General features: G+C 53.4%; 57 protein-coding genes and 1 tRNA gene (1 of these 58 running past the window's edge). 35 read left to right on the forward strand and 23 right to left on the reverse strand.

The genetic code is table 11. From position 1 onward, the window contains the following. On the forward strand, positions 1-885 hold an 885-nt coding region (locus KI809_RS18105; RefSeq protein WP_214173012.1), incomplete at its 5' end, for a toll/interleukin-1 receptor domain-containing protein. Positions 886-991: 106 nt separating this feature from the next. After that, positions 992-2,323 carry a KAP family P-loop NTPase fold protein gene (locus KI809_RS18110; protein WP_214173013.1) on the forward strand — a complete coding sequence of 444 codons (1,332 nt, stop codon included), beginning with the start codon at positions 992-994 and terminating at the stop codon, positions 2,321-2,323. Between the two features lie 124 nt (positions 2,324-2,447). Here the strand turns inward: KI809_RS18110 and KI809_RS18115 are convergent, their stop codons facing one another. Next, positions 2,448-2,708, reverse strand: a complete 261-nt coding sequence (locus KI809_RS18115) for a hypothetical protein (protein ID WP_214173105.1) — start codon at positions 2,706-2,708, stop codon at positions 2,448-2,450. 43 nt (positions 2,709-2,751) lie between these two features. On the opposite strand from KI809_RS18115, the gene KI809_RS21045 reads away from it, so the two are divergent. From KI809_RS21045 to KI809_RS18165, 10 genes are all read left to right on the forward strand, one after another. Then, a complete protein-coding gene (locus tag KI809_RS21045; protein WP_246559504.1) occupies positions 2,752-2,856 on the forward strand; it encodes a VIT1/CCC1 transporter family protein in 105 nt (34 codons plus the stop codon). A gap of 34 nt (positions 2,857-2,890) precedes the next feature. Continuing rightward, positions 2,891-4,867: a tetratricopeptide repeat protein gene (locus KI809_RS18125; protein WP_214173015.1), complete on the forward strand. Its 1,977-nt coding sequence runs from the start codon at positions 2,891-2,893 to the stop codon at positions 4,865-4,867. Positions 4,868-5,004: 137 nt separating this feature from the next. After that, positions 5,005-6,567 (forward strand): 4Fe-4S binding protein, encoded by a 1,563-nt coding sequence (locus tag KI809_RS18130; protein ID WP_214173016.1) that lies wholly within the window; start codon positions 5,005-5,007, stop codon positions 6,565-6,567. 121 nt (positions 6,568-6,688) lie between these two features. Beyond that, complete coding sequence (scpB, locus tag KI809_RS18135) at positions 6,689-7,468, forward strand: methylmalonyl-CoA decarboxylase (RefSeq protein WP_214173017.1); 780 nt, start codon at positions 6,689-6,691, stop codon at positions 7,466-7,468. Between the two features lie 159 nt (positions 7,469-7,627). Further along, a complete protein-coding gene (gene fusA / locus KI809_RS18140; RefSeq protein WP_214173018.1) occupies positions 7,628-9,691 on the forward strand; it encodes an elongation factor G in 2,064 nt (687 codons plus the stop codon). A gap of 72 nt (positions 9,692-9,763) precedes the next feature. Further along, the gene (locus KI809_RS18145) at positions 9,764-10,096 is read left to right on the forward strand and encodes a hypothetical protein (RefSeq protein ID WP_214173019.1); all 333 of its coding nucleotides are present in this window, start codon (positions 9,764-9,766) and stop codon (positions 10,094-10,096) included. Next, the gene (locus KI809_RS18150; protein WP_214173020.1) at positions 10,083-10,955 is read left to right on the forward strand and encodes an HDOD domain-containing protein; all 873 of its coding nucleotides are present in this window, start codon (positions 10,083-10,085) and stop codon (positions 10,953-10,955) included. The genes KI809_RS18145 and KI809_RS18150 overlap by 14 nt, the downstream gene beginning before the upstream one ends. Then, entirely contained in the window at positions 10,948-13,143 is a 2,196-nt protein-coding gene (locus KI809_RS18155) for an ATP-binding protein (protein WP_214173021.1), read from the forward strand. Before KI809_RS18150 ends, KI809_RS18155 begins: the two co-directional genes overlap by 8 nt. Positions 13,144-13,225: 82 nt before the next feature. Beyond that, entirely contained in the window at positions 13,226-14,689 is a 1,464-nt protein-coding gene (locus KI809_RS18160) for a flagellar assembly protein A (protein WP_214173022.1), read from the forward strand. Next, a complete protein-coding gene (locus tag KI809_RS18165; RefSeq protein WP_214173023.1) occupies positions 14,689-15,078 on the forward strand; it encodes a response regulator in 390 nt (129 codons plus the stop codon). The genes KI809_RS18160 and KI809_RS18165 overlap by 1 nt, the downstream gene beginning before the upstream one ends. On the opposite strand, the gene KI809_RS18170 is transcribed toward KI809_RS18165, so the two are convergent. The 11 genes from KI809_RS18170 to ybgF all read right to left on the reverse strand — a co-directional run bounded on the left by KI809_RS18170 (position 15,079) and on the right by ybgF (position 25,291). Further along, the gene (locus KI809_RS18170) at positions 15,079-15,879 is read right to left on the reverse strand and encodes an alpha/beta fold hydrolase (protein ID WP_214173024.1); all 801 of its coding nucleotides are present in this window, start codon (positions 15,877-15,879) and stop codon (positions 15,079-15,081) included. It abuts the gene before it with no gap. Position 15,880: 1 nt separating this feature from the next. Further along, entirely contained in the window at positions 15,881-16,447 is a 567-nt protein-coding gene (locus KI809_RS18175; protein WP_214173025.1) for a beta-class carbonic anhydrase, read from the reverse strand. Then, the gene (locus KI809_RS18180) at positions 16,444-16,992 is read right to left on the reverse strand and encodes a YkgJ family cysteine cluster protein (protein ID WP_214173026.1); all 549 of its coding nucleotides are present in this window, start codon (positions 16,990-16,992) and stop codon (positions 16,444-16,446) included. Before KI809_RS18180 ends, KI809_RS18175 begins: the two co-directional genes overlap by 4 nt. A gap of 136 nt (positions 16,993-17,128) precedes the next feature. Continuing rightward, complete coding sequence (locus KI809_RS18185) at positions 17,129-17,812, reverse strand: YggS family pyridoxal phosphate-dependent enzyme (protein ID WP_214173027.1); 684 nt, start codon at positions 17,810-17,812, stop codon at positions 17,129-17,131. Positions 17,813-17,820: 8 nt separating this feature from the next. Beyond that, positions 17,821-18,396 carry a Maf family nucleotide pyrophosphatase gene (locus KI809_RS18190; RefSeq protein WP_214173028.1) on the reverse strand — a complete coding sequence of 192 codons (576 nt, stop codon included), beginning with the start codon at positions 18,394-18,396 and terminating at the stop codon, positions 17,821-17,823. Further along, positions 18,383-18,661 (reverse strand): PRA1 family protein, encoded by a 279-nt coding sequence (locus tag KI809_RS18195; protein ID WP_214173029.1) that lies wholly within the window; start codon positions 18,659-18,661, stop codon positions 18,383-18,385. Before KI809_RS18195 ends, KI809_RS18190 begins: the two co-directional genes overlap by 14 nt. 91 nt (positions 18,662-18,752) lie before the next feature. After that, complete coding sequence (gene trmFO / locus KI809_RS18200; protein ID WP_214173030.1) at positions 18,753-20,060, reverse strand: methylenetetrahydrofolate--tRNA-(uracil(54)-C(5))-methyltransferase (FADH(2)-oxidizing) TrmFO; 1,308 nt, start codon at positions 20,058-20,060, stop codon at positions 18,753-18,755. Between the two features lie 42 nt (positions 20,061-20,102). After that, positions 20,103-22,388, reverse strand: a complete 2,286-nt coding sequence (gene topA / locus KI809_RS18205) for a type I DNA topoisomerase (protein ID WP_214173031.1) — start codon at positions 22,386-22,388, stop codon at positions 20,103-20,105. A 38-nt stretch (positions 22,389-22,426) separates the two neighbouring features. Beyond that, complete coding sequence (gene dprA, locus KI809_RS18210; protein WP_214173032.1) at positions 22,427-23,506, reverse strand: DNA-processing protein DprA; 1,080 nt, start codon at positions 23,504-23,506, stop codon at positions 22,427-22,429. A gap of 43 nt (positions 23,507-23,549) precedes the next feature. Beyond that, the gene (locus KI809_RS18215) at positions 23,550-24,554 is read right to left on the reverse strand and encodes a LysM peptidoglycan-binding domain-containing protein (protein ID WP_246559505.1); all 1,005 of its coding nucleotides are present in this window, start codon (positions 24,552-24,554) and stop codon (positions 23,550-23,552) included. A 23-nt stretch (positions 24,555-24,577) separates the two neighbouring features. Continuing rightward, positions 24,578-25,291: a tol-pal system protein YbgF gene (ybgF, locus tag KI809_RS18220; protein WP_214173034.1), complete on the reverse strand. Its 714-nt coding sequence runs from the start codon at positions 25,289-25,291 to the stop codon at positions 24,578-24,580. A gap of 134 nt (positions 25,292-25,425) precedes the next feature. On the opposite strand from ybgF, the gene KI809_RS18225 reads away from it, so the two are divergent. From KI809_RS18225 to KI809_RS18285, 13 genes are all read left to right on the forward strand, one after another. Next, positions 25,426-26,634, forward strand: a complete 1,209-nt coding sequence (locus tag KI809_RS18225) for a peptidase U32 family protein (protein WP_214173035.1) — start codon at positions 25,426-25,428, stop codon at positions 26,632-26,634. Continuing rightward, positions 26,631-27,572 (forward strand): lysophospholipid acyltransferase family protein, encoded by a 942-nt coding sequence (locus tag KI809_RS18230; protein ID WP_214173036.1) that lies wholly within the window; start codon positions 26,631-26,633, stop codon positions 27,570-27,572. Before KI809_RS18225 ends, KI809_RS18230 begins: the two co-directional genes overlap by 4 nt. 17 nt (positions 27,573-27,589) lie before the next feature. Continuing rightward, complete coding sequence (locus KI809_RS18235) at positions 27,590-29,251, forward strand: glycosyltransferase family 39 protein (protein ID WP_214173037.1); 1,662 nt, start codon at positions 27,590-27,592, stop codon at positions 29,249-29,251. Positions 29,252-29,326: 75 nt separating this feature from the next. After that, positions 29,327-30,490 (forward strand): DegT/DnrJ/EryC1/StrS family aminotransferase, encoded by a 1,164-nt coding sequence (locus KI809_RS18240; RefSeq protein ID WP_214173038.1) that lies wholly within the window; start codon positions 29,327-29,329, stop codon positions 30,488-30,490. Next, positions 30,487-31,425, forward strand: a complete 939-nt coding sequence (locus tag KI809_RS18245; RefSeq protein WP_214173039.1) for a glycosyltransferase — start codon at positions 30,487-30,489, stop codon at positions 31,423-31,425. Before KI809_RS18240 ends, KI809_RS18245 begins: the two co-directional genes overlap by 4 nt. Beyond that, the gene (locus tag KI809_RS18250) at positions 31,415-32,326 is read left to right on the forward strand and encodes a formyltransferase (protein WP_214173040.1); all 912 of its coding nucleotides are present in this window, start codon (positions 31,415-31,417) and stop codon (positions 32,324-32,326) included. The genes KI809_RS18245 and KI809_RS18250 overlap by 11 nt, the downstream gene beginning before the upstream one ends. Positions 32,327-32,382: 56 nt before the next feature. After that, on the forward strand, positions 32,383-33,423 hold the full coding sequence (locus KI809_RS18255) for a bifunctional UDP-4-keto-pentose/UDP-xylose synthase (protein WP_214173041.1): 1,041 nt from the start codon (positions 32,383-32,385) through the stop codon (positions 33,421-33,423). 24 nt (positions 33,424-33,447) lie between these two features. Beyond that, the gene (locus KI809_RS18260; RefSeq protein ID WP_214173042.1) at positions 33,448-34,068 is read left to right on the forward strand and encodes an outer membrane beta-barrel protein; all 621 of its coding nucleotides are present in this window, start codon (positions 33,448-33,450) and stop codon (positions 34,066-34,068) included. Positions 34,069-34,105: 37 nt separating this feature from the next. Further along, on the forward strand, positions 34,106-35,005 hold the full coding sequence (locus tag KI809_RS18265) for a polysaccharide deacetylase family protein (RefSeq protein ID WP_214173043.1): 900 nt from the start codon (positions 34,106-34,108) through the stop codon (positions 35,003-35,005). 2 nt (positions 35,006-35,007) lie between these two features. Then, positions 35,008-35,280, forward strand: coding sequence for a DUF4911 domain-containing protein (locus KI809_RS18270; RefSeq protein WP_214173044.1), 273 nt, complete (start codon positions 35,008-35,010; stop codon positions 35,278-35,280). Beyond that, positions 35,273-36,655: a TldD/PmbA family protein gene (locus KI809_RS18275; protein WP_214173045.1), complete on the forward strand. Its 1,383-nt coding sequence runs from the start codon at positions 35,273-35,275 to the stop codon at positions 36,653-36,655. The genes KI809_RS18270 and KI809_RS18275 overlap by 8 nt, the downstream gene beginning before the upstream one ends. Before the next feature lie 11 nt (positions 36,656-36,666). Next, entirely contained in the window at positions 36,667-38,709 is a 2,043-nt protein-coding gene (locus tag KI809_RS18280) for a sensor domain-containing diguanylate cyclase (protein ID WP_214173046.1), read from the forward strand. A 100-nt stretch (positions 38,710-38,809) separates the two neighbouring features. Beyond that, complete coding sequence (locus KI809_RS18285; protein WP_214173047.1) at positions 38,810-40,468, forward strand: fatty acid--CoA ligase; 1,659 nt, start codon at positions 38,810-38,812, stop codon at positions 40,466-40,468. Positions 40,469-40,515: 47 nt separating this feature from the next. Here KI809_RS18285 and KI809_RS18290 read toward each other — a convergent pair whose 3' ends face one another. Then, entirely contained in the window at positions 40,516-42,279 is a 1,764-nt protein-coding gene (locus tag KI809_RS18290; protein WP_214173048.1) for a tetratricopeptide repeat protein, read from the reverse strand. Between the two features lie 51 nt (positions 42,280-42,330). Beyond that, positions 42,331-42,846, reverse strand: a complete 516-nt coding sequence (locus KI809_RS18295; RefSeq protein WP_214173049.1) for a peptidylprolyl isomerase — start codon at positions 42,844-42,846, stop codon at positions 42,331-42,333. Positions 42,847-42,973: 127 nt separating this feature from the next. Between KI809_RS18295 and KI809_RS18300 the strand changes: the two genes are divergently transcribed. From KI809_RS18300 to KI809_RS18325, 6 genes are all read left to right on the forward strand, one after another. After that, a tRNA-Thr gene (locus KI809_RS18300) sits at positions 42,974-43,048 on the forward strand. 60 nt (positions 43,049-43,108) lie between these two features. After that, complete coding sequence (locus KI809_RS20890; protein WP_214173050.1) at positions 43,109-44,899, forward strand: DUF6538 domain-containing protein; 1,791 nt, start codon at positions 43,109-43,111, stop codon at positions 44,897-44,899. Positions 44,900-45,179: 280 nt separating this feature from the next. Then, a complete protein-coding gene (locus tag KI809_RS18310) occupies positions 45,180-45,605 on the forward strand; it encodes a hypothetical protein (RefSeq protein ID WP_214173051.1) in 426 nt (141 codons plus the stop codon). A gap of 241 nt (positions 45,606-45,846) precedes the next feature. Next, complete coding sequence (locus KI809_RS18315; protein ID WP_214173052.1) at positions 45,847-46,512, forward strand: recombinase family protein; 666 nt, start codon at positions 45,847-45,849, stop codon at positions 46,510-46,512. A gap of 167 nt (positions 46,513-46,679) precedes the next feature. Further along, positions 46,680-47,105: a hypothetical protein gene (locus KI809_RS18320; protein ID WP_214173053.1), complete on the forward strand. Its 426-nt coding sequence runs from the start codon at positions 46,680-46,682 to the stop codon at positions 47,103-47,105. A 51-nt stretch (positions 47,106-47,156) separates the two neighbouring features. Then, positions 47,157-47,540 carry a hypothetical protein gene (locus tag KI809_RS18325; RefSeq protein WP_214173054.1) on the forward strand — a complete coding sequence of 128 codons (384 nt, stop codon included), beginning with the start codon at positions 47,157-47,159 and terminating at the stop codon, positions 47,538-47,540. 140 nt (positions 47,541-47,680) lie between these two features. Here KI809_RS18325 and KI809_RS18330 read toward each other — a convergent pair whose 3' ends face one another. The 8 genes from KI809_RS18330 to KI809_RS18365 form a co-directional block, all read right to left on the reverse strand. After that, positions 47,681-47,845, reverse strand: coding sequence for a hypothetical protein (locus KI809_RS18330; protein ID WP_214173055.1), 165 nt, complete (start codon positions 47,843-47,845; stop codon positions 47,681-47,683). 172 nt (positions 47,846-48,017) lie between these two features. Then, entirely contained in the window at positions 48,018-48,419 is a 402-nt protein-coding gene (locus tag KI809_RS18335; RefSeq protein WP_214173056.1) for a hypothetical protein, read from the reverse strand. 133 nt (positions 48,420-48,552) lie between these two features. Further along, positions 48,553-48,744 (reverse strand): hypothetical protein, encoded by a 192-nt coding sequence (locus KI809_RS18340; protein ID WP_214173057.1) that lies wholly within the window; start codon positions 48,742-48,744, stop codon positions 48,553-48,555. Positions 48,745-48,760: 16 nt separating this feature from the next. Then, entirely contained in the window at positions 48,761-49,255 is a 495-nt protein-coding gene (locus tag KI809_RS18345) for a hypothetical protein (protein ID WP_214173058.1), read from the reverse strand. Then, positions 49,252-49,716, reverse strand: a complete 465-nt coding sequence (locus tag KI809_RS18350) for a hypothetical protein (protein WP_214173059.1) — start codon at positions 49,714-49,716, stop codon at positions 49,252-49,254. Before KI809_RS18350 ends, KI809_RS18345 begins: the two co-directional genes overlap by 4 nt. A gap of 414 nt (positions 49,717-50,130) precedes the next feature. Further along, positions 50,131-50,385, reverse strand: coding sequence for a hypothetical protein (locus tag KI809_RS18355; protein WP_214173060.1), 255 nt, complete (start codon positions 50,383-50,385; stop codon positions 50,131-50,133). Beyond that, positions 50,372-50,809 (reverse strand): hypothetical protein, encoded by a 438-nt coding sequence (locus KI809_RS18360; protein WP_214173061.1) that lies wholly within the window; start codon positions 50,807-50,809, stop codon positions 50,372-50,374. The genes KI809_RS18355 and KI809_RS18360 overlap by 14 nt, the downstream gene beginning before the upstream one ends. Positions 50,810-50,856: 47 nt before the next feature. Further along, positions 50,857-51,321 (reverse strand): hypothetical protein, encoded by a 465-nt coding sequence (locus KI809_RS18365; protein ID WP_214173062.1) that lies wholly within the window; start codon positions 51,319-51,321, stop codon positions 50,857-50,859. Positions 51,322-52,234: 913 nt separating this feature from the next. Here KI809_RS18365 and KI809_RS18370 point away from each other — a divergent pair. Then, positions 52,235-52,459, forward strand: a complete 225-nt coding sequence (locus tag KI809_RS18370; RefSeq protein ID WP_214173063.1) for a hypothetical protein — start codon at positions 52,235-52,237, stop codon at positions 52,457-52,459. 238 nt (positions 52,460-52,697) lie between these two features. Here the strand turns inward: KI809_RS18370 and KI809_RS18375 are convergent, their stop codons facing one another. Then, on the reverse strand, positions 52,698-53,324 hold the full coding sequence (locus KI809_RS18375) for a hypothetical protein (protein ID WP_214173064.1): 627 nt from the start codon (positions 53,322-53,324) through the stop codon (positions 52,698-52,700). Between the two features lie 312 nt (positions 53,325-53,636). Here KI809_RS18375 and KI809_RS18380 point away from each other — a divergent pair, with 312 nt between their 5' ends. From KI809_RS18380 to KI809_RS18390, 3 genes are all read left to right on the forward strand, one after another. Beyond that, complete coding sequence (locus tag KI809_RS18380) at positions 53,637-55,868, forward strand: glycosyltransferase family 4 protein (RefSeq protein ID WP_214173065.1); 2,232 nt, start codon at positions 53,637-53,639, stop codon at positions 55,866-55,868. Between the two features lie 15 nt (positions 55,869-55,883). Further along, positions 55,884-57,041 carry a glycosyltransferase gene (locus KI809_RS18385; RefSeq protein WP_214173066.1) on the forward strand — a complete coding sequence of 386 codons (1,158 nt, stop codon included), beginning with the start codon at positions 55,884-55,886 and terminating at the stop codon, positions 57,039-57,041. Positions 57,042-57,116: 75 nt separating this feature from the next. Next, positions 57,117-57,671, forward strand: partial view of a radical SAM protein gene (locus KI809_RS18390; protein ID WP_214173067.1) — the start only. Its footprint extends 744 nt past the window's final position; 555 of the gene's 1,299 nt are visible here — the first part of the coding sequence; it begins with the start codon at positions 57,117-57,119; its stop codon lies off the right edge, out of view.

A 57,671-nucleotide genomic window follows, 5' to 3' on the forward strand; every position in this document is an offset into this window, starting at 1 on the left:
ATGCAGAGAGATAAATTAGTTGGAAGTATTTGTGCTAGCGGGAACTTCGAAGCAATCCGGTTCGTTTGGAATTCAGCAAATATCATGCAGAGAGATAAATTAATTGGAAGTATCTGTGCTAGTGGAAACTTCGAAGCAATCCGGTTCGTTTGGAATTCAGCGAATGTCATGCAGAGAGACAAACTTGTTGAGAGTATATGCGCTAGTAGAAACCTTGAGGCAGTCAAATTCGTCTGGAATTCCGCAAATATCATGCAAAAAAATATATTAGTTGCTTGCCTTGCAGATAGCGCATTTTGCACGGTAGACACATTTTTTGTCAAAAATGAAAATGATACTCAAGATATTTCTGAATCAACGTCTAAAGATTCACCTACAAACATAATAACGCATCAGCAGACCCCAATATTGCCGATTTTAGGTACACCCGAAAATCTTGAAAAAAGGAGTGAAAAAATGACTACTAATACGGATTATCATGTTTTTGTGAGCCACGCCAGCGAGGACAAGGACGACTTTGTCCGGCCACTGGCACACGCCTTGCGGGGTCGTGGCGTGTCTGTTTGGTACGATGAATTTTCACTATCGTGGGGAGATAGCCTCCGAAATAAAATAGACGAAGGATTAACAAAGTCACAATATGGGATTGTAGTACTTAGTCATAAATTTTTTGAAAAAAATTGGCCGCTGAAAGAGCTCGATGGCTTAATCTCACGCGAGGATACAAATACGAAAGTGATTCTTCCGATTTGGCATGGAGTGGATAGTAGCGACATTGCTAAATACTCACCTATCTTGGCAAGTAAGCTTGCTGTTTCTTCCAGCATTGGAATCTCAGGAATAGTGAATAAATTTGTTGAGCTTATTGGAGTTCAGAATATTTAAAATCTCCAAATATCAAAAACAGGAAAAGCTGAGAATACAACAAGGCTTACGACCTGCCCGAAAACCCGGCAGGTCAAAGCCATGCTCGTTGGGAAAGGAATAAATCATGAGTAACGACCGATTGCTGTATATGAGACAACCTGACTATGTTGAAGATGGTGTGCCATTTAAAAATGATCTTTTCGAAAGAAGTCTACTTGCAGAGAAGCTGACTAATTATATTTATCGACTGAAAGACGGGTGTGTCATAGGAATTGATGCTCCATGGGGGGAGGGCAAGACATATTTTGGCCGTAATTGGGCTTCACAACTCACACAACAAGGATTTAAAACAATATACCTGGATGCTTTTGAGCAAGACTATGCAGAGGACCCTTTTCTTCTGATTTCAGCAGAAATCCTCTCTGCTCTTGCAGATGCTGAACAGGACGAGAGTTGGAGTAATTTTCGTGATGCATGCGTCAAAGTAGGCAAGGCATTATTACCTGCGACCGCAAAAATAACCATTAATGCTCTAGGCAGACTAATCCTTGGAATTAATGATCTGTCAGAAATCAAGGAGGAATTTGGAGACAAGCTAGAAGAGAAACTTGGAGATGCGTCAGAGAAATTTGTTCGGCAACGTCTTCAGGATTATGAGCGTGACCGGAAAACAGCAGAACATTTCAGAATGGCTCTTTCTGATTTCGCAGCTGATCAAGAAAAACCAGTCGTCTTTATTATTGATGAGCTTGACAGATGCAAGCCTTCATTTGCTGTTAATGTAATAGAAAGGATCAAGCATTTCTTTGATACACCGAACATTGTGTTTGTACTGCTTTTAAACCGCACACAGCTTGAAAATGCAATAAATGGGGTTTACGGTGCGGAGCTTGACGCACATGCATATCTGGGCAAATTCATCCATTTCTTCTTGCGTCTCCCAAAACGCGTTTCTCTTGACGGTCAGCGCGACTTCAATCAAGCATACTGTGACTATTTATCTAATCATTATAAGTTCCAGCAAACTGATGCTGTAAGAGGCTTTTCTGATGCATTGGCATTCTTTGCAACTATTTGGGGATTATCATTTCGAGATCTTGAAAAAGCCTACATACATTTCACGATGGGGCAACCTATTGGTGCTTCAGCTCCCATTGCAGCATACCTTGTCGCCCTAAAGCTCAGTCAGCCGGAGCTGTTTCATGAACTGTCAATCGGCAATAAAGATGGGCACAGCAAGGCATTACAGTTGATTGGTGGTCTCATCTCAACGATAAAAGATCATTGGCTTTTGCCGAGCTTGCAGGCACTTCATCATGGAGCAATCAACGGTTTCGATAATATTAAACCGGAAGTATTGAGCCATGTTCGTTATTTAATACAAGGTGTAGGCTATAGGCCAGAAACCATAATGTGCAGTATTGCAAAGAAACTCGATATTTCTTTTGTGGACTAACAGCAATTTATCTCAGAATACCTACGAAGGGACAACCCTTGAAAGTGGAGTAACTGGAGGTAAAATAAGGGGACAGGCACCAAATTGAGTTGAAAGAGGATAGATGCCAAGATCAGCCAGAGCTTTAGCCGACAACTGCTGTTATCACCTGATCAATCGTGGAAACGGTAGACAGCAGGTCTTTTACAAGGACGGTGACTACCATGCCTTCGTTGAAGTTTTGCTGGGAGCGCGTCAGAGATATAGAGTCAAGGTCCTTGCCTGGTGACGAGATCTGCGCGAAGATGGGAATAGAATCCACATTGAGACGAAGAGGGTGGCAAAAGGGGCGGAAAAGGAAAGAGTAATTGGTGCCTGTCCCCTTATCTGTCTCGAAAAATAGCATCTTGCTTACCGGAGTGGCCGGTCTCGTCGCAGGAGCAATGTCAATGGCGGCCGGCGAGTATGTCTCTGTTCAATCGCAGGCAGATACTGAAAGCGCTGACATTGAAAGAGAAAAGCAAGAACAGGCGGATGACCCGGAGAACGACTGATCAAACGCATTCATTTAGGAATCATTCGCGAAAGATGTTCCAGATTTTCCGAAAACTCGCTCCGACAACATTCATTCCCTTACTGTTGGTTGCAGCCACGCTTCTGGTGTACTGGCAGGTAATCTATCATGATTTTACAAACCTTGACGACCTGGTATATCTTGTCAATAACCCGTATGTAAGTTCCGGCTTGAACTCATTCAGCATCCAGTGGGCCTTCACGACCTTTCATGGTGCTAACTGGCACCCCCTGACCTGGCTATCCCATATGCTGGATGTCCAGATTTACGGTATGCGCGCCGGCGGGCATCATTTCACCAGTGTTCTTCTACATGTCGCAAATACGGTCATCCTGTTTTTCCTGCTCTGCCGTATGACCCGCAAAGTCTGGCAGAGTGCGTTGGTTGCTGCCCTCTTTGCGCTGCATCCCCTGCATGTGGAGTCGGTTGCCTGGGCCTCTGAGCGCAAGGATGTGCTCAGCACCTTTTTCTGGATACTCAGCATTTGGTGGTATGTCTGTTATGTGGAGCAGCGGCGGTTACTCTGGTATTTACTTGCCGTTGCCAGCATGGCCTTGGGGCTAATGAGTAAACCGATGTTGGTCACACTCCCTTGTGTGCTGTTACTCCTGGATTATTGGCCTCTGGCGCGCAGTCAGTCACTGGGAATCAGGCTCCTTGACAAAGGTCCCTTTGCCGTTCTGGCAGTGGCGTCCTGCCTCGTTACCATACGCGCACAAACAAATGCCATATCGTCTTTGGAAGCCACTTCTCTTGGTGATCGCCTCATCAATGGCGTCGTCTCATATACCCTCTATCTCTGGAAAACCGTTAACCCATGGAACCTAGCGGTCTTTTATCCATTTCCCGAAGCATTTCCTTTTTGGCAGGTTCTCGGCTCAACTGGGTTTATAGCGGTAGTGACGGTATGGGTGGTACTACAACGACACACACGGCCGTACCTGATGGCTGGCTGGTTGTTGTATCTCGGCACCCTTGTCCCTGTCATCGGCATCGTTCAGGTCGGCTCGCAACAGATGGCCGACCGCTACAGCTATATTCCGTTGATCGGCATTTTCATCATGGCGGTCTGGATGATCAGTGGTCTTTCCGTTGCATGGGTTCATCGACGCCGGATCTGTACAGGACTGTCACTCTTGGTGCTTGCAGTTTGCATGACGCTTACCTGGCGCCAGGTCTCTTTTTGGAGTGACTCGACAACGCTCTTCACCCATGCGCTTGCCGTCACCGGCGATAATTATGTAGCTCACTACTGCCTCGGCCTTGATCTGGAGAAAACCGGCAGATGCGATGAAGCCATAAGTCACTACAAAAAGGCCAACGCCCTCGCCACGTGGTACAGCGGACCCTACCTCCATCAGGCGATCTGTCTCGAACGTAACGGGAGAAACTACGAGGCGCTGGCGCTGTTCAATCATGCGCAAGGTCTTGAACCCAACACCATCGAGGTCTACCTGAGAAAAGGGCTGTTGCTTGAGAAACTCGGCAGATTGGCGGAAGCAATCGAAACTTATACCACGGCACTCGCAATAGACCCGCACGCAGCTGATGCCCATTTCTACCTGGCGGAAGCGCTCCGAAAACTGAAAAGGCTGGATGATGCCGAGAAGCATTACCTTACGGCCCTCAGGATTAATCCCCTTTCAGCCGAGTATCACAACTATTTCGGCACACTACTTGTTGAGCAAGGGAAGCTCTCCGAAGCTGCCAACGAGTATTTAAGTGCGATTAGCTATGATGCTCACCTCACTTCCGCCCATCACAACCTGGCTTTGCTCTTCCAGAACACCAACCGGATGGATGACGCGGAAATGCATTACCTTCGCGCCCTGGAGATCGACCCGCTCCTATTCAAAACACACAATAACCTGGGCGTATTATACGCCCAACAAGGGCAACGGCATAAGGCCGTTCAGCACTTTGAAGCTGCATTGAAAATAAAACCAGATTATCAAGAAGCTCGTGAAAATCTGAATTCGACACGTAAGTAACAGTCGGATAAAAACACCGGTATTTGCTGTTGCAATAAGCCCTCAGAAAAGATACATGATGAAGAGGGTGCAAACCAAATTGGGGAGCTGAAAAAGGGTTTCCCGAATTGAATTCGCTTGACGCGAAATAGGTGCCAATGAAAAAGCCAACCTCAGCCCGCATCAGTCAACTGCTGTTCCTCGCCCTGTTTCTGGTGCTGTTCGTCAGGACCGAATACCGGGGGAGCGATGAGATCGGGGCGGCGGTCAACGGCTTCTTCCGGGCCAATCCGCTGGTGCTGGTCAGTTATCTGCTGGCGGCCAAGAGCTGGTCCTGGCTGTTGCTGCCGGCAGCGGTGACCCTGGCTGCGACGGCCCTGCTGGGAAGGTTCTTTTGCGGCTGGATCTGTCCGCTCGGCACGGTGCTGGACCTGGTGACCGGCCGCATCGCCAAGTCCGGTGCGATCCGTGCGCTCGGCGGCAATACCAAATACTGGCTGCTGCTGCCGCTGCTGTTTGCCTCGCTCTTCGGGATTAACCTTGCCGGGCTGCTCGATCCGATCGCCATTCTGCTGCGCGCCCTGACCTTTGCCCTGTATCCGCTGCTCGGCGATATCTCTCGCCAGGGATGGGTCGGGCTGTACCGGGTGCTGGGGGACAGCCGCGATACCATTGCTCCGGCATACGCGGTGCTCCGCGACTACCTGCTGCCGTTCCGCGACACCCTCTACCCGCTGGCGTTCCTCTCGCTACTGATTTTCGGCGCCATTCTCTTTCTGGAAAAATACGAGACCCGCTGCTGGTGCCGCCGACTCTGCCCGCTGGGCACGCTGCTCGGGCTGGCCGGCAGGCTGTCACCGTTTGTGCGGGTGCCGGCAAAGCTGTGCAAGGACTGCGGCGCCTGCGCCGAACTCTGCCCGACCTCGTTCGATCAGGAGATCCTGCAGAAGGACGAGTGTATCATGTGCATGGAGTGCCAACTCCATTGCCCGCATAACCGGGTGCGGTTCCGCCTGACGAGCCTTGCCGCAAGCGGCGGCGACTATCTCCCGGAGCGGCGGGTGTTGCTGGGAAGCCTGTTTTCCGGCCTGTTCGTCTCGCGGCTGTTCCGGTTCAGGCAGCCGGAGGCACAGGCGCGCTTGCTGCGGCCGCCTGGAGTGCGCAACGAGCAGGAGTTTCTGCAGAAGTGCGTCCGCTGCGGCGAATGCCTGAAGGTGTGCCTGAAAAGCGCCCTGTATCCGGCGATCATGCAGGCCGGAGTGGAAGGGATCTACACGCCGGTAGTGATCCCGCGGCTTGGTTATTGCGAGTATAACTGCACCTTGTGCGGTCAGGTCTGCCCCACCGGCGCCATCCCGAACCTGCCAAAAGAGCAGAAGAAACGGGAGGTGATCGGCAAGGCGGTGTTTGACAAGAACCACTGTCTGCCGTTTGCCCGTCACACCAGCTGCATTGTCTGCGAAGAGCATTGCCCGATTCCGCAAAAGGCGATCCGGTCGCGGCTGGAGACCCAGAAGACCCCGGATGGCCGGACCGTGCAGGTGCAGGTACCGTATGTCGTGGAAGAGATCTGCAACGGCTGTGGCATCTGCGAATTTGTCTGTCCGCTGGAGGGTAAATCCGGGATTGAGCTGTTCAGCGTCAAGGACAAAAAGCCGATTGCCGATGCTGCTGTGCCTCCCAGTGCTGAGCCCTCCGCAGCAGCCGATCCGTATCGATGAAAACCTCAAACCCCACGCAGTCAGAGACATGACAAATAGCATTGTGCCGACCTCATGGGTTGACGAAGGCCAATTCTCTGGTACTCCTTGAAAGGTTAGCAACTTCTCAAGGAGGACCGCAATGTCCCTCATTCTTACCCAATTGCAAGACCAGATCGGCACCATAACCTTCAATTACGCCCAGCGGCGCAATATACTTTCCAAGGCCCTTGTTGACGAGATTATCCAGGCCATCGACGCCCTCCAGAAGAGCAAGGCCCGGGTGCTGATCCTCCGTGCGGAAAAAGGGGCCAAAGTCTGGTCCGCCGGCCACGATGTCAGGGAACTGCCACTGCCGGGCCGCGACCCGCTGGCATACCATGACCCGCTGTTGACGATCCTGCGCACAGTGCAGAGTCTCTCCATGCCGGTAATCGCCATGATCGAGGGGGGAGTATGGGGCGGGGCCTGCGACCTGGCGCTCTCCTGCGATATCCTGATCGGCGCCAGGAACTGCAGCTTCTGCATGACACCGGCCAAGATCGGTGTGCCGTACAATGTCACCGGCATTCTCCATTTCATCAACATCATGGGGGTGAATATCGCCAAGGAGATGTTCTTCACCGCCCAGCCGCTGTCGTCCGACCAGGCGCGCAAGGCCGGCATCCTCAATCACCTGGTGGAAGACGAGCAACTGGAAGAGTTCACCTACGACCTGGCCGCCAAGATAACCCACAACAGCCCGCTTTCCATAGCGGTGATCAAAGAGCAGATCCGGCTGCTGGCCAGCGCCCACCCGATGAGCCCGCATACCTTCGAGCGGGTGCAGGGGCTGCGCCGGATGGTGTATGACAGCAAGGACTATGCGGAGGGGATCAAGGCGTTTATGGAGAAGCGGTCCCCGAATTTTACCGGCGAATAGTGAGACGCGCCTTTCGCGCAATCTCGGCGTTGCTCGTCAGGATTTCATGCTCGACGTACTAATGAGTACGCCTCCGCTGCAATCCTTCGAGCGCCTTGACCTTGCACGAAAATCGCGTCTCAGGTAGACGATCTGTTCAGACAGGCAGGATTGTTTTTTATGCTTGATCCATCCCTTTCCAATATCCGCAACATCGGTATCATCTCCCACATCGATGCCGGCAAGACGACGGTTTCCGAACGTATTCTCTATTACACCGGCGAGACCCACCGGATGGGTGAGGTGCACGACGGCCAGGCAACCATGGACTGGATGCCGCAGGAGCAGGAGCGCGGCATAACCATTACTGCGACCGCTACTTGTTGTAACTGGCACGACATCCGGATCAATCTGATCGACACCCCCGGCCATATTGACTTCACCATGGAGGTGGAGCGGAGCATGCGGGTGCTGGACGGCGCCGTGGCCATCTTCAGCGGGGTGGAGGGGGTTCAGCCGCAGAGCGAATCGGTCTGGCGCCAGGCTGATCGCTATCATGTCCCCAGGATCTGCTTTTTCAATAAGCTGGATCGAGTCGGCGCCGACCATGAGATGGTGCTGGAGCAGATGGTGCGCCGGTTGGGAGCCAGGCCGGTCCTGCTGCAACTGCCTGTCGGCAACGAAACTTCGTTCCGCGGCGTGATCGACCTGATCGCCAGGGAAATGCTGGTGTTTGCCGACGACGATCTCGGGGTGACGGTCAGGAACAGCGAGATTCCCGAGGAGTTCCGCGACCAGGTCGCCGCAGCCAGGGAGAGACTGGTGGAGGCGGCAGCTGATTTTGACGATACCATCCTCGCCGATTTCCTTGCCGGCGTTGATGTCTCTGCCGAGCGGCTCAGATCGGCAATCCGCGCCGGAACCCTGCACTGCGCAGTTTGCCCGGTGCTGCTCGGGTCTGCCCTGCGCAACAAGGGGGTGCAGCCGTTGCTGGATGCCGTTGCCCATTATCTGCCGTCGCCGTTGGACGTGCCGTCGGTGACCGGCAGGAAGGCGGACAGCGACGAGGCGGTTGAAATTCCATGTGATGTCAATGCCCCGCTCTGTGCCTTTGCCTTCAAGGTTGTGGCTGACGAAGGGCGCAAACTGACCTATCTGCGGATTTATTCCGGCTCTCTCAAGCCAGGTGCTGCCCTGGCCCGTGCTGTCAACAGGCGGTTCGAGAAGGTTGCCCGGATCTTCAGGATGCATGCCCACAGGCGCGAAGCCGTTGATCTTGCCGTTGCCGGCGATATCGTGGCGGTCACCGGCTTCAAAGAGGTGCTGACCGGCGATACCCTGTGCGATCCTGGCCACATTCTGGAACTGGCTGGCATGAATATTCCGGAGCCGGTGGTTTCCCTGGCAGTGGAACCGAAGGGGGTGGATGACCGGGAGAAGCTGTTGCCGGCCCTGGAAAAGCTGCAGTGGGAAGACCCGACCTTCAGGGTGCATGAAGACAGCGAAACCGGTCAGACCATCCTGACCGGCATGGGGGAACTGCACCTGGAGATCGTGATCGACCGCCTGGCCCGGGAGTATGGCGTTGCGGTAAAGACCGGCCGGCCTCAGGTAGTGTACCGTGAGAGTGTCAAGCGGGAGCTGGAGCATCGGGAGATCTTCAGGGTAGAGCAGGACGGCAAGGTTATCGGCGGAGAGGTGCTGTTTGCCATCAAACCGCTGGAGCGCGGCGCTGGGGTCCAGATCTCGCTGGAAAAGCTCGGCGAAGGTTCATTGCCCCAGGCCTTGCAGACCGTTCTCGCAGAAGCTCTGCACAACGGCTGTGCTGCCGGCGGTCTGGCCGGATATCCGTTGACCGATGTCCGGTTCGAAATTCTGGAAGCGCCGTTCGAGCCGGGGGTCACCAGTGAGGCCGGGGTAAGGGCTACGGCGCAGCGCGGTCTTTTCCGGGCGTTGCGCGAGGCCGGAGTCATTCTGCTTGAGCCGGTCATGTCTTTGGAAATCACCACTCCTGCCGAGTCAACCGGACGGGTCATCGGTTCGTTGCAGCAGAAGCGCGGCCGGGTCGAGGGGATTGACGTGCTGGGCGAGATGGAGGTCATTCATGCCCTGGCGCCTCTGGCCGAACTGTTTGGGTTTATGACCGAGCTGAGGAGCGCCACCAAAGGACGCGGCTCCTTTAGTATGGAGTTTAAGGCATTTGTCGAAGCTCCCGACGAGGTGCGGCAAAAATTTGGGCTATAGTTGTGATATTTCCTGCCGATTAGATCGATAACAGTTTTATTCGATGCTGTTTAGCTGTCGGGAGACCTTCATTTGGCAAATATCGCAATAGATAACCTCGTGGCCGGTATGGTTCTCAAGAGCAATGTCTGCGATCGGAGCGGTCGGCTGTTGTTGCCCGAGGGGGCCGAGCTGACGGAAAAACATCTACAGATATTCCGTACCTGGGGGATTCTGGAAGCAGAGATTGTTGGCGACAGCGATAGTGAGGCAACTGGACAGGACGACGAGATCGATCCCGAGGTGCTTGCCGAGGCAGAGGCTGCGGTGAAGCCACTCTTTGTTCATAATGACCTTGAACACCCGGCGATCAAGGAACTGCTCCGACTCTGCATCGCAAGGAAGGCACTGCATGCCTCCAGGTAATGTCATAACCATTGAAGAGATCATCCAGGATGTTTCCACGGTTCATTCGCTACCGCTTTTTTACTCCCGCCTTGACGAGGCGATCAACAACCCCCGCAGTTCCATTACCGATATCGGCAAGATCATCTCTGAAGACCAGGGGTTGACGGCCCGGATACTGAAACTCGCCAACAGCCCGCTATTCGGCTATTTCGCCAAGATTGAAACCATCAGCCACGCCGTTACCATCATCGGCATCCAGCAGGTGCGGGATCTTGCCCTGGCGCTGTCAGTCATGGATGTGTTCACCGGTATCCCGAAAGAGCTGATCAACATGGAGCAGTTCTGGCGGCACAGCATTGCCACCGGCTTGACTGCCAAGCTGATTGCCACCAGCCAGCGGGAATCGAACCTTGAACGGTTTTTTGTCGCAGGGATTCTGCACGATGTCGGCCGGCTGATCATGCTGATAAAAATCCCCGAGCTCTATGTGGAGATGTTTGAAGAGTGCCGGGTCAAGGGGCGCCTGCTCCATGATGTTGAGCGGGAACGGCTATTGTTCGATCACGCCGAGGTCGGCGGGCAACTTTTGCGGAAATGGAAAATTCCACCCAGTGTTGCCGAGCCGGTGGAGTTTCACCATCGCCCGCAAAGGGCGGAACATTATCCTCGCGAAACTTCGTTGCTGCACCTGGCCGATATCTTTGCTCATGCCCTCCAGATCGGCAGCAGCGGCGGGGGATTTGTCCCTCAGCTTGACGCACGGGTATGGGCCGGCCTCAATCTCTCTCCGTTCCTGTTTTCATCTCTGATCAAGCAGATTGATAAAACGGTTAACGAGACGGAACAGGCGTTGTTCGGAGGGATGGCTCGTGCCTAGTCAAAGCAGCATTCCTGTCGACAAGCTCCAGGAAAGGATCAGCTTTCTCGAAGAGAGCAACCTGAATTATGTCCGTACCCTGGACATTCTTGCCGCCTGCAACGATTTTCAGTCTGATATCTATCGCGAACTGGATACCTCTTTCGTTATCAGGGCCATGTTCGGGCAGCTCAGGAGACTGATACCTCTTTCGGCCATGTCATACTTCAACGTAGAGGAAGATGCCAGCTTCAAGCTTATCCTGTGTGAGCCGGATGATGCGGAATCGCGCCTGGCTGCCGAGGTTGACGCAAAAATAAAGGACGGCACGTTTCCCTGGGCGCTGAACCAGAACCGACCGGTCATTGTGCCGGTTGAACAAGGGGAAGAGTTCCTGGTTCTGCACGTTCTGGCGACGCAGTCGCGGATACACGGGATGTTTGTAGGCATTCTGGAGGGAAACCGACTTAACGCGGATTTCGCTTCGCAGACTGCCATGAGCATAATCCTTACCAGCACTGCCTACGCCGTGGAAAACTCATCGCTTTACGAGATGCTGCGCGATCACATGCAGAACCTGGAAAAGATGGTGCAAGAAAGGACCATGGAGCTTGAGACTGCCCGGGAACAGGCCGAATCTGCGACCAAGGCCAAGAGTGATTTTCTGGCTAACATGAGCCATGAGATCAGGACACCGATGAACGGCATCATCGGGCTGGCAAAACTAATCAAGGATACGGAACTGACAGAGGATCAGAGCCTTTACATCGATTCGCTCCAGCTTTCGGCCGACAACCTGCTGACAATCATCAACGACATCCTGGATTTTTCCAAGATCGAGGCCGGCAAGATCAGCCTGGAAGAAATTCCCTTCCGGGTGCGGAGTTACCTGGAAGCGACCCTGCAGCCCCTCAAACTGCGGGCTATTGAGAAAAATATCTACTGCGACCTGAAGATTGCTGACGATTTCCCGGAAACCCTGGTGGGAGACCCGGTCCGGATCGCCCAGATTCTGAATAATCTGGTCGGCAATGCCATAAAATTTACTGCTCAAGGGGGCATTGTCCTCGAATGCGCAGAAGAAAGCCGTGGTGAGCATGATCTTCGGGTCCGCTTCACTGTTTCTGACACCGGCATTGGCATTTCCTCAGAGGTGCTGCCACATATCTTCGAAAAATTTACCCAGGCGGATAGCTCCACAACCCGACTTTATGGTGGCACTGGCCTGGGTTTGTCAATCACCCGGAGTCTCTCTCAGATAATGGGAGGCGATATCCAGGTGGCGAGTATCGAAGGGGAGGGGAGTTCTTTTTCCGTAGTTATCCCGTTGAAGCTGCCTAAGGCAGGGGAAACCACGGCAGTGCTCCATGCGCTATCTCCGGAAAGAATCCCGTGCCGTCCTTTGCGGATACTCATTGTTGATGATGTGCCGGTCAACCAGCTTGTTTCCCGGAAGATTGTCGCCAAGACCGGTGAGCATGCAATCGCTTGCGCTGACAACGGCCTGCAGGCGCTGGAGATGTGGCAGCAGGAACAGTATGATCTTGTTTTCATGGATCTCCATATGCCGGTAATGGATGGTCTCCAGGCTACTCGCGAGATTCGGCAGCGTGAAGAAGGGCTTGACCGGAGAACCTTTATCTGCGCCATGACCGCTAACGTCATGAAAGAAGATATTGAGCTGTGTCAAGCTGCCGGGATGGATTCGTTCATTGCCAAACCGGTAAAGGAGGAAGTGGTGTACAAAGTCATTCATGAGCTGAATCATGCGATCCTGAAAGGTTCGGATGCCGGAGCCTTGACCGGTACTGGTTTTGAATTGATCGAGGCGCAGCCTGAAACTGCTCTGGGGGTTGCAGATGTTGATTCTTACGATTTCGACCGCCAGGAGCTTTTGGAAAGACTTGATGGCGAGACCGCTTTTTTAACCCGGTTTCTCGGCATGTTTGTCTCTTCAACAGAAAGTCAGATGGCTGCATTGGGAGAGGCTATAACACGTTGTGATACCGAGGCCGTCAAGGTGAGTGCCCACACCATCAAGGGAGCTTCTGCAAATATTGCCGCAGGAAACATGAAAAGGATTGCTGCCGAGATCGAAGATAGCGCGAGATTAGGCTCTATTACCGAGGCTGGACCCAACTACCTGTCGCTGAAAAAGGCGTTTGACGCCTTCAAGGAGATAGTGAAGGACGATCTGCAACAGAATTAGCGCCACTCCTTAACGTAACGCCGGTTTTGCTGACTGGCCTTGGTTGTTAATTGGATTGGCTGCTGCCCGTGCGAGGGATGTAATGAGCAATAATACTGTAATTGGCCAGAAAGAGGGGAAGAAGTACGAATTCAAGCGTCTCGGCTTTTATATTATGCTGGAGATTTCAGCCGATGGCCTGGTGTGCGAATGCACCTACGAGCCTTCCCCCAACGGAGCGCCCCTCAGTCATGAAGAACTGGTCAATTACCTTGCCCAAGCCAAAGTCAAGGAAGGGGTTAATGACAATGCCGTGGGGGAACTGCTGGCGGCTGCGACTTCAAATACCGCTGTTTTCGGACATCCTCTGGCAAACGGGCAACCGATGGTGCCGGGTGAAGATGGCAGAATCGCCCTGGTCACGCCAGATGCCCTTGGGGTAGCAGATGACGATCAAGACGAAGATGAGGACGATGACAAGGTTGATTTCCGGGTCGTCCAGAGTTTTCATAATGTGGCAAAAGGTGACCTGATCGGACAGGTGCTTCCTCCCGGTGAAGGTGTCCCCGGGATGAAGGTGACTGGCATTATTATCCCGCCGCAACCCGGCGCGGTATTGGAGCTGGTTCTCGGACAGAATGTCGTGCTAGGGGAAGATGGGGTGTCGATCTATGCCGATGCCGATGGCCGCGTTTTTTGTCGTGGTGGAGAAATCTCGGTCGAGGATGTTTATACCATCAAGGGTGATGTGGATTTCAAGGTCGGCAATGTCCTGTTTAATGGTTTTCTCGATGTTTCAGGAGACGTGCTTGACGGGTTTTCCATCAATGCCAGTAAAGGGATCAAGGTGCGCGGCAACATCGGTGTCTGCCGGGTCGAGAGCGGTGGGGATATCGTGCTTGGTGGCATGAATGGCCAGGGCAAGGGTGAAATCGTGTGCGGTGGTTGTGTCAGCGCTAATTATATCAACGATGTCATCATAGAGGCTGCCGGCGACATCGCTGTTGATGCAGAAATGAGAAATTGCATTATTAAAACACTCGGTTCTGTCCGGGTCAACAAGGGCGGGCTGTCCGGTGGCGAGATTTGCGCCATGGGAGGGGTCGAGGCGGCGACTGTCGGCACGGTAACCTCGTTACGCACCATGATCGTAGTCGGGGTAAATTATCGCGATCAGGAAGAGATCAACCAGCTTTTCAATGAGATGAAACAGCTGATCGCCGGGTTTAATGCCGGTAAAGGGGCCATGGACAAAAATGCTTTTGGCCTCAAGCGTGCCGAGATCGCCAACAGTATTCAGGAGGTGCGCTCCAGAGAGTATGCCGGGTGCAATCCAAAGGTTAATGTGAAGAAAAAGCTCTTTGACGGGGTGAATATAACCGTCGGGACCATCTGTGAAGAGATCAAGGAAGAGCGGTCAGGCCCGATTTCGATTATTGAGAATACCATCGAAGGCGGGTTCAGGTATATCAGCCTGACTGATCTTGCGGTTCGGGCACAGGATATTGAGCGTGCCTATGTGCAGCAAAATGAGTTTATGCTCCGAAAAGGCAAGGGGGTAGCTTAATGAAGGCGCTAATAGTAGATGATTGCCAGTTGACCCGCGAAATGCTCGGTTTTACAATAAGTGCGACGGCCGAGGTTGAGTATGCCGAAAATGGCGAGGAAGCGATTGGCCTAGTCAGACAGGCGATTGCCCAAGACGCGCACTTTGAGCTGATCTGCCTTGATATAACCATGCCGGTCATGGGGGGGCTTGAGGCGTTACGAAAGATCAGGGATCTGGAGTCGGCCACCGGTGGAACAAGGGCAACTATCTTCATGATCACGGCAAGCAGCTCACCGGATGACATGATTGAGGCGATCAGTGAAGGGGAGTGCGACGATTACCTGACCAAGCCGGTTATCGGCAAGACCTTCAAGGAGCTGTTGACCAAGCATGGCCTCCTCAGCTGATCACTGCTGATAGACAGACCCCAGGAACTCCAGCAGACAGTTGTTGAAAGCCTTGACATCTTCGAGATTCGCCAGATGCCCTGCCCCTGGTACAATGCAGAGCCTGCATCCCGGAATCCCTGCAGCGATGGCCGTGCTGGTTGCCGGTGGGGCTGCCTGGTCCAGTTCGGCACCAATGGCTACCGCCGGGACATTGAATGACGCGAGCAGTTGGCTGTAGTCCTTCCGCTCTCTCATTGCCAGTAACCCTCCTGCCAGCCCTCTGGAGTCATTGCCCGCCATCCAGCCATAGACCTCTTCAATCAGCTTGGGACGCTCTGTTTCTGCCCCGGGAGCAAAGAGAACAGTGGCAAACGGGTCGGCAACCACCTGCGGACCGAATTTCCGGACTTCGGCCGCTAGTAGCAGCCTGCGCGCCTTTGCCGCCTCATCATCCGGCGTGGCCCTGGTTGTGATGAAGGCAGCGCCGCAAACCCGGTTCGGATAACGCTCCAGCAGGTTGAACAGTACGTAGCCCCCCATCGACATCCCGCCGATTACTACCTTTTCAAGTTCAAGATGGTCCAGCAGTCCGATCAGGTCATCTGCGAAGATATCCATGCTGTAAGGCCCTTCAGGGGCATCACTCTCACCGAAACCGCGCAGGTCAGGGGTGATGACCCTAAAACCGGCAAGGGGAAGCTTGTTGACCTGGGGACGCCACATCTTCCGGCACAGCGGGAAGCCGTGAATCAGCAGGACTGGATTGCCGGCCCCGGTGTCGTCGTAGCTCATCATAATGCCGTTACTGAAGGCCTGCATCTCAGAGGTGCCCCTGCGCGTCATGGTAGCCGTTGACTATGACATCGAGATGACCATCGTCCGGGCAGAAAATGAGCCCATGGATCGGCACATCTTTCGGGATTAACGGGTTATTGCGGATTTTGCCGACTACATCGGTGACGTTTTCTTCCGGGCAGGAAAACGCCCCCAGCCACTGGGCCAGGTCCGGCACCAGTTCGTCGATGGTTGCGCTCGATATGCCCCTGGCTATCATCCGTTGTTTCAATGCCTCCGGGTCAACGGTTGCCATGCCGCAATCCCGGTGGCCGATGATGAAAATCTCCTCCACACCCAACATGAAGATGGCTGCCACGATGCTCCGGATAACCCCGCCATGCAGCGGGTCTACCAGGGTGTTGCCGGCATTCTTGATGACCTTGGCATCTCCTCGCTTGATTCCCATGGCCGGTTCAAGGAACTCCACCAGCCGGGTATCCATGCAGGTAAAGATGGCAAACTGTTTCTTCGGGTCTTTGGGGAGCGGCGGAAATGCCCCCGGTTTCACAAAACTGGCATTTGCTTCGAGGATCTTTTCGAGTAGCTTCATGGCGTGTCTCCGGATATCTCGATCTCCAGCAGCAGGGCTTCGGCAATGGTCAGCCGTTCCTGCTCTGGTTTTGTGGTGAAGAACTGGTTGATGAACACCCTGTTTACCGAATCCAGCAGGATATTGAGCCGGTCGAGATTAATCACCGCTGTTCCCGGCACCTGGTCCGATCCTTGAAAATTAAGGGGGCAGCAGTCTATGGAGCTGTCACTCAACTCTTCCGTGAGAATCGGCAGACCGTGGGTGCGGCAGATAATCGGGCGAAAGTCGTACATGACGCAGTGGTCGTCAACAAGCAGCGGACATGGTCCGTTCGGCTTGGCATATTGTGCTCGCAGTTGGATCGCTTCCACCTCATTGGGTGGTAGTTTATGGAGTGCTGTTGCCAGGGCCATTGCCTCGACCCAGGCCAGGGTGATATGGCGACAGCATGAGGCGCAGCCGGCATGACACGAGAGTTGCTCGGCAAACTCGGCTTGTATGCGGTTGCAGAGCTCGTCAACCTTTGTTACCAGGGCATAATAATTTGCCAGCGAATCTTCCATATCTATCGGCTCGCCAAAAGTCCATCTGCTGCGTTACGCTCAGCCCTCGTCACTGCGACGTAGCCTCCGGCTACGACTCGCTCCTCATGCTTCGCAAGCCTTGCATATGGAGCTTTTTGCTTTGCCTTGGCCATCGTCACCTGTCTCCAAATATTGCCGTACCGATTCTTACCAGCGTTGCGCCCTCTTCAATGGCTACTTTAAAGTCGCCGGACATCCCCATGGAGAGCTCTGTCATCGCTACCCCCGGGATGGCCTCACTGGCAATGGTTGCCGCCAGTTCCCGCAGCTCGCGGAAATACGGCCGGGCAGCTTCCGGGTCGTCGAAGAAGGGGGGCATGGTCATGAGGCCACGCACGCGAACGTTGGCCAGCTGCGAAATCTCCTTAACCAGTGTCAGGGCTGCTGCTGCGGTGGTGCCGCTTTTGCTCGCCTCTCCGGAGACATTGACCTGGACCAGGATGTCGCAGACCTTGCCGATCTTGCCCCATTGCCGGTCGATCTCCTCGGCCAGCGACAATCGGTCGACGGAATGGATCATGGTTACCAGACCGGCGATCTGCCGCGCCTTGTTGCTTTGCAGGTGGCCGATGAAGTGCCACTCAACAGGAACAGTGACCTCTGCTGCCTTGGCGACAAGCTCCTGCACATAGTTTTCGCCGAAAATTGCCTGCCCGGCCGCGGCAGCTTCGGTGACAGCAAGCGCTGGCTTGTATTTCGACACCGCCACCAGCCTGATGGCAGAGCCTGGCCGGCCGGCCTTCTCCGCCGCTGTTGTCATCTCTTCGAGGATATGCTTGAGATTAGCGCCGATGTCCATTGCCGCCCTCAGATGGCTCCCATGTCTCGCAGTGTGTCAATGACTTCACAGAGCGGCAGTCCGACAACATTGGTGTAAGACCCCTCAATCCGCCGAACCATATGGGCGGCTCCTCCCTGGATCGCGTAGGCGCCGGCCTTGTCCATGGGGCAGCCGGTGGCGATATAGTCGCTGATCTCTTTGTCGGTAAGAGCTTTGAAATAAACCCTGGTTTCCACTGACTGGGAGCAGCAGACGTCACCAGTGGCGGAGTAGACCGCATAGCCGGTGATGACGGAATGACCGACTCCGGAGAGCTTCCTGAGCATCCGGTCGGCGTCGTTCCTGTCGCATGGTTTACCCATGATCTCGCCATCGCACAAGACGATGGTGTCCGCGCCGATGAAAAAATCGCCTGCTTCACGCCGGGCCACTTCCCGGGCCTTTTCCGCGGCCAGCCGCAGCACATGGTCAACCGGCGCTTCCTGCGGCAATGGGGTCTCGTCGATATGGCCAGGAACCACCTGGAAGCGGATGCCTGCCGATTCCAGAAGCTCGGAACGGCGCGGCGAGGCTGAGGCCAGGATGATCCTACTGCCCGTCATCGCTTTTCTCCTTTTTCCGGCGCTCCAACTCCTCGTAGACCTGTTTCATTTTTTCCTGCTCTTCCCAATGTTTCTTCCAGTCCTTTTTCCGGACAAAGTGGAGAATGACGGCGCCGCAAGTTATCATGATCCCCCAGAATAGCTGGGTCAGCTCTTTCGTGTAAAACCAGGAAACAAGGGATACGATTCCCATGAGCAGAATGACTGCTTCGAGGCAGAAGATCCTGCCGATGAGGGATATCTCCTGCTTGTCTTTTTCATTCATAGCACGGCCTTTGGTGGAATTTAGTGATCCGGAGATTGGCGGGATTGTAGCGGAATGGTGGTGACGGAACAACTGAAAAGTGGAGGTCGGCTCAGGCCAGCTGGTGCTGCCAGGGTTCCAGGTCTGCCAGTGCCCGCTCGGCAAGTAATCCGCGACGGTCCTTTTTCTTGATTTTGCCCGGTAGCGCCGGAAACAGCCCGTAATTGACGTTCATCGGCTGGAAATGTCTGACATCGGCATTGGTTATATGGTGGACCAGTGCGCCGAGTGCGGTTGTCTGGGGTGGTAATGTCACTGGGCGTCCGGATATCAGCATGGCGGCATGAAGTCCGGCCATGAAGCCGCTCCCGGCCGACTCGACATACCCCTCGACCCCGGTGATCTGGCCGGCAAAGATGATTCGCGCATCGGCTTTGAGCTGCTGCGACGGGGTGAGCAACTGGGGCGAGTTGATGAAGGTGTTGCGGTGCATGGAGCCGAGCCGGGCAAATTCGGCGTTTTCCAGGCCTGGCAGCATCCGGAAGATGCGCCGTTGCTCCGGCCAGGTCAGTTTGGTCTGGAACCCGACCAGGTTGTACATGCTCGCCTCGCGGTTCTCCATACGCAGCTGGATAACGGCATGCGGTTCCTTGCCGGTAGCAGGGTTTACCAGGCCTACCGGTTTCATCGGGCCGAAGCGGAGGGTGTCGATCCCGCGGGCTGCCAGCTCTTCGATCGGCATGCACCCCTCGAAATGCACCCCCTTCTCGAAATCCCGGTACGGGACTTTCTCTCCGGCAATCAGCGCTGCGACGAATGCTGTGTACAGCTCTTGGTCGAGCGGGATGTTCAGGTAGTCGTCGCCATCCCCCTTGCCGTAACGGGATGCCTTGAACAGCCGGGACATGTCCAGTGACGGGGTCTCGACGATCGGCGCGATGGCATCGTAGAAATAGAGGGAGTCGCCGGTAACAGCCCGAAGCGATTCCGCCAGGGAATCGCTGGTAAGCGGGCCCGAGGCGATGATGACCACCCCCTCTTTGGGGATGCCGGTCGCTTCGTTGCGGACCAGGGTGATATTGGGGTGGTTTGCAATCCGTTCGGTGATAAAGGCGGCGAACTGGTCGCGATCGACAGCCAGCGCCCCGCCTGCCGGGACCTGGGTGGCGTCTGCAGCAGCCATGAACAGGGAGCCGAGACGGCGCAGTTCTTCCTTGAGCAGGCCGACGGCATTTTCCAGGGATGCGCCGCGCAGGGAGTTGGAGCAGACCAGTTCCGCCAGGTCTGGTGAGTGGTGTGCCGGCGACATTCTGGCCGGTTTCATCTCGTGCAGCGTGACTGCTACGCCACGGTTTGCCGCTTGCCAGGCCGCCTCGCAGCCGGCCAGGCCAGCGCCGATGATGGTGAGTGTTTCAGACATATGACCTCAAAAGAAAAGCGGGACTTGCGTCCCGCCTGTCGGTTATTTTTCTTTCGGCTCTTTGCCGCCGAGCTTGTAATCGCACCCCTCTTTGGGGCATTTGAGGAATTCACCCTCGCGCTTGTAGACCTTTTTCACCAGCAGCGGGAAACCGCATTTTGGGCAGGGGCCGGGCTGGGGCGGGTCCCACAGGGCGAACTTGCATTCCGGGTATTTGTTGCAGGAGTAGAACATCTTGCCGTAGCGCGACTTCTTTTCCGTCAGCTCCCCCTTGTTGCATTCCGGGCAGATAACCCCGGTCCCTTTGGGCTTTACCAGCGGCTGGATGTTCTTGCAGGCCGGATAACCGGAGCAGGCAAGGTACTTGCCGTAACGGCCGTCCTTGATCAGCATCGGCTGGCCGCACTTCTCGCATTTTTCCTCGGAAATCTCAGGTTCGACTTTTTCGGTCGGCTCCCCGGATTCTATGTTCCTGGTGTAGCGGCAGCCATCCTTGTAACCGGTGCAGGCGATGAACTTGCCGCGCCGGCCGAGCTTGACCGCCAGCAGTTCCCCGCATTCCGGGCACTTTTCATCCAAGGCCTCGGTGGTGACATCCGATTTGTTGACCTCTCCCTCTTTCTGCTTGAGCAGAGAGGAAAAGGGGCCCCAGAAGTCGCGCATCACCGGCTTCCACTGTTTTTCCCCGCGTGAAACCTGGTCCAGTTCCTCTTCGAGCCGGGCGGTAAAGTTGTAGTCAACGTACTGGGTGAAATGCTGGGTCAACAGGTCGCTGACCACCATCCCGACATCTTCCGGGAAGAAGCGCTTGGTCTCCAGCCGGGCGTATTTGCGCTCAAGCAGGGTATTCATGATGCTGGCATAGGTGGATGGCCGGCCGATACCGTACTCTTCCAGGGTCTTGACCAGCGTCGCCTCAGTGTAGCGGGGCGGAGGCTGGGTGAAATGCTGTTCAGGCTTGAGACCCTTGAGGTTCAGGGCTTCCCCTTCGTTGAGCGGCGGAAGCAGCCCTTCTTTCTCTTCGGTCTCGTCATCGATCCCCTCAATGTACAGCTTCATGAATCCCGGGAAACGGATGACAGTACCGGTTGCCCGGAGCTTGAACTTGTCGCCGGCCGCAATGTCAACCGAGGTCTGGTCAAGCAGCGCCTCTGCCATCTGGCAGGCAACGGTTCGCTTCCAGATCAGCTCATAAAGCTTGAACTGGTCGGAAGAGAGGATTTTCTTCAGCTCAGCCGGGGTCTTGTCAACGTAAGTGGGGCGGATCGCTTCGTGCGCTTCCTGGGCGTTTTTCGCCTTGTTCTTGAAGAAACGGGGCTTGGCAAGCGCATACTCCTTGCCGTAGAGGCTGGTGATGACCTGATGTGTCTCCTCCAACGCCTGGGTGGACAGGACAACACTGTCGGTACGCATATAGGTGATGAGGCCGACAGCGCCGCTGCCGATATCGATTCCCTCGTAGAGCTTCTGGGCCGTTGACATGGTCTTCTTGGCAGAGAACCCGAGTTTCCTGGAGGCCTCCTGCTGCAGGGTCGAGGTGGTGAATGGCGGCGCCGGCGTGCGTTTCCGTTCGCTCTTGGTGACCTTGTCCACCTGGTAGCTGCAGTTTTGCAGGTCAGTTACCAGGGCGTCGGCGGTTGCTTGGTCAGGGATGTCGAATTTGCCGAGCTTTTTACCGGCAACCTCGAACAGCGCTGCAGACAGTTTCTGCCCTTCCTGCTTTACCAGGTCAGCCGCGATGGACCAGTATTCCTGGGTCTTAAACGCCTGGATCTCACGCTCGCGCTCGCAGATGAGCCGCAGGGCGACCGACTGGACCCTGCCTGCCGAGAGCCCGTACCTGATCTTCTTCCAGAGGAACGGCGAGAGGGTAAAGCCGACAAGGTAGTCGAGGACCGATCTGGCCTGCTGGGCGTCGACAAGGTCGTGCGCTATGGTGCGCGGGTTCTGCACCGCATCGACGATGGCGTTTTTGGTGATCTCGTGGAAAACGACCCGCCGGATCTCGATCGGCGATTTCTTTTCATCAATGCCGAGTGCTGCCAGCAGGTGCCAGGATATCGCCTCCCCTTCACGGTCGGGGTCAGTTGCCAGGAGCAGGGCTTCAGCGCCCTTCAGCTCTTTTTTGATGGCATCGATATGTTTCTTGCTCTCAGGGAGAACTGCGTACTTCGGCTCGAAATCCTTTTCGAGATCCACCGAACCCTGCTTGCTGGGGAGTGCCCGCACATGGCCGAATGAGGCGAGGACCTTGTAATCAGGCCCCAGAAACTTTTCGATGGTCTTGGCCTTTGCCGGTGATTCAACTATAACGAGGTTTCGAGACATGATGTTTGGTTCTCACTTGATAGAGTGCATTCAATTAATCAGGAACGGGAAAACAGTTTGCCTGGAAGCTGGATGACGATACCCCTTAACTCCAGGCGGAGTAAAATAACGGAAAGCTCCTGTACTGTCAACCCGGCTTTCCTCGCAATTTCATCGATATGGGCCGGGCCTTCGCCGAGAGTCGAAAGGATTGCTTCTTCTCCCGGCAGGAGCACGGGTTTTGGTTGAAACGGGATCTGCTGGCGGCCTCTTGCTGAGGGGAGTTCTTCCAGGATGTCGGAGACCGTTTCGACCAGTTTGGCTCCCTGCTTGATCAGGCTGTTTGTGCCGCGACTCGCACCGGAGGTTATCGATCCCGGGATGGCGAAGACATCGCGCCCCTGCTCCAAGGCAAACTGGGCGGTTATCAGTGAGCCGCTCCGCGCTGCTGCTTCCACTACGAGTACTCCAACGGAAAGCCCGCTGATGATCCGGTTTCTCCTGGGGAAGTTGTTGGCCAACGGACCGGTTCCCAGTGGGAATTCAGAGACCAGAGCGCCGGACTCGGCCATTTCATCAAAAAGGCGGCGATTTTCAGCCGGATAGACAACGTCGATGCCGCAGCCGAGTACGCCGATGCTTTTGCCGCCTCCGGCCAGGGCGCCCTTGTGGGCAGCCGTATCGATCCCCCTGGCCATGCCGGAGACAACGGTCACGCCCTGTTCCGCCAGTTCTGTGGCCAGCCGGTTCGCCGCTTGCAACCCGTAGCTAGTTGCGCTCCTTGATCCGACGATGGCAATTGCCGGTTCGCACTGCTCCAGGCTCCCCTTGAGGTAGAGGTACGGGGGAGGGTCCGGAATCTCAAGAAGCAGTGGCGGATAGAGCTCAGACTGGAAGGTTATAAGCTTGATTCCCAGCTTTTCGACCGCCGCCGCTTCCTTTTCGGCAAAGGAGCGGTAGTTGTGAGAGGTAATTGCTTGCGCGACTGCCCGAGAGACGGTTTTGCTGGCCGTAAGTGTTGCCGCCGAGCTCTCCAGTACCATTTTCGGCGAACCGAAATGCGCCACCAGTCGGCGAAAAGTGACATTGCCGACCAGCGGGACGCTTTTCAGGGCAAACCAGTAAAAGTAATCAGTCATCTGGATTGATGCGGAGCGGGTCGGGCTGCCGCTTTCCCGTCGCTCACCGGCCTTTGAGCATTTCTACCCGGTCAGAACGGTAAATGGTATCAATGCTTTTGACCACTAGCGCAGTTGACGTGGTTTTGTTGGTTTCTACTATCACCAGGGCACCAATGACCTCAGGTGGCAGCTTCCCGACCTGTAAGTCTATGAACTTCGGATCCGGCAGCACATCCCTGACGACATAGACCATGTTGCCGGTCTTAAGGCCATGGGCCTCCCCCAGGTCGAGGTAGGCCACGTCACCGGTGGCAATCGCCTTGTTGCCGGTCTTGGTTTCTATGATATAGCCGGTCAGGTCCCGGTCCGACGCCTTGAGCGCTACCACCTTTTTCTTTTCTTTGTATGGTGTCAGTTGGGCCCCTGGGCCGATCTCCTGGTATGATTTGGTGATAATCGCCTTGGAGACAGTATCTTCAAGTTCGGCGATCTGCAGGGTTCCCAACGGAATTACCTTGTGCCCCGCAATCATGTTGGTGACAGGGTGGCTGATGGCGCTCGACTTGCGGTAGATCGAGTAGCGGTCACCGATCTTGCCCCCTCTGGTCCTGCCGAGATTGGTATAGACGATATCGTCTTCGCCGGACAGTTGCCGGTTCTGATAGGTTGAGATGATCGTGCCGAAAGGCTTCTGCTCGCTTTCTTCGATAAAACCTTCTCCGCCGGTTACGGAGAATACTACTTCTTTGACCGGCTCCGGGGCTTTTGTCGAGGCCGGAGCCTGGACGGGCGGGGCAGTGTTGCTAACCGGGGCCTGTTCAATCTCTAGCTTGCCGTTTCTGAAGATGATTTTCTGGCCGGGGAAGATGACATGCGGATTACCGACCCCGGGACTTTTTACCCAGAGATCCGGCCAGTAATGCGGATCCTTCATGAACTTTTCCGACAGCCCCCAGAGAGTATCTCCCTGCTGGATCAGGTAGGTCTGTGGCTCTTCATCAACGGCAATTGCCGGAATGGCATACAATAAAGCCGCAGCTAGCATGGTCAGTATGGTTTTTTTCATGGGCATTAACCTCGATATATTAATTACGGACGATTGAGTCTCTCTTTGGCCTTGGCAGCTGCCGGACTTTTGGGGTAGGTTTCAATCAGTTGCCGCATGGTTCCTTTTGCCGCAGCCGTGTCGTTAAGGCTCAACTGGGAGAACGCCACCTTCAGCATGGCATCGGGAGCCTTCTTCCCCTTGGGATAGTTAGTCAGTACGGCATTGAAGGCGGCCAGCGCCTTTTGGTACTCTTTTTGTGAATAGTGGCACTCGCCGATCCAGTATTGGGCATTAGCAGCATATTCGCTGTTTGGATAGGCAGCGATGAAGGTCGTAAAGGCGCTGATCGCTTCTGAGTACCTGTTGGCGCTGAAGATGCCAAAGGCCTTCATGTAGGCTTCCTGCTGCTGTGATTCGGTGTCGCTCTTTGCCGGTTCGGCACTGACCACCTCAATGGTGGCTGCTGCCTCGGTATTTGGGGCGATTTTCTGCTTGGCAGCCAGCTGACTTTTGACCGCCTCAATTTCAGCTCGCTGTGAAGCGAAGAAGGCTTCATGGTCCGCAACTTTTTGGGAAAGGCCCTGTAGTTCCTTGGAAAGATCGGCTAGTTGCGTTCTTTGGGCAGCGTTGGCCTGGAGAATCTGCTCCAGTCTCCCCTCGGTTTCCATCTGTTTCTTGGTCAGCACATCCATTGAACTGCAGCCGCTCAGAAGGGTCATTGCCAGAATGACGCCCAAGCTTTCCTGTATACGCATTACATCCTCCCCGAAAGTTACCATAATTAAAGCTTCTTACGGTTCATTGTCAAGAGGTTGCGCCCCTTTTGGGTTCCTTTGGGGTGTGGGATGTGTTAATATTCGCCACTACTCGGAAAAAGGGTAAGGATTCAATGAAGATACCGGAACTGCTGGCTCCTGCCGGCAATATGGAAAAATTACAGATTGCGATTCACTATGGTGCCGATGCCGTGTACCTGGGTGGGAAATCCTTCGGCCTCAGGAACCTCGCCGCCAACTTCGATCGCCAGGAGCTTGATGCTGCGGTAGCCTATGCCCATGACCGAGGGGTCAAGGTTTATCTGACCCTGAACGCCTACCCGGCAAACAGCGATCTCTCTGCTCTTCAGGCCTACCTGGGAGAGATTGCCCCTGTCCCCTTCGATGCCTATATTGTTGCCGATCCCGGGGTGATTGATCTGGTCAGGGAGCTGTCCCCGGACATGGAGCTGCACCTGTCCACCCAAGCCAATACGGTAAACTGGCGCAGCGCTCTTTTCTGGCAGAAGCAGGGGATCAAGAGGGTTAATCTTGCCCGCGAAATGTCGCTTGCTGATATCAGCGAGACCGCCAGCCGGGTTGACCTGGAGCTGGAGGCCTTTGTTCACGGGGCAATGTGCATCTCCTACTCCGGCCGCTGTCTGCTGTCTAGCGTCATGTCGGGTCGCAATGCCAATAAGGGCGAATGCTCTCATCCATGCCGCTGGGGGTATTCCCTGGTGGAGGAAACCAGGCCTGGTGAGTATTTCCCGGTGCTTGAGGATGAGACCGGCACCTTTATCTTCAATTCGAAGGATCTGTGCCTGATTGAGCACCTGCCGGAACTGGCTGCCTCCGGGGTATCGTCCCTCAAGATTGAAGGGCGGATGAAAGGGATCAATTACGTTGGCGCCGTTATCCGTGTCTATCGCGAGGCGCTGGACCGGCTGGCTGCCGAGGGGGATGGCTACCGGTTTCGCCCCGAATGGCTGGAGGAGCTGTGCAAGATCAGCCACCGCGGCTATACCACCGGCTTTGCCTTTGGCGCCCCACTGGATGTGGGACAGGAATATGAGGCCAGTTACATCCGGAGCCACGAGTTTGTCGGCGTGGTCGAAGCGGTAGAGGCAGATGGTACGGCGATTGTTGCCGTTCGCAACCAGATCAAGTCCGGGGACTCACTGGAATGGCTTGGCCGAGGCATGCGGCTTGGGCTAATACCGCAGGTCGAACTGCTGAATGAAAAATCAGTTTCCCTGGAAGTGGCCAATCCCAACAGCAGGATCCGGTTGAAACCCTCGTTCCCGGTGGAGCAGTTTGACCTGCTGAGGAAGACGAGATGACCTTTCGCGATCTGAAGTGGGCGGCAGGCACTTCGGCGGTTATGCTTCTAACATTTCCCTTTGCGCTATTGCCACTCAGGAGTGCCACCAGGCTTGGCAGCAAACTCGGGGCCGTTCTCTATCAAGTCCTGAGGGCCTGGCGCTCGCTTGGCTTGGAGAATATGGAGCGGATGCTCCCCTGGTTGCAGCTCCAGCCGGGGTGGAGCCCTGTTTACCATACGCCTGCACGGCTGGCCTGGGAGCTGTTCGAGAACATGGGACGGCTGGTTGCCGAGATCAGCCGGCTGTACCATGGCCTTGACCGTGATCTCATCGCCACGGTTGAATTCCGGGGGCTGGAGCATTTTGAGAAGGCATCGGCCCGTGGCAAGGGGGTACTGTTCATAACCGCCCACTGCGGTAATTGGGAGCTGATGGCGCTCTCTTTCGGAGCAAAATTCAAACCGGTGGCAGTAGTCGCCAAACCGATGAAGAAGCAGTATATCGACAAGTTCCTGGAAAAGATGCGTTATCGCCACGGCAACAGCGTTATTTACCGCGACCATGCCGTACGCGAGATCCTGACCCTCTTGAAGGCAAACGGGATTGTCGGCATCCTGGTGGACCAGGTGGCGCCGCCGCCGCATGGCGTTATCGCCAATTTCCTCGGCCGGCCGGCCTGGACGACGATGATGCCGGTCAGGGTGGCGATGAAGTCGCAGGCAGCCCTGGTGCCGATATTTATCCATCATGAAGGGGAGCGGAACATCGTCACCATCCACCCGGAAATGGAGCTTGGGGTGGTCGGGGATGAGGCGGAGCGGATTCAGCGTGATACTGACCGCTTGAACCGCTACATCGAACAGCAGATCATCAGTTTCCCGGCCCAGTGGAACTGGTTTTATCGCAGGTGGAAGGGCACTGACGCAATTGCGCCGAATGGGGCAGAGATCAACTAAGCTATGAGAGGGAGCAGATGCAGCACATCATTAATTTCGTAACCGACCGGGTCGGCTCGCTACGGCGCGACCTGGCAGTGCTTACCGTGATATTTGGCACCGCGTTTTTCCAGTTTCTCGGGAAATTTCCCCTGATGGAGCCTGACGAAGGGCGGTACAGCGAGATACCCCGCGAGATGCTTGAGCGTGGTGACTTTGTCACGCCGATGCTCAATTATGTGAAGTATTTCGAGAAGCCGCCGCTCCATTACTGGCTGAATGCCTTATCCATGAAACTCTTTGGCGAGAACGAATTCGCCACCCGCTTTCCTGGGGCGTTGTGCGGCTTGCTCACGGTGCTCTTCACCTATTATGCGGCCAGGAAACTGTTCGGTCGCCGCGAAGGGGTCATGGCTGCTCTGATCCTCGGGTCTGCCACCGGGTTTCTGGTCCAGGGGCGGATCAATCTTACTGACATGACCTTGACCTTCTGCATGACCGCCACCATCGGCTGCTTTCTCCTGGCGACTCGCCCGGAAGAGCCCTGCAAAGGGCGGTTCTACTACCTGTTCTATTTCTTCTCCGCCCTGGCGTTCCTGGCCAAGGGGCTGATCGGCTTTGTCCTGCCGGGCGGGATCATTTTTCTGTACCTGCTGTTCAGCAAGCGCTGGGTGCTGCTGAAGGAGATGCGGCTCTTCACCGGCATGATCCTGTTGCTGCTGGTGGCTGTGCCGTGGCCTTTGCTTGCCTCGCTGCGCAATCCCGAGTTTTTCAACTTTTTCTTCATTCACGAGCATTTCACCCGGTTTCTCACCAAGGTACACGGCAGGTATCAGCCGCTCTGGTTTTTCGTGCCGATCCTGTTGCTGACCATGCTCCCCTGGTCGTTTTTTGTGCCGCATGCCCTGGTGCGGACCTGGCGCGAGCGCAAGAACCAGGGCGGCGACCAGGTGCTCTACATCATCATCTGGGCGCTCTTTATTTTCCTCTTTTTCTCCAAGTCCAACTCGAAGCTCATTCCCTACATCCTGCCGGTGTTCCCGCCGTTGGCAATGCTGGTTGGACTGCTGTTCAGTAAGGTTTTCGACGGTGAGGCTCTGCCGCGTAAAACCGGAATCCTGCTGGCGGCAGTGCTCTGTATTGTAGGTTGCGGCGCCATCGCCTACCCGTTTGTCGATACCAGGCCTTATGCGTCGGTAGCGGGCGGAGCTGCCCTGGGGATCGCCTTTATCGGGGAGGGGCTTCTGGCTTTTGTTTTTGCCCGCCGTGGCGATAGCCAACGGTTTTTTATTACCCTTACTGTCGGCGGCCTGCTGCTGTCGCTGGTTGCCCCGCATGCGGTGTTCCCGGCCATGTCGTTGAAAAAGGCGAGCTCCAGGGAGCTGTGCCGCATGGTGCGGACTGTCGCCGGCCCGGATACTGCCGTGGTAAGCGTGGGCTATGAACAGGGGTTCCCGTTCTATGCCGGCAGGCGGGTGATAATTGCCGGTGGCATGGGGGAGCTGGAGTTTGGTGCAAAGATCGGCGACCAGTCGGCCTGGTTCATGGAGCATGAAAAGCTGCCGGAGCTTTGGGAGTCGGGTCGTCATATCGTTGCCCTGATCAAACCGAATGACCTGGAGTGGTTGCAAACCAAAATCAAGACGCCGGTCAGGGTGCTTGGCAAGGACAGCCGCAAGCTCCTGGTTACGAATCGGTAAACAGTCGGAAAAGGTTTGCACCTGCCGGTAATTTGTGCCATAAATAGACGATTTTACGGGTCATATGGAGGTTCAGTGCGTAGCGAATTTCTTCCGTTTTCCACCCCAACCATCGAAGATGCCGAGATAAACGAGGTTGTCGATTCTCTCAAGTCTGGATGGATCACCACCGGGCCTAAGGTGAAGCGTTTCGAGGATGAGTTCAAGGCCTATGTAGGCGCTCCCTTTGCCGTGCCGCTCAGTTCGGCAACTGCCGGGCTGCATCTGGTGCTGCTTGCCTTGGGGATTAAGGAGGGGGACGAGATCATCACCACCCCGATGACCTTTGCCTCGACCGTGAGTATCCCGGTCCTGTGCGGCGCCAAGCCGGTGCTAGTGGATATCGAGCCGGGCACCCTTAATATCGATGCTACCAGGATTCGCGAAAAGATAACTCCCAGGACCAAGGCAATCATACCGGTGCATTTTGCCGGTCAGTCGTGCGACATGGATCCGATATTCGCCTTGGCAAAAGAGTTCGGCCTGACAGTGATCGAGGATGCCGCCCACGCTGCCGGTACCGAGTACAAGGGGACCCGCATCGGTACCTTGGACAGCATCTCCATATTCTCGTTCCATCCGAACAAGAACATGACCACCGGCGAGGGGGGGATGGTCTGCACCCCGGACGAAACCGTGGCCGAAGAGGTGTCGTTACTCAAGTTTCACGGCATGAGCCGCGAGGCCTGGAAGCGGTTTGCTGCCAGCGGCACCCCAAACTACGACATCGTGATGCCGGGATTCAAATACAACATGATGGATATCCAGGCCGCCATCGGCATTCACCAACTGCCGAAGCTGGACCGGTTCATTGACCGGCGCAAGGAGATCGCGGAGTTTTACAATCGGGAGTTTGCCGATGTTGCCGAGCTGGCCCTGCCGGCATATGCGCCGTACGCGCAGCGTCATGCCTGGCACCTCTATACGCCGCTGGTCAGAGTCGAGATGCTGAGCATCGATCGTGACGGTTTCATGGCCGAGCTGAAAAAGGAAAACATCGGCACAGGTCTCCATTACAAGGCAGTGCACCACCACGCCTGGTATCGCGAGCATCTGCCCCAAGCGGCAGGCTCGCTCCCCAATGCCGATTATGCCTCTGACCGGATCCTGTCGTTGCCGCTCTTCCCGAAGATGAGCGACAATGATGCTGCTGATGTGGTAACTGCCGTCAAATCAGTTATTGCGAGAACCAGGAAATGAACCCTTATATTTCAATAGTCATCCCGGTCTATAACGAGGAGGGTAACCTCGCCAACCTCTTTGACCGGCTCTACCCGGTCATGCAGGCTATGGGTAAACCGTTTGAGATCATCCTCACCGATGACGGCAGCCGGGACCGGTCGCTGGAGATCCTGAAAGGGATGGTTACCAAGTACCCTGAGGTGCGGGTGGTTGAGTTCAACGGCAATTTCGGCCAGCATATGGCGATCATGGCCGCCTTTGAGGTCAGCCGCGGCGAGATTGTGGTTACGCTCGATGCCGATCTGCAGAACCCGCCGGAGGAGATCCCGAAGCTGGTTGCCGAGGTGGAGAAGGGGCACGACGTAGTCGGAAGTATCCGGCAAAAACGTCAGGATACCTTCTTCCGCAAGACCGCCTCGCTGATGGTCAATATCGTCACCCGCAAGATGACCGGCATGAAGATGAGCGATTACGGCTGCATGCTCCGGGCCTACCACCGCAATGTGGTCAACAATATCAATCGCTGCCAGGAGGCCTCGACCTTTATCCCGGCCCTGGCCCAGACCTTTGCTGCCAGCCCGAGCGAGGTGGAGGTTGCCCATGCCGAGCGTCTGGAAGGCGAGAGCAAGTACTCGCTGTACAAGCTGGTACGGTTGAACTTTGACCTGATGACCGGATTTTCGGTAGTGCCGCTGCAACTGTTCGCTCTGCTCGGTATTTTGACGTCGCTGTTCAGCGTCGCCTTTGCCCTGTTCCTGCTGGTACGGCGCTTTATTGTCGGCGCTGAGGTAGAGGGGGTCTTTACCCTGTTTGCCATCCTGTTCTTCTTCATCGGTATCACCATCTTCGGCATCGGCATTGTCGGCGAATATGTCGGCCGGATCTACCAGGAGGTCAGGAGACGGCCCCGGTATGTGGTCAGGAAGGTGCATGGGGGCGATGATGTCAGATAAGCTGGTTGTATGCGCCTACCACAACGTCGGTTACCGCTGCCTTAAAGAGCTTCTGCGACAAGGGGCTGACATCCGGCTGATCTTCACCCACGAGGATTCGCCGACCGAGGAGATCTGGTTCGAATCGGTGCGGGAGCTGGCCGAGCAGCACGGCATCCCGTATCTTACTACCAGCATCAACGAGCCGGAAAACCTGGCAAGGGTGGCTGAACTTGCCCCGGATTTCCTGCTCTCGTTCTATTACCGGAACATGATCAAGCCGACAGTGCTGGAGCTGGCGACCCGGGGCGCCCTGAACCTGCACGGCTCCTATCTGCCGAAATACCGGGGCCGGGTGCCGGTGAACTGGGCGGTGATCAATGGAGAAACCGAGACCGGCGCCACCCTGCATTACATGGTGGAAAAGCCGGATGCTGGGGAGATCGTGGACCGGGAAAAGGTAACGATAGATTTTACCGACAGCGCCTTTGACGTGTTCAACAAGGTGACCGATGCCGCGGTAACGGTAATCAGTCGCGCCTGGCCGCAACTGGTAGCCGGAACGGCGGCGCGCATTCCCATGGACTTGAAGGCCGGCAATTACTGCGGCGGCAGAAAGCCGGAGGACGGACGGATCGACTGGAGTCTTAGCGCGGTACAGATCTACAACCTGATTCGCGGGGTGACGCACCCGTATCCCGGTGCCTTCACCCATCTTGATGGCAAGCAGATTATTGTCTGGAAGGCATGGCCGGTTGAAGGTTGCGGTGAGCCGGGCAGAGTGGTCTCTATGGAACCTCTGCTGGTGGGTACCGGCGACGGGTTGCTGGAGATCCGCTCGCTGCAGGTAGAGGGAGCGGAAGAGGCAACCGCCACAGATTTTGTAGCAAAGAGAACGCTGGTTTCAGCTGAATTCAAATAAAAAAACTACTGGCTTCTGCAAAGAACCATTTGTTGAAACCGAAAACAGGAGAAGAAATGAAAGTATTAATCCTTGGGGTAAACGGCTTTATTGGAAATGCTCTTACTCATCGCATCCTCACCACCACTGACTGGGAGGTCTACGGCCTCGACATGGCCTGCGACAAGCTGGAGCGATCTCTGGGCGATTCTCGTTTTCACTTTCTTGAGGGGGATATCACCATCAACAAGGAGTGGATCGAGTACAACATCAAGAAATGCGATGTGGTGCTGCCACTGGTGGCAATCGCCACACCGGTCACTTATGTCAAGGACCCGCTGCGGGTATTTGAGCTCGACTTCGAGGAAAACCTGAAGATCATTCGCCAGTGTGTTAAGTACAAAAAACGCGTCATCTTTCCATCTACTTCAGAAGTTTACGGCATGAGCCCTGACCGTGAATTTGACGAAGAGAACTCGCCCTTGATGCTCGGACCGATCAACAAGGAGCGCTGGATCTACTCCTGCGCCAAGCAGATGCTGGATCGGGTTATCTATGCCTACGGCGCCCACGAAGGGCTCCAATACACCCTGTTCCGACCGTTCAACTGGATCGGTCCCAAGCTCGACTCCATCAGTACCGCCAAAGAAGGCAGCTCACGCGTCCTGACCCAGTTCCTCTACAATATCCTGGCCGGGGAACCGATCCAACTGGTTGATGGCGGGGCACAGCGGCGCTCGTTTACTTTTGTCGAAGACGGCATCGATTGCCTGATGAAGATTATCGCCAATGAGAACGGTGCTGCAAACAGCGGTATCTTCAATATCGGCAACCCTGTCAATGATCTTTCAGTCAAGGAGCTTGCCGAGAAATTGTTAACGCTGATGAAGGAGTACCCTGCCTATCGTGAAAAGGCAGAGCAGTGCAAGATCATTGAGGTTACCTCCGGGGAGTTCTACGGCAAGGGCTATCAGGATATGCTCACCAGGGTGCCTTCGGTGAAGAACGCCAAGGAGCGTCTCGGCTGGGAGCCAAAGACCTCCATCGATGATGCGCTCAGGAAGACCCTTGATTTCTACCTGGTGGATGAAAGGGAGAAGATCGAGCATCTGCTGTAGAGCCGGTGATCGGAGGTGGTAACCATGAAATGCCTTATTCCCGTTATCGTTGCGGTGTTTGTGCTTTTTACATCCAGTGTTGGCAGAGAAGCCGCTGCCGCTGATTTCGATTGGATGAAAAAGAATGATCAGGTTGACACTGCTGAAAAAAGTTATGGTAAACAGTACGTCCTGTTCCGTGGAGGGCCGTTTTTCCAGGAGACGCCGTCAGGGATGAATGTCGGTGAAGGCGCCGAGGCTGGATATGGCATTCAGCCGCTTCGCTGGCTGGCAGCGGAAGCCTCGCTCGGCTTCCTCCAGGCAGACGACTATGACGACAATCTCTCTAACCTGCACCGATCCTTCCAGATGGTGCCGGTCACCGGGACGGTGCGGGCGATTTTTCCGTTCAAGCAGTTTGACATTTATGCCCTTGCCGGCGGCGGTATGTATTACACCATGATGAAAGTGGATAACCGCAATCAGGACATTTCGTACGCAGACGATGACAAGGTGTTGCTCGGCTTTCATTACGGCGGAGGCGTTTCACTGCTGCTTGGCGGGGTTTCTTCTGTCGGGCTTGAAGTCAAACGCATCGAGACCAAATGGGATGCCTTGGATATTTCCGGCACATTTTTAACCGCATATTTCAGGATGGGGCTGTAATTCAATCAATATTTTTATTGCGGAGGAATGCCGGTAAATGTCGAATCAGTCGACTGTTGTTGCCTTAAAGGTTGACGTGGACACCTATGCCGGCACCCGGGACGGTGTGCCGCGTCTGGTGGAACTCCTCGGCCGTTTCGGTATTCGCGCAACCTTCTATTTTTCCTTGGGGCCCGATAACTCAGGTAAGGTAATAAAACGGATCTTTAAGAAGGGTTTTCTCCGCAAGATGTTCAGGACCGGAGCGCCGTCGGCCTATGGTCTCAGGACGATGCTCTACGGAACGATACTCCCCCCGCCGTACATTGCCGAACGGCTGCCAGATGTGATCTTTGGCGTTGAACAGTCCGGGCATGAGGTTGGCATTCACTGTTGGGACCATGTCAAATGGCATGACTACCTCCCCTGGCTACCCAAACAGGCGGCTTTAATGGAACTGGGCCGTGCCAGCGCCGCTTTTGAAGATATCTTCGGTCGCCGGGCTCGAACCACTGCGGCCCCGGGATGGACCGTAACCCCTGACTCCCTGGAGATTCAGGATGCCATGGGACTTTTCTTCTGCAGTGATTCCCGCGGTACCCACCCGTTTTATCCGGTCATGGAAGGCCGGCGCTTTACGACCCTCCAGATCCCAACCACCTGGCCCACTCTTGACGAAATCCTTGGCGAGAACGGCATTACCCTGGACACCATCAATGACCATTACCTCTCCCTGATCAAGCCCGGTCTGAATGTGCATACCATCCATGCCGAGCTGGAAGGGAACGCCTACACTGAGACCTTTACCCGCCTGCTTGAGAGGCTGATCGATAAAGGTGTCAGGTTTGCAACTCTCGGCGAGGCAGCGCAAGAGTATGCCGACGCTGCGCCGGATTGCGAGCTGCAGATGAGCTATACCGGTGGCAGGGCAATGCCGGTGGCGATACAGGGCGGCTGAGGATGCCCGATTCTGTGGCCAGTGGTCAGAGATTTCCTGAAACTGTCAAAGCTCGTTATTTCCGCGTTGATCGTCGGGATATCGTCTATCTCAAGTTTATCCTGGAGGCATACGAAGGGCTCTCGACCATGAGTACAGCTGATCGCAAGGAAGGCATTGTGCGGATCAGCTTTTCGACATGGGCCGAGCAGGATATCGGCGACCTGCTGGCGGCATTGGCGGCAGATATCGAGCTGGTAGAGGTTAGTGATCCCATGGAGGCAATAAATGCTTGAAAACCTGGAACTCCATAAAATTTTGCGAACAGCCCTGGCCAACGGCGGCGAGTTTGCCGACATCTACTTTGAAGAGGGGGCATCCACCGGTATTGCCTGTGATGACGGACGGATCGAGCGGGTGGTGGCCGGCAGTGACCGTGGCGTGGGGATTCGGGTCATCGCTGACTTGCGCACCGCCTATGCCTATACTAACAATGTCACTGAAGAGGCACTGCTGGAGCTTGCCCGGATTGTCAGCCGGGCGGTGAAGGGGAAAGAATTTGGTGCAGCGATAGATCTGCGCAGCCGTACCATTGCCCCGGGGTTCACGATAGTTGAGCCGCCGGAGTTGGTCCCGCTTGAGCGGCGCGTGGCGATGGTTAACGAGGCTGACAGGGCTGCGCGAGGCTACGACCCAAGAGTGCGCCAGGTTTCGGTCAGCTATCGCGATGGCCGGTCAAAGACCCAGATTGCAAACTCGTACGGCGAATTTGTTGAGTTTTCGCGAACCGGGGTCGTTTTTGCGGTTCAGGCCGTTGCCGGCGACGGTTCGGTAATCCAGACCGGTTACGAACCGGTTGGCGGTTTCTGCGGGCTGGAAATTCTCGGGGGCAGACCGCCGGCCGAGATAGCCCTGGCTGCGGCCCGCAGGGCAGTGATGATGCTGGGGGCGACCAAATCACCCGGCGGCATGATGCCGGTTGTCCTTTCTTCAGAGGCGGGTGGCACCATGGTACACGAAGCCATCGGTCACGGGCTGGAGGGCGATCTGGTTGAGGCCGGTGTTTCTATGTACACTGGTAAGCTTGGTACCATGGTGGCTTCGCCTCTGGTGACCGTGGTTGATGACGCAACAATTCCGAATGCGCGCGGGTCTTTCTCCTTTGACGATGAGGCGGTGCCTGCCCGCAGGAATGTCCTGGTCGAAAACGGCGTGCTCAAAGGTTATCTGTATGATCGTCTTTCCGCGATGAAGTCCGGCGCGGCATCTACCGGTAACGGTCGTCGCGAATCCTATGCCTCGAAACCGATAGTCAGGATGACCAACACCATGATCCTCCCGGGAGAGACAGCCCCGGAGGATGTGGTGAAAGAGGCGGCTCGCGGGCTGTTTGTGAAGAAGATGGGCGGCGGCCAGGTAAATACGGTTACCGGCGACTTTGTCTTTGAAGTTACCGAGGGTTACCTCATTGAAAACGGTGAGGTAGGTGAACCGGTGCGCGGGGCCACCCTTACCGGCAACGGCCCGACCGTTTTGCAGAATGTAGTCAGAGTAGGGAATGATCTCGGTTTTGGCATCGGCACCTGCGGCAAGGATGGACAGGGAATCCCTGTATCTGATGCGCAGCCGACCCTGTTGATCTCCGAGATCACTGTGGGCGGATCTGCCTGACAGGAGGACCTATGGCCGACATGTACAAGGGTGGTGCTGAACAGGCACTGGCAACTTTGCAGCATGCAGGGTTTCTTTCCGGATTTACTCTTGGACTTTTCAAGAGGAGCCGGGATCGTGTCGTGCCGGTATCTTCATGGCACTATGCTGGGGCAGTTGCTCCTCCTCCCATGTTTAATCGTCTCGGAAAATCTTTTGTTAATGACCTGCTATCCAGGACTGACCAGATCGGTACTCCACAGGTTGCACGAACCCGGACTGGGCTGTACGGATTTGCTGTGCCGATAGATGATGGCTGCTCCGTCTCCTGCATTGTCGGTTGCGGGGTGCGCGATGCCTGTATCGATTTGGTGACGGTGGAGAATATGGCGCGGGAATCCGGTTGTGACCCGGTTGCCTTGCTGGAGGAACTTGAAGCGTTACCTGTGGTAACTTTTGGCAACATATCCGAGGTGGCAGCGCGGATCATGGCGTTGATTAAACTGCTTCAGGGCATGGACACCAAAGAAAAGCTGAATGATGATAAAACTGATCGGCTTCGCCTGGTGGGAGAGATAACTTCAGAGCTGGATCGGGTTGAGACCTATGCTGATGTCCTGGCTTTGCTCAGTGAGTCTCTTGGTCTGATTTTCGATCTGCCTGGAGTTGCTGTTATTCGCTCCTCTTCAACACGCTGGCATATCGAACCGCTCTGGGGCATTGATTTCGCGAAGGTGGAAATTTCGGCAGAACGTGCTGCTGCGCTGGTTGCCGGACATAAGCCGCATCAACTTGCGCCCAAAGAGTTAGCTGAGCTCCTTCCCGAAGTTGCCGGGAGCCGGGGGGGAGTGTTGCCTCTGACTGCTCGCGGGAGCAATTTCGGAGCGCTTTTGTTGCTTGGTGACCGATTCCCTGTTTCAGATCTACTGCTGCAGGACCTGCTTGTCGGCAGAGGGGCCTTGCGGTTGGCCTCTCTTTCCCATGAACAGGAGCTTGTTGCCCAGAACCGGCGCACTGAGCAGTTGTTCGATATTTTCAATCAACTTGCCTTGATTGATGATGTTACCGAGTTGTCAAAGGCATTCCTCGACAAGGCTGCTGAACTTGTCGCTGCTACCTCCGGGTCGTTGATGCTGCTTGACTCCAAAAAGGATATCCTCAGCATCTCGGCAGTGCGCGGCATGAACCCTGCCCTGGCCGGAACCTTGACGGTGCGGGTCGGCAGCGGTATTGCCGGGCAGGTTGCCCAGAGCGGCACTCCGCTTTTGGTGAGAGATATCGCCACTGATGGCCGTTTTATGGTTGGTCGCCGACCACGCTTCAAGTCCGGTTCCTTTGTCAGTGTCCCGCTCTGCTGGAAAGAAGAAACCCTGGGAGTGCTGAACCTCTCCGACAAGGTTGACAATGCCCTGTTTGACCAGGCTGATCTTGATCTGTTGACCGCTTTGGCCGGGCATACGGCTTCTCTTGTCTTCCGTGCCAGGGCCAGCGAGGGGATACGGCATCTTGAGCTTCTTTCGGTAACCGACCCTTTGACAGAGCTGTACAACCGCCGCTTTCTTGAGCGACGGATGGAAGAGGAGCTTGCCCGCAGTTCCAGGCATGGGCTCAAAATGAGCGTCATGATGCTCGATATGGACAGCTTCAAGCTCTACAACGATCTTTGCGGGCATCAGGCCGGCGACCGGGCACTGAAGCAGGTGGCTGACATCCTGTGCCGGTCAGTGCGCGAAATGGACATTGTCACCCGCTATGGCGGGGAGGAGTTCTGCATATTGTTGCCTGATACGCCGAAGATCGATGCCATGTATGTTGCTGAACGGATCCGTTACGGGATAGAACAGGAACTCTTTCCCGGTGAGGAAAGCCTCCCGCTCGGCCGGATGACGATCAGCATCGGGGTTTCATCGTTTCCCGACAACGGCAGCTGTGCGAGCGACCTTGTTTCAGCGGCGGATGTCGCCCTCTACCAGGCTAAGGCTGCGGGGCGCAACAGGATCATAAGCTCATACGACATGCCGGGTGGTAAGGCTTTGCGGGCGTTTAATTATTTTGGCTCTATGCAAACGCATTAAGCATAAGTAGAACTGCTTCTAGCTCGACGCATTGCGGCATTTCTGCGCCTTGTATCCGGCCTCATCTGCATTCCATAATTAACAGGAAGGATTCCTCTCAATGACCGATGTCCGCAAGCTTGGCACCGACTCCGCCCATGACCCGCAACTGCTCATCAAGCAGCTGATTCATACCCCGGTGGTAAATGCCCCGGATCAGGAGATCGTCTACCGCGACCTGCATCGCTATAGCTATCGGGAGCTCTATGGCCGCATTTGCCGGCTGGCCAACGTTCTTGTTTCCCTTGGCGTCAAGGCCGGAGATACTGTTGCGGTAATGGATTGGGACAGCAACCGTTACCTGGAGTGCTTTTTCGCCGTGCCTATGATCGGCGCCGTGCTCCATACCATCAATGTCCGTCTTTCTCCGGAGCAGATTCTTTATACCATTGACCATGCCGAGGATGATGTGCTGCTGGTAAACGGCGAGTTCCTGCCGATCCTCGAACAGATTCGCGGCAGGATCGATACCGTGCGGCAATATATCCTGCTGAACGATGAGCCGACAGTTCCTGAGACGCATCTTGACTTTACCGGTGAATACGAAGCGCTGCTGGCTGCCGCAGATGCAACGTTCGATTTCCCTGATTTCGACGAAAACAGCCGGGCGACCACTTTTTATACTACCGGCACGACCGGCATGCCCAAAGGGGTTTTTTTCAGTCACCGCCAGCTGGTGCTGCATACCCTCGGCGTGATTGCTACGCTCGGTACCTCGGTTTCCCAGGGGCGTTTTCATCGTGAGGACGTCTACATGCCGATAACTCCGATGTTTCATGTTCATGCTTGGGGATTGCCATATGTGGCAACCACCATGGGGGTCAAGCAGGTCTACCCCGGCCGCTATATGCCCGACCATCTTCTGGAGCTGATTGCGCGAGAAAAAGTCACTTTTTCCCATTGTGTGCCGACGATTCTCCATATGCTTCTCAAGAGCCCGTACAGTGCAAAAGTTGATTTGTCGCAATGGAAGGTCATCATCGGTGGCGCCAGTATGTCCAAAGCCCTCTGTCTGGATGCGTTAAAGCGGGGGATAGATCTTTTTACCGGTTACGGGATGTCGGAAACCTGTCCGATCCTTACTTTTTCTCAGCTGTTGCCGGAGATGATTGCCGATGGGCCTGAGGCGCAGGCTGAGATCAGGTGCAAGACCGGGATGCCCCTGGCTCTGGTGGATCTGCGCATTGTGGATGCCGAGATGAACGATGTCCCCCGGGACGGCAAGAGCAGCGGCGAGATTGTGGTGCGTACCCCCTGGTTGACCCAGGGGTATCTCAAGGACCACCGGACGTCGGAAAAATTGTGGGAAGGTGGCTGGCTCCACACCTGCGATGTGGCAAACATCGATGCCAAAGGGTATGTGAAGATCACCGACCGCACCAAAGATGTTATCAAAATCGGCGGCGAGTGGGTGTCATCCCTGGAGTTGGAGGATATTCTGGCGCATCATCCGGCAGTCAGTGAGGTCGCGGTTATCGGCTTGCCTGACGAGCGGTGGGGCGAGCGACCACTTGCCCTGGTGGTGGTCAAACCTGACATCAAGGAAAAGGTTACTGAAAAAACTTTGCAGCACCACGTCCATGAATATGCCGACAAGGGAATGATCTCCAAGCAGGTTGTGCTGCTCAAGGTCAGGTTTGTGGAAATGATCGACAAGACCAGTGTGGGGAAGGTTAGTAAGGTCACTTTGCGCGAGAAATACCTGCCCAAGCAGGCATGACCGCTCAGCCTCAGTTCCCCTCTTAATCTGAGAGGGGGCAGGGGGGGCTATGGCGAGTGCTTGATCTCCAGCGCCCGCTCCAGATTTTCCCGGTAAGGGCGGTTTTGCGGATCACTGCGCACTGCTTCCCTGAACTCCTGCAGTGCGGCGTCAAGCTTCCCTTTGGCGGCAAGCGCTGCCCCAAGGTTGTTGCGGGCATCCGCAAATGCAGGGTTGATCCTGAGCGCCTCTCGATATGACTTCATTGCCTCGTCAAGCCTGCCTTCCTGCGATAGCAGCACCCCGAGGCTGTTGTGTGCTTCTGCCAGCAAGGGGGCCAGCCGGATCGCCTCCTGATAATCTCTCCGTGCTTTCTCTAAATCGCCTTTGCCCCCGTTCACTACCCCAAGGTTGTATCTGGCCCGTGCATGACCCGGCTCAATGGCCAGCGCTGCCATGAACTCCTGCCTGGCAGCTTCCGGAAAACCCCGCTTGCTCAGGATTGTTCCCAGGTTATAGTGCGGTCTTGCCTTGCCAGGGGCTTTTGCAGCTGCGTCACTCCAGAGCAGCAGTTCATCGCTCCAGACAAGGTTTCGCTTCCAGGTTGTCGCCCCCAATACCAGGACCATGAGCATGAGAAACATGTTTACTGGTTTGGCAGCGAAGCGCTTTGACAGTAACACTAGCACTGACGCTACCGTCATTGCCGCTCCTGCGGTGGGGAGATACAGCCGGTGTTCGTTAATGACGTCAGAGAGTGGGGTAACTGCCTCAACGGTAAGTGCTGCAATAAACCAGCAGATGCCGAATACCGCCAATCGTGCGGTCCTGGTTTTTCGGCGGTAAAGATATAACGACAGCCCCAGCAGAGAGGTAATTATCAGGATACCGATAATTACCGGAGGCGCTGCTAGCGAGTGGTAATGAGGGTAGTTGTAATCTAGAGTCTGCTTTACCGGCAATAATAGTAGCCGGAGGTAGGTGCCGAAAACAGCTGCCTGGGTGATCACATAATCCGCGTGAGCCTGTGACGGTAATCCTGTTGCGGCAAGCGTCTGTGCTACCCTTAGTTCAGGTTCTGCTGCGGCACCAACAGTACAGAAGGGGATCAGGAGCATAGCGGCGAAAGGAGCGAGAGCGGTAACTCTTTGCCGGACGGTTCCGGCAAAGATGACTAGTTCCAGGAGCAACACGGCAAGCGGTACGGAGAAGGCGATCTCTTTGGAGAACATGGCGCATCCTGCCGCGCATATCGATACGGCGTACCAGCCGTTGCACCTGGGTCTGCCGGCCTCTTGTGCTGCACGAGCCTTGGCGTAACCGAGGAGCGTCAGAATATAAAAGCAAGTTGCCAGCAAGGTGAACCGCTGGGTAATGTAGGTAACTGCCTGGGTCTGAACCGGATGAACTGTGAAGAGAAGTGCTGCAGCTAATGGGGCCGAAAAGGTAGGTGTTTGGCTGTTCTGATTATTCTCTTGATGCCGGCACATGATTATGCGACATAATGCAAACAGCAGCATGGCTGCGCTAAGATGAAGTGCCAAGTTTACGGCATGATAGCCGAGTGGGTGCAAGCCGTTGACTCGGTAATTGATTGCAAAAGAGAGATAACCGAGAAAGCGTCGCGGCGAAGCTGAGAAGTACGAGGGGTCTGTGAGGAATCCATAGAGGTTGCGTATCTGGGGATTGTTGACAATGACCGTGAGATCGTCAAAGACAAATGGTGCGCCAAAGCTGTTGGACCAGGCAAGAATGCCAACGCCCAGAATGAGCATTATCTGCAGCGTGATCTGGCTGTCTTTAGTCAGTTCGGTTTGGAGATATGGAAACATCAAGGCTGGTTTAAAGGCGGACCGGTGAATCCCCGGTCCGCCTTCGGACTGCTACTCAATGGTCTTGATTGAGTTGATGAATACCGGTTCAACCGGCACATCGCTGTGACCGCCCTTCGAGCAGGTCTTGACCCCTTTGATGGCGTCTACGACATCCATCCCTTCAACTACTTCGGCGAAAACGGCGTAGCCGAAGTCTTCGGGGCGCTTTCCCTTGTAGTCAAGAAACGCATTGTCAACGACATTAATGAAAAACTGCGAGGTGGCGCTGTCAACTATTGAAGTTCTGGCCATGGCCAGGGTGCCGCGTTTGTTTTTCAGGCCGTTGTTTGCCTCGTTCTTGATGGCGAATTTGGTTTTTTTCGGCTGGAGTTCAGCGTCCATTCCTCCACCCTGGATCATGAAGGTCGGGATTACCCGGTGAAAGGTAAGACCATCATAATAGCCGTCATTGACGTAGGAAAGGAAGTTTTTGACGCTTATAGGGGCCTTGTCTTTGAAAAGCTCAATAGTGACGTTGCCCATGGATGTCTCCATCAGAACGCGAGGGTTTGCCGATTCGGTCATTGTTGCCGCTCCTTATTTTGAGAATTTCCCATTCTCTACCATAAAATGGCCCAAGGGAGAACTGTTTTCTCATTGCCAGATGCGGCTTGACTTGAATCTGAAATTGAGTTAGAAATTGTTCTCTATTGCCGTTGTGGCTCAGGGGTAGAGCAGCTCACTCGTAATGAGCAGGTCGTCGGTTCGATTCCGACCAACGGCTCCAAAACATCTTGTATCATGCTGATTTATAACATGATTTTTTCGGGGTTTTAAGTGGCCTTTTGTGACTGGTACAGTTTTTGGTACAGTCATGGAGGCCATTTTGCTATCAAGGCGAGGTAAAAAATATTATTGTCGTGTCTGGGTGCCTGAAGAGTTACGAGAATATCTAGGCAACCGTAAAGAGCTTAAAAAGTCATTACGGACTACAAGCAGGGTAGAAGCAAAGGTTGCAGCCTGCGCCCTGATCGGCAAGGCAGAGCAGACATTCGCAAGGTTGAGGTGCCGAGTGCTGACAGAGCGGGAACTGACAATAATAGCAGGTGAACTGATAGCAGAGTTCACTGGTCGGTTGACCGATCATAGGCGCAACCGCAAAGACGCTATGGATTGGCTATTCAATGATGCCGGTTTATTCCCTGCCATCGATACGGATATCATAGATACCGCCTTGAAATCGCCTAAGACTCCTGCAGAGGTCGTGGCGCTATCCAAGTATTTCACAGACCAGATTGACCGCCTACAGGCCGAACTAGCTACTGAGAGCTATGGCAGGCAAACAAGGTTGATGGCAAAGCAGGTAATCGCCGAGAAGCAACTAGCTATAAAAATGCCACCCGCTGCATGGTTTCATGATCCAACCAACTCCCCTTTCTCTGATGTACCTGAACCGCCTACCGACGAAGAGCTTGCAGTCTGGAATACTGCCGCGCCTGCAGAGCTAAACGAGATTATCAAGACATTGCTGCAGGCTCAGATTGATGCTTTTACCTATGCCAGGGAACAGGCAGAAGGTAAATTAAATACACCTTACCAACTGGAGATAGGTAAGCGCATCGAGGATTCAAAGCACCGGCCAAAGCTATCAGAGCTGTATGCAGGGTTTAAGCAGTTTAAGCTTTCAAAGAAGAAGTGGGGCATTAAGTCTGAGAAAAAGTACCGCGCTATATTCGATGAGGTCATAAAAATACTTGGAGATAAGGAGGCTGCGGAGTATCGGTCGGATGACGCAGTGACTTTAATCTCTGAGCTTCAGCAATACAACGAACCGTCAACAGCAACTGGCAAAGTAGAATTCATCAGTAGCCTTTACAAATTCGCCTTGAAGACTCCAGAGTCTCAGGACAGATGGAAGGTTCGAGGCAATCCATTTACTGAAATGCAGGTGGCGGGTAAAAGGGATGTTGAAAACGTACCATACAGCCAGGATGATCTGATTAATCTTGTTACCGGGTTGCTGGCTATCCGCACGATGGTAGAACCTCATAGATTATGGGTTCCGTTGATTGCTTTATATTCAGGGATGCGGCAGAACGAGATATGTCAGCTACGGGTTGATGATATCGAGCAGGAAGGCAAGGTGTTGGTATTCCGAATCCGTCATAATCCAGCACTGAGGCAGAAAACCAAAAACAAAAAATCACGGAAATGTCCGGTGCATCCTATGCTGGTCAAGCTGGGGTTCCTGAAGTTCCTAGAGACTCAGAAGAACAACGGCAGTGACCGGTTGTTCTCTACATTATCCTACTCAGAAGGGAAGGATTGGACAGGCAGAATACGGACGTGGTGGAACGAGACTTATCAGGTCAAGTATGTAGAGGATACGACGGAGAAGTCATTTCATTCGATGCGGAAGAATTTTATTGATTGGTTCCGCCAAAATAAGATGTATGACAAAGCCAGCGACAGGGCGGTGATACAATCAATGGTTGGACATGACAGGGGAAAGGATGTGACCGGCGAACACTACGAGACGGCTTTCCCATCAGAGGTTCAGTACAGTATGCTGAAGAAGTTGGACTATGGGTTTCCGGTTGATCTAGTCGCCCGACTGGCGGCTAAGGGTAGGGAATGAAAAACGGCCTCCATATTTGCCCTATAAACCGTTTTCCTGATCTGCTGCAGGTCTTACCATGGCCGTTATCGGCTCAAGTAGTGGGATAACCACAGTAGGGCAAAAAATACCGTGGAAATTATAAACACGGCTGGCACCGATGGCCGGCGCTGTTTGCGATTCGCTTTCCTCTGATCCAGGTAACGCTGCCGGCGTACCATTGGGTGAGTGGTTTTCCAGGTGAAGGACATGGCCTGCCTCCTAAAGAAAGTATATCACTCAGATAAGCGAGGACATAATCGTGGTATCTACAACTATCCTAGCTGCTGTGATCTCGGCAGGTGCGGCAATTATCGTGGTTGCACTCACTAACTATTTCGCCAAAAGGAGAGAACACGCGGCGGACTGGCGTAAAATGAAGCTTGAACTGTATCGGGAATATATCTTAGCCCTATCAGGAGTGGTTGAAGAGAGGTCAACTGCTGAAGCACAAGCAAAGTATTCTGACGCAGTAAACAGCCTCTTATTGGTAGCGCCGCCAGCCATCATGAATGCCCTTGATGCTTTCCTTGCCTATACATCATATCGAAATCAAGATAAGGACGTCAGTCGGCACGACCAACTTCTAGGTGCCCTTATTAAGGCAATGCGGGCTGATCTGCAACCAACCTATAAAAGCGAAGACACCGGGCTTTCTTTTCGACTGCTGGGATTGCCGCCACATTAGCCCCGACATGTTGTTATATATCTTTGAAAATTCCCTTTCGCGGGTGAACGGAGGGGCTAAGGCCTGGGCAAGTTTCGGCTGGTATCGAAGCCGCCCCCACTTCTACCACTACCTGTTCAATCTAACCTGATCTGAAACCGAAGACTTGATCGCTTCTAAAAATAATTAATTGACTGGCCTGTATTCATGCTGTATAAAATCCTTAATTGTTCCATTGGATTTTATACAGGAGGTGGCAACCATGAAATATATCGCTTACTACAGGGTGTCCAGCCAGAAACAAGGCAAATCAGGCTTAGGCCTGGAGGCTCAAAAGAAAATGGTTGCTGATTTCATAGCGGCTAATAATGGCGAGCTTGTAGGCGAGTATACTGAAGTTGAATCTGGTAAAGTGGATTCAAGGCCAGAGCTTGCAAAGGCAATGCGTCAAGCTGATCTGGTTAAAGGTCAATTGCTGGTGGCAAAATTAGATCGGCTTTCGCGGTCACTCCACTTCCTTACCAGCTTGCAGAAGAACCAGGTAAACTTCGTGATTGCCGACATGCCCCATTGCGATAGTTTCACCGTCCATATTTACGGAGCACTTGCGCAGAAGGAGCGGGAGCGTATCAGCTCAACTACCAAAGCCGGACTTGAAAGAGCGCGGGCGCGTGGTGTAAAGCTGGGAACTAATAACCTGAAACCGGAGCTGGTAGCAGAAGCCAGCGCTAAGGGCGTGCAGGTATTAAAAGCTCAAGCTGCAGATTTTGCCAATAAGGTAATGCCAACAATAACTGCTCTAAAAGATCAAGGTAAAGGTCTTAGGGAAATCGCAAGAGAGTTGGATAAAATCGGAGTATTAACTGCTAGGGGAAAGCAGTGGACTCCGACAGCAGTTAATAATGTGTTGAAAAGGGCTGCAGCATAAACAATCAAGGCCGGGTACTCCCCCGGCTTTTCTTTTACCTTCGACCTTACGCGTAAGACTACAAAGGCTTACGCGTAATTCATTATGTGCTTACGCGTAACCTGTGGTATGCTTACGCGTAAGTCAATACAGCTTACGCGTAAGCATAGGAAAGGTGGTTTAACTAAATGAAAGATAAAGGTAAAAACGCAGCACACCAGAAAACATTCAAAGCTAAGAATCCCAGCATTAACACAGCGGTATCTGCCGAAGCACGTTCAAGGTTCGACGATCTCTGCAAGGAACATGGCTTGGGTGTTAGGGCTATGCTGGAAGAACTGATCTTCGGAGGAGTAGCTGGCAAGGAACCAGGGGTTACTGTTGTGCGAAAGCCAAAAGGTAAGGGAGTGATCGAGGCGGAGCGGTTGCTGGAACTCTGCGGTAATGATGCAGGCAAAGCCAAGAAAACATTGCTTGAAAAGCTAAAGGCGGATAATCCTGGATTTACTACTAACAGCAAAGCTCCGAAGAACCAAGAAGGTGGGGAACACTACGAAGCATACAAGCGATATGGCGCGGTGACTAGGCAGCTTAGCAACAAGGCCAACGCCTAACGCACAGAATAGGCCATAGAAAGCGTTACGGTAACGCAGGCAGGAGAAGGTATGGATACAACCAAGAAACGGACTCAGGGGGCCGCCAGGGCTGCGAGGCACAGAAGCAAGAGCGTTACGGTAACGCTATCAAAAGAGGCTGGAGAAAAGCTCCTGGAATTGGCTGATAGCCACGGTATTGAGGTAAATGCGAAGCATGATGGAACACGGCGGGCTGCTGTTATCGAACTGCTGATCGAGCAAGGGCTGCCTACTCCATTGCCTGAATTGGTCAGGACAATGGAACAGGAGCAGCGAGGAGACCGCCAACGGGCCAGGAATGCCTATCTAGCATTACTACAGAAGGAGCTGAAAGCGAAGGATTGGGCGTTCCAGCAAGAGCAGAAGGAGCAGGCCAACTCCCGTAAAAATCAATTACCGGTTGGCCTGCCCTAGCAAATGATGTGCCATCTCAGTAGAATTCTCTTGACAAAAATCGGCTGGCGGGGTATAATAGGGAGTCCGCTGGTCGGACGACTTATAGTCTTATACCTAAGATAGTATCCTAGCTTGTCTTACCTGTACTGCAGATACCTCTAGCCTACTGCCTCCCACTCGATAACAACATCGCAATCTATACACAGAGCAATTTCCAAGTTACTTTGCTGAACCGGAGTCAACAGGCCGAAAAGCTCCTGGTGCTTGATGTGGTGCCGTTCGCAGGTCGTACATGCTGCCGGTGTGTTGGGGGTTTGGTACATTGGTAATTCCTCCTCTAATAAATTTAATACGGAGGCTATATCATTATTTAGACAGCTAGTCAACGGTGAATATGTACATTGTGCCAATGATAACCGGATGTTACATCTGCAATAGAGTGCACATGTGAATTCTATCGTTCGAGAGAAGTCCAGGGCTGGAGACTATCTGGGGCTAGTCCCAAGGCAGCGCGTCAATCTCCGACCGCAGGGGTAGCAGCGTATCATCGGCAAGTTCCAGGAGGTGATCGGTTTCAACTTCGAGCCGGTCAAGATCATCCTGGTAGGGGGCAAGCTCTGGTTCCTGATCTACCGGAGCAGCACCAAGTAATCCATCTATTTCAGGTTGATAAATTACCGCCGCACGCTTGCGCGGTTTCTTCCTGGCCTGCTGTCGCTTCAGCATCGCGGGTATGGTGATTTCACTTTTGTAGGAGGGTTCCAGGGTTGAACACCTGGAGCAAGCGGTTCCTTTCCTATAATCGACGGTCTGACCGCAGAACGGGCAAGCGGGGCCGGTTGCTGCGGGAGCTGCTAGGTAACTTTTATGGGGGAGATGCACTTCAAGCTCAGTCATAACGATCCTTATTAGGTTTTTATGGTGATTTTGGTTGATAGTCTGGGCAGGGGTTTATAAAGATCGGCCCTCCTAGAGCGTTCCAGGAGGGCCGATTTTAAACTGCAGGTGTATTGCTGTGGTTCTTGGCTGATTACGCTGCGGAAACTACTGCTATGAGGCTGTCAACCTTATAGACTTTCTCGGAGGTCATATCCCTGAGAACAGCATCTGGTTTAATACCGGCGGCTACATCTTCGGGCCTGAAGTACAGGAGGCCATCATGCAAGCTTGCGTGGATTACCCTGTTTTCTGATTCAACTAAAAAACAAATGTCGTATGTCATTACTATGCTCCTTGCGTTAGTTGATGATTGTAATCATGAGGTTGACTATTCCGGGCCAATCATAACTGCGAGACACGGATCGGACGTTATAAGTAACAGTCCCTACCAATAACGCATCGCCGATTTCAACCGGAGTTCCTACTGGGACTTGGACGATCTGCTGGCTCTTGGCGATGATTACCGGCACAGCTGCTGCCACGGTGACAGGCTGATACTCATTCAGGCCAAAATCATTCTTGATTCCGATAGGCCGGACGATGTTACAAGAGTTCAGAGCGTGAAACGCGAAAACGGACAGGTGACCGTCGATAATATCGGTATCAGCTACGATGTAATTTTTGAGTTCTGCTGGATCGTGCAGAACTTGGCCGGGTTCGATTTCTGCATCGAGATGGAAATAGGTTGCTCTGCCCTCAGCAGGAGCGCCTAGCAGTGTTTCGCCCGTTGCTTTGTTGAAAAATTCGCGGCCTACGCGGTTAATGTGGCGGCTTGCCCTGGCTGCTAGATTCATCGTGGCTGCTCCTCCACAAACATGTAAATCAAGCCGGTCTCGTAGCAATCAACCAACTCTTTAACCAAAAAAGCCTTGCCATTGCTGGCCTGGAGAAGGTCACCGGGCTGAACATAGGCGCTGCTCGGAACGTAGAGCAGTTGGTTCCTGAAATTAAATGGAATACCGGTTGCGATTTCTGTCGGTTCAGACTCTCCAGGTAACTGCCTGGATATGGCTACGGTCTCGGTAAAAGGCCTGATAGTCGCGTGGATGCTGTCGGAGTCTGGGTGCTGGTGGCAGCTAGCTACAATGAAACGAGTTCCCTTATATGCATCAGTCAAGATTGCACCGGGTACCACAGAATCTGCTGCGGCCAGCTCGAAGCTGGCACCGGAGTCGCCATCGTGGTAGATCGCCTTGAAGGTCGCCCCATCGGCAAAATGAAATTCCCGGCCATGAAATTTTATAAACTCAGACATTGGGCACCTCCGGTAGCCGGGCTAGTGTCACTCGATAATAATCCTCGCTGAGGTGCCAGAGTTCAAGAACTCGGTAATTACAACCATTTTGATCCTGGACGCTCTGCGGTGGTCTGATTGATCGTAGGTTTATAGGGCTATGGGTAAGGACGGTGATTATATCCAGGCATGGTGAAAATTCATCACCGTAGCAGCCAGTAAAAACTGGCTGTTGGGCTGGTTGTTCTGCTGTTGGTTCTAGCGGCTCGGCTGGGTGGTCTTTCTTTTTGAAAAATGTCATATGAATCCTTTGCTGTGGTTGAAATAGTTTGGGCGGCCAGAGCCGCCCGAAGTACAAGGAGAGTTGCCGGGTGTAGCCGCACAGCTCCCGGCGAGCTGCATCATACCGGAGGAGTACCGGCGCGGTTATGTGGTTTAATTATTGATCTGGAGTTTTGCCAGGGTGAGGACAGCTTCGGTTAGCTGCAGAGTCTCCGACAGGCTGGACTTTGCCAGGATTTCCTGCTCAGTTACTCGCTGGAGTGCCTTCCAAGCCAATGCTTTCAGCTCGAAGTCGGGCATATTGGCTATTAAAGACTTTACGCGAGGGCTGCTCTTGTCGGTGGCTACATCGGCGCGAATCACAGTGACAAGGTGGTCTAAGAATTCATCGATGTTAGGCTTGAGCACTGGAGACCTCCTGGGTGGCCTTGCTCCGGGCTATAAGACCGTCAACCGACTCCTCGAACCCCTTAGACACCTTGCCGACGATCTGGGTAGCAATGAACTCCAAGTCTGCTCGGAGGTTAATTGGCGTTGACTCCTGGTGGATGTTATGCAGGGCGTCGTAGTGCTGTGCAACGAGCCAGTCAATCAGCTCCTGGGTGGTCATGCCGGTGGCAACCTCTGGTAGCTGCTTTATGCCGTTGCTGCCTGCTGTAGCTGCAAGGTCGATCATGGACTCGACAACCGCTTGTAGCTCAGCTCTAAAGCGTTTAGGGTATGACGCCAGGATTGAGCCGATTGACTTGGGGGCCGGTGCTTCAAGGCCTTTTATCAGAGGGGCTAGATTCATCCGCTGCCAGGATTCGACGTAGCCGAGAAGCTTTCTCATATCGGCTTGAATCTTAGGAAAGTCGCTGTATCTGTTGATTAAATTTGCTATGCACTGATCGTGGTACATGTTGTTTTGTCCTTTAACTTGGTTAGTTGTTTTTTGTCGTAGTAAGTCAAATCTGTTTCATCAACCACGTGACTTGCAACATATACGGCATGTCGATCTGGGATGTATGGCCGGAGGTCAATGGCGTCCTTGTGCGAGTTCAAAGGGGTAATGGTTGACTTTAGGTAGTCTGAGATTTCGTTGATGTTGTCAGTAAGTTGTCCGTTGGCGGTTGCCAGGAGTACATGCACGTGAGGCTTGTGCATACCGTGGCCGTGGCTGATGACTGATATTGCAGCTACGCGGGTGCGGAGGTATCGGCACAGTGGCCGGTATATGTATTTGATGACTTGGGCGGCTACGGCATTAAGTGGAAGGTTGGGCGGCAGTCTTACCGTGAGGAACGCCTCCCATTTGTACGATTGCAACCACTCTGTGTACTCTTCAACTCTGCGATAAATCACAATAAATCCTTACTTTGGGTTAGCTATCTGTTATTAGATGCAGGTGTTACGGCATAGCGCGGTTAGCGCCGTGTTGCTGCGTTGACTGTTTGTAATTCTTAGGGATTATTGACCCGGCTCGCGCGACTAATCCGGGGTCGGGCTTGCATGGGGTGAGGTAGGAAATATTTCGACCTCACCTATTTATGTACCCAGAAAGGGTCTAAAATTATCAAGCAATCGTAAAATTTTTTAGATTTTAATTTTGCGGAATTTTTCCTACCTATTGAGTGGTACTGAGTGGCGGATTATACAACTTCCCTCGGAGAAGGGGAGGTGTTGGAATACCCCCTCGGGAATTATGAGATAGCGGGAATACCTGGGAAAGGCCAGGAGTGATCCCCTGTTATTAATTTGAATATATGAATATAATCGCTGTGGAGTTGGTGCTGGAGAGGCCTTGGAGAGTTTGAGCTTAGAAGGTATAAGCACTGTTGCGGGTTGTGGGTTCGATTCCTTATCCAGGATTCTAATTGTGTTAAGGGTTGATACGTGGGTCAAAAAGTGGTACAGTCAGACCATAAAAATAGTCCAAAAGTTGTACGGTTTAGGCGATGAAAAACTCTTAAAAAACAGCTAGATGTTGTATTCTTGGAGCCGATTCCGACCAACGGCTCCAGCAAACAATCCAATGCAGTATAAAGCAGTATGAAAGGCCCCGAGAAATCGGGGCTTTTTGTTTTTTTGAGCCCTCTTTGCGCCTCCCCACTATCAAAATCCCCTAGCTCATTTGATGTGATCAACTAATGCTACTGAAGACAGGTGAGGTTGCTCTTGGCTGGTATCGGTTCGTTTGAGTGGCACATATTATGCTTTAATGACAAACGGATTACGCAGTTAATATACTTTATTGTTATACTATGGAGTTACGGCAATGGCTGTTTGTGATTTGGTGACTAAATGTGGATATGTTTCTTCGGCAATGGAAGCTATGCCTGCTACCGGTAAACTTCTTGCAAATATCTACTGCAATGGGCATCCGGCTGATTGTGCCCGTTACATAGCCGCTAGTGTTGTCGGTATTGCAAAGGTACCGGAAGACATGTCCCCTAGTGATGATGACCTTGCCAAAAAAATACTCGCTGGAAACAATAACTAGCTATAAGAAGAAGGTTGAAAGCGAAATGACCGAACTGCCCCTTCTCTTGGGGGTGATCGGCTGGTATATGCCTCTCAGCTCTGTTGATGGATTACATCAGGGTGAGTGAAGTTAATAGCAGAATGATGCCAGGGATAAGATGTCGGTAGTGGTGGATCGGTCAACAGTCTCAGCTCGCAGCCGAGTAAACAACAAGGCCCCGCGGAGTTCCTTTGGGGCCTCGTGCCGATCTCTGCTGTTAATCCCGACCGTGTCTCCCTCTTTCTTGCTCCCGGTCACGGCCACGGTCTTCCCGGTCTCCCCGTCTTTCTTCTTTCCTCTCTTCCTTCTCTATCCTGCGTTCTATCTTTTCATGACGTTTATCGTCTTTCCACTGTTCTTTTTCAGCTCTTCTGTGCTCTTTCCACTCCCCCCGGTCTGACCTGAAATGCCTGCCGTTGTACCGATCATGTTCTCGTTCGTAGACCCGATACTCTCGATCCCGGTAATAACGGATTCGGTCGAGTTTGTGTTTGCGCAGCCCAGGAGGAAGATGCCTGCGGTCCACAACGACCCACGGGCCACGATGGTTGTTTGCCCGGTACCAGGAGCCGTCACGGTAGGTGAAATAGAGATTGTTCAGGAAGAACAGGTCATACGGCACGCCGACGCCGACATAAAAGCCGAGTTCGCTGGGATAGATGAAGTCGACATCGTCTTCGATAACAATCGTTCTTGAGGGCGCCGGTTCTCTTACAATGACGCGGGCCGTTGGCGGTGCGGGGTTGCCGATCTGCAGGTTAAGGTCAACGCCGACGTTGGAAGCATCGGCAGTGCTGATGCCTAGCAAAAGCAGGGCAGCAATAATCGGAACGTATTTTGGCATTTGTGCCTCCTTAATATATTTGGTGCTTTGAGTGAATAAACGAAATCGTTGCCTAGTGGTTGACATCGTAGGTAAATATTATCATACGAATGGCATCTTGGTTACTTGGACGTAAAAAGGCCTGTAAATTGCTATACTGAAGAATTCCCGCGTTGACGTCCATGGTGAAATAAGCGATACTTGCCTGAATTAAACAGGTTATGTGAGGTAGGCGTTACTGGTGACATGTAATGAAAGTCTATCGCAAAATATCTAAAGTACCCCTTCTTTAAACCAGAGGTGGTTTATCCTCAAATATTGGTGAAATGTGAAATGACCCCTATGAAGCGCCAGATCCATCTGATCGTCCAGTATTACCGAGCCGCTACCCCTGAGCGGCAGGGGGAGATCGATACCTGCCTGCGGGAAAACCTGCAGAATCCTTTGATTGATGCGGTTCACCTGTTGACGGAAGAGTTGTTTGATCTTACGGCATTTTCGAATACAGAAAAAATTAAGCAGACGGTTATCAGTGAGCGCTTGACCTTCGAGCGGGCGTTTAAGTATGCCAACACCTGGCCTGAACCGGTTATCTGGATGCTATCCAATGCGGATATTTATTTTGATGATACGCTGCGGTTCCTGGTGAAGGTGGATTTCAGCAACCAGATTTTTGCACTGACTCGGCATAACATCATGCCCGACGGCAGTCTGGAGTTCATGCCGCCGGAGTACGCTCACGGCAGTCAGGATGTGTGGATATTTACGGCACCAGTACCTGTAGAGAAGATGTTTACGAGTTTTTATCTGGGGATACCGGGTTGCGATCACCGGATTGCTTACGAGTTTGTAAATTTCGGATTTGTGGTGCTGAACCCTTCTTTGATGCTTGTTGCCCGGCATTTGGATAATCTGAATCCGGTTGATATTCACACGAGGACAAACCAGTATGTTTCATTGATGAATGAAGAAGCCTACAGTTCTGGCAGGGCGGTTTGCCCACCGTATCAGTATTTTCTCTATCCGGGGGAAGAACTGATGCTGTCACATGAAACATTTGTCAGGATAGTCGGCCTGTCGGAAGCAAAACGGCAGTTGGAGTGGGATAAGGAAGCACTTGATTCAAAAAAGAGGCATCTTGAGACAGAAAAGACTCAGCTGATTCGTGAAACCTATGAGTTGAGGCGAATCATTAAGTCTAAAGATGAACAGATTTATGCATTGCAGAACTCGCTCAGTTGGCGGGTAACCGCGCCTCTGCGGCGCTTGGGGCACACTTTTTCGGTCAGCGCTACACCAACCCCGTTGCATCATGAAAATGCCGCCAATACTATGACACTGGATGAAATGGCGAAGTTAGTTTCTCAACAGCCAGCAACAAAGCCGACTATTCTCTTGCTTGATTTCAACCTTGGCGGCGGCTCAGGTCTCTACTCTCGCAATATGATTGCGCATATGGAGCAGCAGGGCCATAAGGTGGTACTGCTGGAGTATCGCTACGGCGTGAAAGATTATCACGTCGAATGCCACACTGGGCAGGAAATAGAGGATGTCCTCTTCCCACCAGATCTCGCAGGTTTTTTCCCCGATCTCCTAGAAAAACTGAAAATAGATTATGTAATTGCCTGTCAATTGGTTTCTTGGCCGGATACCGAAGCTGTTCTGAACACCATCCGGGAATCCAGGACTCCTTATATTGCCCTTGTTCATGACTATTTCATGGTCTGTCCCAACTGGACGTTGTTTGATTATCAGGAGAACTATTGCGCTGTGCCTGATGATCCTGCAGTATGCGCCACCTGTCTGGAAAAACTGCGGAGGCTTGATGTGCCGCTGGAACATCATACCGGCACAAAGAGGATCGAACCATGGCGGAGTGCAGCGGGAGCATTTTTGAGCCGGGCAGAAAAGGTCATCTGTTTTTCAGAAGCATCAATGAAGATCATGAAGCGAGCCTATCCGGAGCTTGAAAATATGCTTGTCAACGAGCACAGCATTCCTGAACAGCACCTTTTCACATGGCAGCAGCGGAGTCTGCCGGAAGACGGACTGTTAACGATTGCAGCTATAGGCTCTATCGGTGTCCCCAAAGGGAGTAAGTTGATTGAGCAGCTATTGAATGACAACCGCTTGTCGGGGCTCAATTTCAGACTGGTTGTCATCGGGGTGATACTTCCCCCGCCGTCTGCCAGTGACAGACTGGTAATTCATGGCAGTTACTCTCGTAAAGATCTCGGCACTCTTATGGAGCAGTACAAGGTGTCTGTGGTGATAATCTCAAGCGTCTGCCCAGAAACCTTTTGTTACTCTGCATCAGAGGCGCTGCTGCTGGGGTATCCTGTGATTGCTTGCAATTTGGGCGCACCGGCTGATAGAGTACGCAATTGCGACGCAGGATGGGTCGCTGATGCCCCATATATTGACGGCCTTGTATCGGTGATCAGCCAGATACTCGCACATCCGCATGCTGTTGAAAAGAAAAGTCTTAACACGAAAAAATATACTCCGGTATCCGTAGAGAGGCATTTAGCCGTCATCTCCGGGTGTTTACAGGGTAACTACTGATTTCAAGAGGATTTCATGCACATTTTTACTAGCGTTACTGCCAACTACGTCCCCAAAGCACGGGTGCTTGCCAAGTCGGTCAAAAAACATCACCCCAAGGCGCAGTTTCATCTGCTTCTCTCGGACAAACAGCCTGAGTGGCTGCATGAGAAATCAGAGCATTTCGATTCAATAATCAATATCGATGAGCTATCAATACCGAACAAGCAGGCATGGATATTCAAGCACCGGCTTGTGGAGTTGTGCACTGCGGTCAAGGGGTTCGGGTTCCAGGAGATCATCAAACGGCACAACCCAGATAAGATAATCTACCTTGACCCGGACATTACGGTGATGTCACGGCTTGACAGCATTACCGAGAGGCTTGACAAATTCAGCATTCTGCTGACTCCTCACCAGACAGAGCCGGACACTGATCTGCGGGCGATTGTCGACAATGAAATCTGCAGTCTGAAACACGGGATCTACAACCTCGGCTTTGTCGCTATTCGTAACTCTGATGAAGGCAGGCGCTTTGCCGATTGGTGGGCCAAGCGGTTGGAGCATTTCTGTTTTGACGATATCCCAAATGGCCTGTTTACCGATCAGCGTTGGTGCGATCTTGCCCCGTCGTTCTTTGAAGACCTGCTGATAATGCGGGAGCCGATTTATAACGTCTGTACCTGGAATCTTACTCAACGGAAGGTAACAGGTAAAGTGCCTGACGGACTGCTGATTAATGGACAACCTCTTTGTTTTTATCATTTTTCCGGATTCGATAGTGGGGCACAGAAAATGATGCTTGATCTGTATGGCAAGGATAGCCCCGTTCTGTATGAGCTGAGGGACTGGTATATCAATGAATGTTCAGTTATGGGGCAGGACCAATACGGGACAACGCCTTGCATGTATGATTGTTTCAGTGACGGCACAAAGATTTCTAAGTCTCATCGTTACATTTACCGAAAAGATCCTGCTTTAGCGACAAAGTTTCCTGATCCGTTCAAAGTGAGTGTTACAGACTCTTTTTTGAACTGGTACAAGAACACTTACAAGGACAGCAATATTATTCTGGACAATATTGAATATCATGAGTTACTCAATCTATATATGGCTGTGCTTAATGATGTTACATTAATTCGCAATTCGAAATCTTACAAGATCTTGAAGGCTTTGGGGATAATGCATGTGTGAGGAGTCCCTTGAAAAGTCAGTGCAACAACAAACCCGGATTATTGACGCATACCTTGATAGGGGGCCATTTACTACATGAATATTGTCGAGACTAGTACGGACAGACTTTCAAAGTGGTTTTGGAGTCATACGCCGGTAACTATACAAAGGTTGCGTTCGCAGAATCTTACTGAAGCCAATTGGCAGCTATGTCAAACTCAGGAACGGAACCACTCTGAATACTGCCCGGCTTTCCCGGAAATGCTTGAACTGGAATTGACTAAAGCATGTAACTTCATGTGTACGCACTGTGGAACGCATGGTTCTTCTGATCAGCATCGAACAAACAATAAATCAACTCCCATAGACATAGCCCTTCTCGACCAATTAGCGCAAGATGTTTTTCCATATCTCAGGCGTATTTCTCTAGTCGGCGAGGGCGAGCCGTTTATGGCTCCGCGATATCTTCTGCTCCACTTATTCAAGCAACTTGAACGCACTAATACGGGCCTGGATATTTCGACCAATGGGGCTCTGCTGGACTACGAGTTGATGTTTGCTATGCTACCAGTACTAGGAGATATCTGTTTTTCATTGGATGCTGCAACCAAGGAAACTTTTTATCTCGTGCGTCGTTCAAAAGACTTTGAT

This window comes from Geoanaerobacter pelophilus, from assembly GCF_018476885.1.
Classification (GTDB): Bacteria; Desulfobacterota; Desulfuromonadia; order Geobacterales; family DSM-12255; genus Geoanaerobacter; species Geoanaerobacter pelophilus.

Coding starts and splice junctions, on each gene's coding strand:
- KI809_RS18175 (WP_214173025.1), bottom strand. CDS start 16,447: ATGAAGCTACTCGAAAAGATCCTCGAAGCAAATGCCAGTTTTGTGAAA.
- KI809_RS18320 (WP_214173053.1), top strand. CDS start 46,680: ATGAAAGATAAAGGTAAAAACGCAGCACACCAGAAAACATTCAAAGCT.
- KI809_RS18255 (WP_214173041.1), top strand. CDS start 32,383: ATGAAAGTATTAATCCTTGGGGTAAACGGCTTTATTGGAAATGCTCTT.
- KI809_RS18385 (WP_214173066.1), top strand. CDS start 55,884: ATGCACATTTTTACTAGCGTTACTGCCAACTACGTCCCCAAAGCACGG.
- KI809_RS18245 (WP_214173039.1), top strand. CDS start 30,487: ATGAACCCTTATATTTCAATAGTCATCCCGGTCTATAACGAGGAGGGT.
- KI809_RS18235 (WP_214173037.1), top strand. CDS start 27,590: ATGCAGCACATCATTAATTTCGTAACCGACCGGGTCGGCTCGCTACGG.
- KI809_RS18180 (WP_214173026.1), bottom strand. CDS start 16,992: ATGGAAGATTCGCTGGCAAATTATTATGCCCTGGTAACAAAGGTTGAC.
- KI809_RS18130 (WP_214173016.1), top strand. CDS start 5,005: ATGAAAAAGCCAACCTCAGCCCGCATCAGTCAACTGCTGTTCCTCGCC.
- KI809_RS18260 (WP_214173042.1), top strand. CDS start 33,448: ATGAAATGCCTTATTCCCGTTATCGTTGCGGTGTTTGTGCTTTTTACA.
- KI809_RS18330 (WP_214173055.1), bottom strand. CDS start 47,845: ATGTACCAAACCCCCAACACACCGGCAGCATGTACGACCTGCGAACGG.
- trmFO (WP_214173030.1), bottom strand. CDS start 20,060: ATGTCTGAAACACTCACCATCATCGGCGCTGGCCTGGCCGGCTGCGAG.
- KI809_RS18160 (WP_214173022.1), top strand. CDS start 13,226: ATGAGCAATAATACTGTAATTGGCCAGAAAGAGGGGAAGAAGTACGAA.
- KI809_RS18190 (WP_214173028.1), bottom strand. CDS start 18,396: ATGACGGGCAGTAGGATCATCCTGGCCTCAGCCTCGCCGCGCCGTTCC.
- KI809_RS18325 (WP_214173054.1), top strand. CDS start 47,157: ATGGATACAACCAAGAAACGGACTCAGGGGGCCGCCAGGGCTGCGAGG.
- KI809_RS18250 (WP_214173040.1), top strand. CDS start 31,415: ATGTCAGATAAGCTGGTTGTATGCGCCTACCACAACGTCGGTTACCGC.
- KI809_RS18375 (WP_214173064.1), bottom strand. CDS start 53,324: ATGCCAAAATACGTTCCGATTATTGCTGCCCTGCTTTTGCTAGGCATC.
- ybgF (WP_214173034.1), bottom strand. CDS start 25,291: ATGCGTATACAGGAAAGCTTGGGCGTCATTCTGGCAATGACCCTTCTG.
- KI809_RS18290 (WP_214173048.1), bottom strand. CDS start 42,279: ATGTTTCCATATCTCCAAACCGAACTGACTAAAGACAGCCAGATCACG.
- KI809_RS18380 (WP_214173065.1), top strand. CDS start 53,637: ATGACCCCTATGAAGCGCCAGATCCATCTGATCGTCCAGTATTACCGA.
- KI809_RS18125 (WP_214173015.1), top strand. CDS start 2,891: ATGTTCCAGATTTTCCGAAAACTCGCTCCGACAACATTCATTCCCTTA.
- KI809_RS18230 (WP_214173036.1), top strand. CDS start 26,631: ATGACCTTTCGCGATCTGAAGTGGGCGGCAGGCACTTCGGCGGTTATG.
- KI809_RS21045 (WP_246559504.1), top strand. CDS start 2,752: ATGGCGGCCGGCGAGTATGTCTCTGTTCAATCGCAGGCAGATACTGAA.
- KI809_RS18295 (WP_214173049.1), bottom strand. CDS start 42,846: ATGACCGAATCGGCAAACCCTCGCGTTCTGATGGAGACATCCATGGGC.
- KI809_RS18195 (WP_214173029.1), bottom strand. CDS start 18,661: ATGAATGAAAAAGACAAGCAGGAGATATCCCTCATCGGCAGGATCTTC.
- KI809_RS18270 (WP_214173044.1), top strand. CDS start 35,008: ATGCCCGATTCTGTGGCCAGTGGTCAGAGATTTCCTGAAACTGTCAAA.
- KI809_RS18115 (WP_214173105.1), bottom strand. CDS start 2,708: ATGCTATTTTTCGAGACAGATAAGGGGACAGGCACCAATTACTCTTTC.
- KI809_RS18370 (WP_214173063.1), top strand. CDS start 52,235: ATGGCTGTTTGTGATTTGGTGACTAAATGTGGATATGTTTCTTCGGCA.
- KI809_RS18315 (WP_214173052.1), top strand. CDS start 45,847: ATGAAATATATCGCTTACTACAGGGTGTCCAGCCAGAAACAAGGCAAA.
- KI809_RS18170 (WP_214173024.1), bottom strand. CDS start 15,879: ATGCAGGCCTTCAGTAACGGCATTATGATGAGCTACGACGACACCGGG.
- KI809_RS18185 (WP_214173027.1), bottom strand. CDS start 17,812: ATGGACATCGGCGCTAATCTCAAGCATATCCTCGAAGAGATGACAACA.
- KI809_RS18265 (WP_214173043.1), top strand. CDS start 34,106: ATGTCGAATCAGTCGACTGTTGTTGCCTTAAAGGTTGACGTGGACACC.
- KI809_RS18345 (WP_214173058.1), bottom strand. CDS start 49,255: ATGAATCTAGCAGCCAGGGCAAGCCGCCACATTAACCGCGTAGGCCGC.
- KI809_RS18360 (WP_214173061.1), bottom strand. CDS start 50,809: ATGAGAAAGCTTCTCGGCTACGTCGAATCCTGGCAGCGGATGAATCTA.
- KI809_RS18285 (WP_214173047.1), top strand. CDS start 38,810: ATGACCGATGTCCGCAAGCTTGGCACCGACTCCGCCCATGACCCGCAA.
- fusA (WP_214173018.1), top strand. CDS start 7,628: ATGCTTGATCCATCCCTTTCCAATATCCGCAACATCGGTATCATCTCC.
- KI809_RS18335 (WP_214173056.1), bottom strand. CDS start 48,419: ATGACTGAGCTTGAAGTGCATCTCCCCCATAAAAGTTACCTAGCAGCT.
- KI809_RS18280 (WP_214173046.1), top strand. CDS start 36,667: ATGGCCGACATGTACAAGGGTGGTGCTGAACAGGCACTGGCAACTTTG.
- topA (WP_214173031.1), bottom strand. CDS start 22,388: ATGTCTCGAAACCTCGTTATAGTTGAATCACCGGCAAAGGCCAAGACC.
- KI809_RS18150 (WP_214173020.1), top strand. CDS start 10,083: ATGCCTCCAGGTAATGTCATAACCATTGAAGAGATCATCCAGGATGTT.
- dprA (WP_214173032.1), bottom strand. CDS start 23,506: ATGACTGATTACTTTTACTGGTTTGCCCTGAAAAGCGTCCCGCTGGTC.
- KI809_RS18275 (WP_214173045.1), top strand. CDS start 35,273: ATGCTTGAAAACCTGGAACTCCATAAAATTTTGCGAACAGCCCTGGCC.
- KI809_RS18350 (WP_214173059.1), bottom strand. CDS start 49,716: ATGTCTGAGTTTATAAAATTTCATGGCCGGGAATTTCATTTTGCCGAT.
- KI809_RS18110 (WP_214173013.1), top strand. CDS start 992: ATGAGTAACGACCGATTGCTGTATATGAGACAACCTGACTATGTTGAA.
- KI809_RS18225 (WP_214173035.1), top strand. CDS start 25,426: ATGAAGATACCGGAACTGCTGGCTCCTGCCGGCAATATGGAAAAATTA.
- KI809_RS18340 (WP_214173057.1), bottom strand. CDS start 48,744: ATGACATACGACATTTGTTTTTTAGTTGAATCAGAAAACAGGGTAATC.
- scpB (WP_214173017.1), top strand. CDS start 6,689: ATGTCCCTCATTCTTACCCAATTGCAAGACCAGATCGGCACCATAACC.
- KI809_RS18165 (WP_214173023.1), top strand. CDS start 14,689: ATGAAGGCGCTAATAGTAGATGATTGCCAGTTGACCCGCGAAATGCTC.
- KI809_RS18215 (WP_246559505.1), bottom strand. CDS start 24,554: ATGAAAAAAACCATACTGACCATGCTAGCTGCGGCTTTATTGTATGCC.